Consider the following 57,671-nt stretch of genomic DNA (forward strand, 5'->3'; position numbering starts at 1 on the left):
AAAAAAATGAAACAGTATAGGGATTTATGCAGACATGTATTAGAGCATGGCGAAAAAAAGGGAGACCGGACAGGGACCGGAACAATCAGCACCTTCGGGTATCAAATGAGATTTCATTTACAGGAAGGCTTTCCGATGCTGACCACAAAAAAACTCCACTTTAAATCAATTGCGCATGAGCTGCTATGGTTTTTAAAAGGAGATACTAATGTACGATATCTGCAGGAAAACGGAGTACGAATCTGGAATGAGTGGGCTGATGAAAATGGTGAACTCGGACCTGTATACGGTTCACAATGGCGTTCTTGGCGGGGAGCTGACGGGGAAACCGTAGATCAAATTTCCCGCCTTATTGAAGATATTAAGACAAATCCGAACTCCAGACGCTTAATCGTGAGCGCATGGAATGTTGGTGAAATTGATAAAATGGCATTGCCGCCGTGTCATTGCCTGTTCCAATTCTACGTGTCTGATGGCAAGCTGTCCTGTCAGCTGTATCAACGCTCTGCTGATGTTTTCCTCGGTGTGCCGTTTAATATTGCTTCTTATGCCCTGTTAACCATGATGATTGCTCATGTGACTGGGCTTGAACCGGGCGAGTTTATTCATACATTTGGCGATGTCCATATTTATCAAAATCATATTGAACAGGTCAATTTGCAGCTGACAAGAGACGTGCGCCCGCTGCCGAAGCTTCGTTTCGCCAGAGAAATTGATTCTATTTTCAACTTTACATTTGAGGATTTTATCATAGAGGATTATGATCCGCACCCTCATATTAAAGGAGCGGTCAGCGTATGATTTCGTTCATTTTTGCGATGGATGCCAACAGGCTGATCGGCAAAGACAATGATTTGCCGTGGCATTTGCCCAATGATCTTGCGTACTTTAAAAAAGTAACATCGGGCCATTCAATCATTATGGGCCGGAAAACATATGAATCGATTGGACGTCCGCTTCCGAACCGGAAAAATATTGTCGTCACATCAGCTCCGGCTTCAGAATTTCCGGGATGCACGGTTGTCAGTTCGTTAAGGGATGTTTTGGACATTTGTTCAGGCTCTGGTGAATGCTTTGTGATCGGAGGGGCTCAGCTCTATACTGCGCTGTTCCCTTATGCGGACAGATTGTATATGACGAAAATTCATCACGAGTTTGAGGGTGACCGCCACTTCCCAGAATTTGACGAAATCAATTGGAAACTGGTTTCTTCTGAGCGGGGGATCAAGGACGAAAAAAACCCATACGATTATGAGTTTCTAGTGTATGAAAAAAAGAATTCTTCTGAAGCGGGAGGATTTTAATTGGTTCGTTACAGCTTGCTAGTGGTTTATATTGTGTATATGCTGTTAAAAAATATGAAACAATTATTTAATCAAAGGATGCTTGATCCACGTCTGTCATACAAAAAACAGATGACCCTTGTCTACGAGCAGCCGAAGGCGTTTTTGGAAGGCTGTATCGGCATCACCGGTTCAGTTGTGACGATTAATCAGCCTGAACCAATACCGCGCGGTCCTGTTTTGTATGTGCATCCTCGTTTGCGTTTGGCTGAACTGGCCTTAATTGCTGGATATATTGAAGAACCGGCCGGTTTTATTGCCAATCCAAAAGTGTTTCGCTTGCCTTTTATCGGGCAATGGCTTGATCGGATGGATGTGATTTCAGACGGCGATTCAGAAAAGGTATATGAAGATGTGACGAAACAGCTGGAAAAAGGACAGAGCCTGATTCTTTCATTAGACGGTTCTATAGATCCTGTAGAGCTTGCGTTCCGCTATCATCTTCCGTTGGTGATGGTGGAAACGAAAGGAACAGATGACCTGCAAAAGGGATCGTTTTTTAAACGTTTAAAACCAGCAGACATTGAAATGTCCTTTTCAAAAGCTTTTATACCTGCAAATGAAAAACAATTACGTGCATGAAAAAGCGCAGTCTTAAAGACTGCGCTTTTCTGTTACGAAATAAACGGCACCTTCACACAATAAAACAACACACAGAAAAACATCGCAGCGCTTCCGCCTAATACAAAGCTGTGCCAAATGGCGTGATGGAAGGGGATCTTTTTCCAAATATAAAAGATGGTTCCGACAGAGTATAAAATGCCGCCGAGAAAAAGAAGGCTGAATCCCGCTCCGCTCAGTGAAGCGTATAAAGGTTTAACCGCGATAATCATCAGCCATCCCATAATCAAATACACTAAGGTTGACAATAGAATAAACCGTTTCACGAAGAATATTTTAAAAACGATTCCTCCTAGGGCAAGAGACCAAACGATAACCAGCAGGGTGAAGCCAAGTGTGCCTTTCAGCGGCCCCAGCAAAAAAGGCGTATAGGTTCCGGCAATGAGTATGTAAATGGCGCTATGATCAATAATCTCCAAAATATCCTTTGTCTTTTTATGTGTGATACTGTGAAGCAATGTGGAGCTCAAATATAACAGCAGCATAGAGACACCGAATATTGTAAAGCTGACTATGTCCCATGCAGATCCGTAATGAGCTGCAAATATGATCAAAAACACTAATGCTGGTATGGATAAGATCACACCGATCCCGTGTGTTATCGCATTCGCGATCTCTTCTTTAATTGTAAACAAGTGCATTCTCCTTTCGATCGTTAGATCATTTGATTTTTCAGCGTTTCTAAAAAGCTTAAACCCTCTAAAGTAATTTTAGTGCCGGCGCGTCCTCGGCTTTTTGTGACATAATCTTTTTTCTCCAAATAATCGAGACGGCTTCTGACCTGCTGCGGAGATAACGAGGTTTGGGTGTTTTTGCTGTGTTCCGAAATGATTCGTCTGCTGGCGGGTTCTCCTTTTTCGTTTAACGCTTTTATTGTTTCCAAAATAAACAAAAACTCGGCTTTTTCCATTAAAGTCAGCAGCTTTGCTTTTTTCTTCTCTTTTCCGTCTATTGCACCCCTAATATATGGAGGCAGGTCATATGGATGAATCGTTCCTCCGTTTGCGACTGCCGCCATATAATCTGCGGCGTTTTTTAACTCCCTGACATTGCCTTCATATGTGTGTTGCTCTAGCATCGAAAAGACTGAGGGGTCAATCAACAATTGCTGACCGGAATTTGAGAGAAAATATTGTGTCAAAAGCGGTATATCGCTTTTTCGTTCAGACAGTTCGGGCAGTGTGAGCGTTAAGATATTTAGTCTGTAAAATAAGTCTTGCCTGAATGTATAGTCTGCGCATCCATCTGCGGAAGCACAGATAATTCTCGGTTTCTCCGTGTCTGAATCAAGCACTTTTAACAGCTGAGCTTGTACAGAGGCAGGCATGCGCCATACTTCATCAAGAAAAAGGGTTCCTCGAGCCGTTTCTTGAAAGACACCTGAGTTTCCGTTAGGACCAAAAAGCTCACGCATAAGGCTTTCTTCCGAATGGGTACTGCAATTGACGCTGATAAAAGGTTCGCTGTATCTCGAAGATCCCTGGTGTATTGCTTGTGCGAAAAGATCTTTTCCTGTTCCGATTTTTCCTGTTATCAGGACAGGAAGCTCTGATCGTGAGAACTGCTTGGCGATTCGCTTCGCTTCTAGAAATGTTTGATGTTCTCCGATGAGATGTTGAAATGTGTTAGGTATTGGTGCGGTATTCATCAATTGGCTCCTTTTGGTTCTAATTGGTTTTATTATATCATGCCTTTTGGCTGAAAACACGTTTTATTTACGATCATCTTTTTTCTTAGGCCTCCCAGGATATTGGTGAAGCAGGTGTAACCACAAGATATAGTGGAGGTAGTCAGTATTTTTTTAAATTATTAAAAAATTAATTGTCTTATTTTTTGAATATTCGTGTTATAATGGCATATTAAATAGGGATTTAAAACAAGAAAGGAATCTGTACATGAAACCGTTGCTTAAAGAAAACTCTCTCATCCAAGTGAAAGACATTTTGAAGGCTCATCAAAACGTGAAGGACGTTGTCATTCACACACCATTGCAAAGGAATGACAGACTCTCTGAGAGATATGAATGCAATATCTATTTGAAACGTGAAGACTTGCAAGTTGTCAGATCTTTTAAGCTCAGAGGGGCTTATCATAAAATCAAACAGCTTTCCAGCGAGCAGACTGAGAACGGAGTTGTGTGTGCAAGTGCCGGAAACCACGCTCAAGGTGTGGCGTTCTCGTGTAAACATCTCGGCATTCACGGGAAAATTTTTATGCCGTCCACTACACCGAAACAAAAAGTATCTCAAGTTGAACTATTCGGTAAAGGGTTTATCGATATTATTTTGACAGGTGATACGTTTGACGATGCGTATAAAAGCGCTGTTGAATGCTGTGAGGCGGAATCCCGGACGTTTATCCATCCGTTCGATGATCCGGATGTGATGGCCGGACAGGGAACGTTGGCAGTCGAAATCTTAAACGACATTGATACAGAACCCCATTTTCTTTTTGCAAGTGTCGGAGGAGGCGGGCTTCTCTCAGGAGTAGGTACATATTTGAAAAATGTGTCTCCTGATACAAAAGTAATTGCTGTTGAGCCGGCGGGAGCGGCATCCTATTTTGAATCAAACAAAGCTGGGCATGTCGTCACACTTGATAAAATTGATAAGTTTGTAGATGGAGCAGCAGTTAAAAAAATTGGTGAGGAAACGTTCCAAACGCTGGAATATGTCGTTGATGACATCCTCCTTGTGCCTGAAGGAAAAGTATGTACATCCATTCTTGAATTATATAACGAATGTGCGATAGTTGCTGAACCGGCTGGAGCTCTTTCTGTCGCAGCGCTTGATTTGTACAAAGATGAAATTAAAGGCAAAAATGTGGTATGTGTGGTCAGCGGGGGCAATAACGATATCGGAAGAATGCAGGAAATGAAGGAGCGGTCCTTGATTTTTGAAGGGCTTCAGCATTATTTTATCGTCAATTTTCCGCAAAGAGCGGGGGCGCTCCGCGAATTTCTTGACGAAGTTCTCGGACCTAATGATGATATTACAAGATTTGAATATACGAAGAAAAATAATAAAAGCAACGGACCTGCTCTTGTCGGCATTGAACTGCAGAACAAGGCCGACTATGGGCCGCTGATTGAACGGATGAACAGAAAACCGCTTCATTATGTAGAGGTGAATAAGGATGAGGACCTGTTCCATTTGCTGATCTAATTTTTTTACACAACCGCGCAAAATGACAGACAGTCCGGCTGGCATTGTATATAATAGAAGAAAAACAAAAAAGAGGATTGATAGCTTGTTACTCAAAAGCCTAGAGTTCAAACGCAGTGACGGGATTCAGGTGAAAGTGACAGAAATACCTGTATTAAAGGAAGATGAGCACTATTTCTTTATGTTACATCACCATTTGCAATTCTACTTAAAAGAAGTGTTTTCATCAAACAGCAGGGCAAAAGTGTATTCTTTCCGACATTATATGAAGCGCCGGATGAAATGGACAGATTATCAGGCTGTTTTTCATCAAGAGGTGTTAAAGCACAACGCGTAACATGCCGTTTATACCTGTATGTCCCCCTTTGAATCAGTGAATGGGAGGCATGCAGGATTTTTTTTGCCCAGTATCGAATACAAGCATGGGACACAGCAAGTAAGGACGATTTTAGAAAGCGCTTTTACGCTGGCTGGAAAGGGTGAATGTCATGAAGGTTATCAAAGGTGTAATGGCAGGGCTGTTTTTTCTGCTTTTGTGTGCCTGCGGGGGACAACAGATTAAAGATCCGCTCAATTACGAGGTGGAGCCTTTTACATTTCAAAATCAAGATGGCAAGAACGTTTCTTTAGAGAGTTTAAAAGGAGAAGTATGGCTGGCAGATTTTATTTTTACCAATTGTGAAACGGTATGTCCGCCGATGACGGCTCATATGACCGATCTGCAAAAAAAACTGAAAGCCGAGCATATAGATGTCCGCATCGTATCGTTTAGTGTTGATCCAGAAAACGATAAGCCGAAGCAGCTGAAGAAATTCGCCGCAAATTATCCATTATCCTTTGATAATTGGGATTTCCTCACGGGTTACAGCCAGAGTGATATTGAGGCGTTCGCGCTTAAGAGCTTTAAAGCGATTGTGAAGAAACCGGAGGGAGAGGACCAAGTCATTCATCAATCTTCTTTTTATTTGGTAGGCCCGGACGGCAAGGTGCTGAAAGATTACAATGGAGTGGAAAATACACCGTACGATGATATTATCGCCGATGTAAAGTCAGCCAGTACACACAAGTAAGCTAGAAGACTATGCATTTGCAAATCTTCTAAAACATGATACACTTTCCACTAGTAGAATGGGAAGGAGCAACAAGATTGAAGCTGCGCATTTTTTCAATCATGGCCGGTTTGATTTTGCTTCTTACTGCTTGTACGAATATACGTACAGCATCTGAGGGAAAACAAAAAGCTCATGAACCGAAAACGAAAGAGGACATTGTCATTGCGGCTGTCGGAGATTCGCTGACAGAAGGAATCGGAGATCCCGACGGAAAGGGATATGTCGGCAAGGTGGCAGATTCCATCCGTTCAGAAAAGCAAGTCAAAACGGTAGTCGTAAAAAATTATGCCGTAAAAGGGAACCGTTCGGATGACTTATTAGAGAAATTAAAAGATAAAAAGGTTCAAAAAGGCATAAAGGACGCAGATTATGTCTTTTTTACCATTGGCGGTAACGATCTGATGAAAGTCCTTCGCCAAAACTTTCTTCAATTAACCGTTGAACCGTTTCAGGAAGCGGAAAAGCCGTATGAAAAGCGTTTTGGAAAAATCATTTCTGAAATTCGGGAGCTGAATAATCACGCTGAGCTGATTTATGTCAGCATGTATAATCCGTTTACGTTTACGTTATCTGAATTAAGTGAAATAAACGGAGTCGTCACTAATTGGAACGATATTGCTGAAAAAGAGCTGAAAAAAGATAAACATGCAAAGATCATTCATATCGCAGACTTGTTCAATCAAAAAAGTGACAGCAGCCGAATTTCTGAGGAAGATGATTTTCATCCTAACGGTACGGGTTATACCCTCATTGCAAAACGCGTCTATCAAGCCATAAAAAAAGAAGGATTACCGAAAGAGTAGGGTGACACATGAATAAGTGGAAACGACTATTTTTTATATTGCTTGCAATTAATATTATCCTCGCCGTTGGATTTATGGCACTTGTTATGATGCCGGGAGAACAAGCCCAGGTGAAGAATTCAGCTGAGAGCGAATATGGATTTCAAGTGACAAGCACAAAAGAATCATTAGCTGCGTTTGTCAACTCATATTTAAACGACAAAGCATCAACCAAGCTTGATTATAAAGTAGATATTAGTGATGATGTTCATGTCGCAGGGAAAATCAAGGCCTTTTCCACGTCGATTGATGCGTTTGTCGCTTTTGAACCGACCGTGAAAAAAAATGGCGATGTGGAGCTGAATGTCACGAAATTTTCGTTAGGGAAATTGAGTATACCAATTAGCTTTGTGTTAAATTATATGGATAGCTTTTACGAATTGCCATCATTTGTCCACGTTCATCCTGGCGATAAAAGCATCGAAGTGCGTCTGTCAGAAATGCCTTTAACGAATGGAATGTATGTCAAAGCGGACAAAATAAATTTAGAAAAAGATGAAATTGAATTTTCCTATTACCATCCTAAACAATAGAGGTGACTGAAAATGAAACGGATTTACCAGTATTTCAGTTTATTATCCTTTACATTTTCCCTGTATTTCGGCTGGCTTGCTTATCATCATCTAGCCGCTGAAGATATGGATCAAACGTATTTGAACATTTCCTATTGTGCCTTGTTCCTAAGCGTGATGGTGTTTACATTCGGTATGAGAGACCGGAAAAAAACCGATAAATCATGAAAAAAGAGACATGAAACAACGTCTCTTTTTTCGTGCGGTTTGACGAAAATTTGATAACACAAGGAGAAAAAATGAAAGCATATGATTTTACACAGGGGAACGTGCTGAAACAGCTTGTGCTGTTTTCAACACCTATTATGCTCGGAAACGCCTTGCAGGTTTCCTTTCAATTGATAGACAGTTTGTGGATCGGCAATTTATTGGGGGCAAAGGCTCTAGGGGCAGCTGCGGTATCAAGCACGATTGTTTTAACCGTACTGTCTTTTATTTTGGGTCTTAACAATGCGACGTTAACCATTTTGTCACAGCAAAAGGGTAAAGACGATGAAAAAGGAATGAAGTCGTATATTAACGCTTTTGTCGTTTTATTAACAGGCCTAAGCATCGGATTCGGCGCGGCCGGTTTTTTTCTGTCAGAGCACTTGCTTCGTCTTCTGAAGACACCGGAGTCAATGATACCGCTTGCTGGGACCTATTTACAGATTCAATTTATCGGCATTTTATTTTTATTTGGTTATAACTTTATCAGTACTGTGCTTCGGGCGCTCGGCGACAGCAAGACACCTCTCCGGTTTATCGCGTTTGCCGTTGTGCTGAATACAGTGTTGGCACCGCTCTTTATTTCTGTGTTCCGCATGGGAATAGCGGGAGCTGCTTATTCGACGATTTTGTCACAGGGCATTGCATTTCTGTATGGATTGTACTATGTCATCAAACATAAGCTCGTGCCGTTCTCTATACCGCGAGTGCCCAAGTGGGAAGAGTCCGCGCTGATTTTGAAACTCGGAATTCCAGCCGGTTTGCAGATGATGGTGATTACAGGCGGAATGATGGCGATTATGAGTGTTGTGAACTCATACGGGGAGCATGTGGTATCGGGCTTCGGCGCGGTGCAGCGGCTCGACAGCATCATCACGCTTCCAGCAATGGCTGCCGGTACGGCGGTCAACAGTATGGCAGGGCAAAATATCGGAATCGGAAACGATAAAAGAGTGGGAACGATTGCAAGGCTAGGTGTGATGGCTGTTATTTCTTGCATGCTGGTGATTGCAGTTATGATTTGGGTATTTGGTAAATACCTCATGAGGTTATTTATCAGCGAGCCAGATGCGGTTGCGTTCGGTGAACAATATTTGCGGTGGATCGCGTTTTTCTATCCTTTTATCGGAATTAACTTCGTCCTGAACGGAATCGTCAGAGCTTCGGGAGCGATGCTGCAGGTTCTGGTTTTAAATTTGATTTCGTTTTGGGTTTTGAGATATCCTTTCACAGCTCTATTTTCAGCTTGGCTTGGACAGAAAGGGATCGGGCTCGGAATCGGAATGAGTTTTGTATTAAGCAGCTGTGCGGCGTTTTTGTATTACAAATACGGCCGCTGGAAAACAATGAAACTGTTCACTGAAAAATAAGTGAGGCGCTGCGAAAAGCACATACCCATATATAGCGGTATGTGCTTTTTTTCATCGTTTTTTATCAAGTTTGCTGAAGAGCTCGATTAATGTAGCGAGTTCAGCATCACTGTAGCAGTCAAAACGTTTAAAGAAATATTCCGTTTTTTTCTCGTTGAAATGCTGAAGGACTTTTTCGCCCGCTTCAGTGATATGAATGCGGATGATGCGTCTGTCTTCCTTCGATCTGATTCGCGTAATCCATTCTTTTTCTACCAGCGCATCGGTCACAGCCGTAATGTGGCTTGCGGATACCTCTAAAATAGGCGCGAATTCGGTGACTTTTTTAGGCCCTTGTTCACTGAGGATCCGCAGAATGGTGAATTCATTCCGTGACAGCTCTTTATCTAGAATCTCATTGATTTCATTGCGTATTTGTTTAAAGACTTTACGGAGTAAATTTTCCATATCGTACATCATCTGTGTTCTTACTTTCAAATTTGTGAACCTCCATTACATAAGCATATTGCTTAAAACCTATAGATTTTATTGGGAAGCAGAATCATTTTCATTCTATTTTTACATGCTATAATATAATAATACCACGTATGAACAAAGGAGGCACCAGTATGTCTGAAAAAAAAGAAATCGCCACATTTGCAGGAGGCTGTTTTTGGTGTATGGTTAAGCCTTTTGACGAACAGCCGGGGATTGAAAAAGTGGTGTCCGGGTATACAGGCGGCCATATTGAAAACCCTACGTATGAAGAGGTGTGCAGTGAAACGACAGGACATCGTGAAGCCGTTCAAATCACGTTTAATCCTGATGTGTTCCCTTATGAAAAACTGCTTGAATTATTTTGGCAGCAAATTGACCCGACAGATGCCGGCGGCCAGTTTGCCGATCGCGGCAGTTCCTACCGTGCAGCCATTTTTTATCATAATGATACACAAAAGGAGCTTGCGGAAGCTTCCAAGCAGCGCCTGGCGGAAAGCGGAATATTTAAAGATCCGATTGTAACGGATATCTTAAAAGCTGAACCTTTCTATGAAGCGGAAGGCTATCATCAGCATTTTTATAAAAAAAATCCAGGACATTATCAGCGCTACCGGACAGGTTCTGGACGTGCCGGATTTATCAGCGAGCATTGGGGGGCGAAATAAATGGCGAACAATAAAGAAGAAAAAATTCAGTCACTAAACCGCATGCAATATGAGGTGACGCAAAATAACGGCACGGAGCCGCCGTTTCAAAATGAATATTGGAATCATAAGGAAGAAGGGCTGTATGTTGACATTGTGTCAGGCAAGCCGTTGTTTACATCCAAGGATAAATTTGATTCCCACTGCGGCTGGCCAAGCTTTACAAAGCCGGTTGAAGAAGAAGAAGTGGAAGAAAAACTAGACACGAGCCACGGCATGATTCGCACAGAAGTGAGAAGCCGTACTGCGGATTCTCATCTTGGCCATGTATTTAATGATGGGCCGGGGCCAAGCGGGCTTCGTTACTGCATAAATTCAGCGGCGCTGCGGTTTGTGCCGAAAGATAAGCTGAAAGAAGAAGGATACGAAAGCTATCTGAAATTCTTTAATAAATAAAACACAAAAAACAGGCCTGCCTATTGGATAGACAGGCTTGTTTTTATGCCTTTTTTTCTTGATGCAATTCCTTAATAATCTTGGCAATTCTGTCTTTTGTAATGAGAGGAGCTTGATCTGATTGATACCCAGGCAAATTGACTTTGCGAAAAACTGGATGTTTTTCTGGCTCCGGAAGGATTGCATAAAGATTGCCCCATTCATACAGTGATTCAACTTCATGAGGGGATGTTAATTCTTCGTGAAGCTTTTCACCTGGACGTTTGCCGACTTCTACTGCAGCCGGCCGCGGGAGCCCGTGCTGCGATGCATATTCTTCAAACCCATGAATCAGTTCTTCAAGTTTCAATGATTCCATTTTAAAAATAAAGGTCTCTCCGCCTTTTGTAATAGCAGCTGATTGCAATGTCAGTGTAGCCGCATCGTCTATTGACATAAAAAATCTGGTCATGTTCTTGTCTGTGATGGTCAGCGGTTCACCCTCCATCATTTGTTCAAATAAAATAGGGATGACCGAACCCCTTGAACCGAGAACATTTCCGAAGCGGACCGAACAAAACACGGTTCCTCTGTTTTGAACATGGCGGTTTGCTTGATGAAACAGCTTTTCAGATAACAGCTTGGTGGCACCCATTGTGTTCACAGGAGATACAGCTTTATCTGTTCATCGAGATACTGACTACGAAAACGAACTTTCCTTAGTATCAGTCAGCGTATCACCGGTTAGAAGGCCGAACCTAAGAATAGGTGTTATCTCAAATTGTGCAGGTACTGGGCCTTTTCTTTTAGCTGTCATTTTAACAATTACTTTTTCTAATGCAATTCTGAGTAAGTTGTTTTTTTCTTCTTTATCATTTGATGTCTCGTAAATTTGAATCAAGTTTTTCATTTGGCCTCTTACTATACTGATATCAATACCTGATTTAATATCTGTCAGACCATTTAACTCATCTTTGGCTTTTTTTAGTTCTTTCATTTCCTTGTCCAATGTTGCTTTTCGCTGAAGAAAAATTTCGTCAGAGTAAATACCACTTTCGTACTTATCAAAGATGAAATTCAGTTTATTTTGCAACTCTTTCTCACGTTGCTCGAATTGTTCATTAATCTGTTTTTGAGATTTGATGTTGTTCTTATTCTCGTGTGAATGAATCATGTCTTCAATAAGGTTTGTAAGTTCCTTATCATTTAATGATTGAAACAGTCTGAAATAATCTAATATTGCTTCTTCAACATCATTATACCGAACATTCATACACTTGTTATTGAGGCATCTGAGCACTTTAACATGATATAAGCTTTCAGTACCGTTTTTGTTTTGTCTCTTTCTTTTGGCTTCATATTTTGACAATGGCCCACCACAGTCAGCACAAATACATACACCGGCCAATTCATTTAATTTATAATCGCTTCTATTTGGCAGCAAAGGTATTTTGTTTTCGATTTTTTTATTCGCCTCCTCGAATTGATCTTTATCAATAATGGGAGTGTGTGCGTCAGGTACAATTATTTGTTCATTCTCAGGTCTAATTGTTCTCTTACCGTCTTTTTCTTTCTCTCTGACTTTATACTTAACAGTTCCTATATAAGCTTCATTTTCAAGAATGGCTTTTACAGTGAACCGATTCCATTTTTTCTTTCCTGCAGGGGAGGGGATTTGCAGATTGGTTAAGTGAGTCGCAATTGCATTGTAACTGTAATCCTTTCCATTTAGACCGTTCAGAAATAAATCAAATATTAGTTCAACAACCTTTGCTTCCTCCTCAACTGGATCTAGTTTAGACGTCTTTTTGTTTAACTGGTATCCATAAGGTGCAAGTCCAGATATCCATTTTCCCTGTGCTGCATAAGTGTATTTAGCTCCTGTCATACGCTCCCTAGTCATTTCAAATTCTTCTCTAGCCATAAATAATTCAAACCGAATCTGACGCATGTCTACAGGGTTTCTAGGATCATAAACCTTATATGGGGTAATTATGATCAATCGTTTGCTTTGAAGAAGGTTAACAATCTGTCCGGCATCGCTATAACTCCCACGACTAAGTCTTGTTATTTCTTTAACTGCAATTGCCTGATATTTACCTTCCTCAAGATCTTTAAGGCACTCTTTAAAAACAGGGCGCCCCTCAATGCTTTCCCCTGATCCAATCTCCATTTTTAATTCATAAGGGATTTCAATGGCCGTAAGTATTTTATTCATGAGTTCTTTTTGTTCTGTGAGTGTGTCTTCACCTGTTCTTTTTTCTCGTTCCATGTCCTGACGAGAACGTCTCAGATAACCTAAAATATTTGTGATGTTGTAAGAATTGACAATGTTTTTTAACTCCAAAAATTTAGCACCTCTTTATTGTGTTTAATGTCAAAACAGAAGTATCTGTAAAAACATTCTATCTAACATTGAATACAAAAACAACAAAATAATTTGAAAGATTCGTATTCTTTTAATATTGATTTTGTATGTGTTATGAATTCTTAACCCTATATTTGACCTTACCTTTAATAGGCCAGGCTTTTGTCCATTTTCCGCAGTTCCTACGCATCTATTTATGACGGAAAAAAGTTTTACTTCTTCTGTCCCAAAAAGCGAAAAAGATGTGCCAATCCGGAAGCCAATACGCAATTAATAGTAACAGAAGAAATTTGCGCGACATTTATTCGACGTGCATATTATCGGTTGTGAAAAAATTTATTTCGATGTCGCAAAAATACCGGTAGCGTACCCGTTATATAAGTGTAGGTGGAAGTTCCAGTAAGTAGGCATCCATCTTGGAAAGTCTATACGCAACTTATAATGTCGGAAGAAATTTTCGCTGAATTGTGCGGTTAGCAAAAGTCAGGGGTATTATCTATTGAAGTATATGAGAGAGGTGGATGAATCATTGACTATGAGTAACTCTAGGATAAAACAAGGTTCTTTCACAGCTTTGTTAATTATCTCAACTAACTATCTATAATGCTTGTGCACACCCTTGCTTAACCTACAATAAAAGTCTAATGAGGAGGAAAGAATAATGGAACAAACACAAATCGCAATTTTATCACTAATCATCGCTGCTATTGGTGTGATCGAAGGTTTATTAATTGCTCTGTTCCCAAAACTATTTCCGGCAATAGGAGCACTCTTATTAAGCTTGAATTTTTATGTATGGATAATAATCTTTTTACTGTTTATTATTGCGGGTTTAATATACATAGTTATTAGGAGATGATCTAAATAAAATTTCACATTTTATTTAAACCTGAAAGCTGCTTGAATACATCACAAATATAAAGTATCCTATAGATGTATCATAGTTGGTATATCAGCCACTATAGGCCAGAGAGTTCCCTCACATACTCTCTGGCTTTTCTTCTAAGGTAAGCCTCAAGTCAAGAACATCACCGTCTGTTTTATTTTCATGGATGAAGCAATACATAGCCTATCCCTGGTTAGAGGAACCTTATTAACTAAATACACGGTATTGACTATCATTAGCCAATTAACTAAAAACCAACTACAAAGAAAATTCCACGGTAATAATAACGTTAAGCATACATATATAATTCAATATAGCTTGGTAATGAGAGAGGGGACATAACATGACTAAAGGTATTAAAATAACATTGTGGAGCATCTTAGCTATATTCATTGTATTAGCAATAATAGGAGTTGTATCTTATTATCAAACCTCATCATATTAAAAAACTGCCCATTAAATGTGGTTTAAAAGCAGGAGGAAAACATGCGTATTAAGTATTCGGTATTTCATTGCTTTTAAGTCTTTTTCCTTTTTTGCTTCAAGTGTTTGACCGCCTCAAAGATGTCATTTTGGTTGCTTCAACAGTGGATACAGAGGAAAGTACGATTGGTTAGTTATCACCCCTATCTTTTTTTGTTTTAAGCATAGTTTTCTATTACAGTCTCCCAAAAGAGGAATTGAAAAGAGATCATGTTGATTTAATGCTAAGTAAAAGAAACCGATCAAGGCAGTCAATTTCAGGCTGTTTTTTCTGTTATTGGAATAGATTATTGTGGTAAAATTTTCATAGAGTAGACTTGAAAGGAGAATGATATGAAGGTTTTTGAAGCTAATTCATTACTCTCTGAAGCAGATAAAAGAACCAAAGAGTATAAGGAACTAAGGTCGCAAATGGTGAAGCTCAAAAAAGCGTTTAAAGCTGTAGCTGACCTAGACGACAGCGAGTTTTCAGGTAAGGGTGCAGACAACATTAAAGCATTTTATTATGATCATGTCGGTGTGACAGATCAATGGATTGATCTTATTGATATGAAGATTGCTTTCTTAAGCAGCGTTTCTGCAAAACTGGAAGATGCCAAGATGTCTGATGCTTACATAGAAGAATCTTTTTTAGAACATGAACTTGTAAATGCATACACAAAATCAAAATCCATTATGTCTGAACAGAAAAAAGCAATGAAAGACATTCTGAATGACATCAATGACATCCTTCCACTTGAAATATTCTCAACAGAAGACTTCAAAGACAAACTTTCTTCTGCAGATGACAAACGTGAAAATACAATCGATAAGCTAAACAAGCTTGATGAGGATTTGAAAACAGAATATGCTGAAACAGAGCCTAACGAACAATTTATTCAGCAAGATTTTAAAAAGCTGCAGGAATCAACAGGCAAAGGCAAGAATGCTACACCGATTCACTATAACGCTAAAGCGTATAGAGAAAGTGACATACATAAGAAAAAAGGCGATATTGAGCAGCATTCTGAAGCTTATTTAACCGTGAAGAAAGAAGAAGCGAAAGAACGAGAAATTAAGGAATTGAAAAAGAAACTTAATGACGGTGTATCTGATCCTGATGAATATTTAGAGATTGCTAAGAAAGTAGGGTACGAGAATCTGGAGCCGTCTCAAGTACAGCTAGCAATGCAAATTGAACAAGCAAAGCAGCTAGAAGAAGCAGGAGAGATCACTTGGGATATTATTAAAGGAGTAAGTGTAGCTGCATATGATGTCGTTAAGGATACGGTAGTTGGTGCCAAAGACTTAGCAGTTGGTACTTGGGAATTTTCACAGCTTTCTGATGAGCAGAAGCTATTAAAAATAACTGGTACCATAATTGAAACACCTACTTATGCTAAAATTATTTGGAAAGACTTATCTGATTCCTGGAATGATAAAATGGTCAATGGTGATGCTTATTCGAGAGCACACTATATAACTTATGCTGTTGGAAGCCTTGTTGGATTAAAAGGTGGAGGCTCTATTCTTAAAGGGTCAAGTAAGTTAGCTACAACTGGAGCAGCCAAGGTCGATAAAGTCTTAGGGGCTGGAGAAAAAGCAATTACTAATAGCGTAAAGACTGGAATTGATAAAGGAAAAACCTTCATTAATTCTATTTCATTAAATAATAATCAATTGGCGTATGCAGGTATCCTTCAGGATATAAAGAATACTCACAATGTAAAAAACACATCAATATTGAAAGAAGCGATAGACGAGAAGAACAGTGTGCTTTATAAATCGGCTGGTAGCGATGATTTTGTAGGAACACTAAAAGGTGAACAGGTTCTTTTAAAAGGTGTTAAAGTTAAGGAAATTAGCTACACAAAGAGAAGTCCAGAAGAAACAGCAAAACTTAGAAGAAAGTTCAACAGTTCTATAAAAAAACAATTCTTAAAAGGTCTATCAAATGATCCCAATAAAGTTAAGAAACTTAAGAAGGCCGGCTTAACAGATAAGGATATTGCCCGAATGAAGGATGGGTTAAATCCAAAAGGATATCAAGTTCACCATAAGCTTCCTCTAGATGACGGTGGCACAAACGACATGGATAACTTGATTCTGATCAAAAATGATCCTTATCATAAAGCAATAACTAATGAGCAAAATTCGTTGACAAAAGGTTTGACACCGGGGGAAACAAAGAAGATTAATTGGCCTATTCCTAATGGTGAGATATATCCAAGTGAGAAATAAGGGGGCAGTATTATGTGGGTAAATTTATTAGAGGAAATTCGAAAAACTGAAGCAAAGTATGGAGATGAATTAAATTCTCCTGTTACAGACCAGGAAATTAGAAATTTTGAAGAAGCGGTATTAGGCAAGTTCCCTGTAAATGAAATTCCTTCAGGATATAAAAAATTCCTTCAAACTGTAAACGGATTAGATTTTAATGGCTTGGTAATCTATGGATTGGATCAAGAATTACTGAGAGAAGAAAGTGATGAAGAAGTTTATGGTTTTATTGAAACAAATGAACAGTGGCACGAAAATGATGAGCAGAAAAAATATCTGTTTTTTGGTGACTCAGATACAGCCTGGTATTGCTTAGATGTAATTGAAAATGAGTACCTAGAGCTTGATAAACCCTCTGGAACAACGATGAACAAATTTGATGATTTTAACGTCATGCTAGCTGATGCATTGAAAATTAGTTTAGACAACTAAACAAAAGTATTGCAATTGTATGAGATGAAGCAGAAGTAAGCATCCACAATTCAATAAAATAATGGTTTTACCCACAAAGCAATAGTATTGCAAATACCATTTTTATATGGTTATAATTAGGATGAAGATTATACTTTTTAAAGTATAAAAAATGCATTTGCTTAACAAGAAATGCATAAAATAAAAAGACCAGGGTGCTACCAACACCCCGGCTCTGTACAAAAAGCTGCCCATCAAAGGGCTTGCTCGATGTGGTTTCTTGGTAGACCTATCCCTTCAGGTTCTGACGCTCAAGGGAGGTCTATTTTTTATTTATATACGTCAACAGGGCAATTATAAACGACCCGAATGCAAGCATCAGCATTAATGCCTGAAATGTTGACATAGCATCACCCCCTTTCATTAGGGGATGAGCAAGACTCCCTTGAGTGAGCAAACTAAATGTACAGGAAATATTATACTATACATAAATGCCCTTGTCGTTGAAAATTCACAATAAATTGACAATATGAAAAGAACTTGCAAAATGCAGGTTCTTTTTTATATCAATTGTTAAACATTTTTACCCATTTACCGATATTCAACAGGTGGATATACTTCAATAAAGACTTATTAGATAATAATGATAAGCGCATACTCACTAGATAAACACAATTAAATATTTGTAGTCGATATTTAGAAAGAGGGTTCATATGGATGATAATGAAGAAATAGTAAAAGTATTAGGTGTATGTATTATGTTTCTAGGGGTTTTGAGTTTATGTGGGCTAGAATTAGGCAACAATTATCTTTTTGGAATATCAGTTTGCGCCTGTTTTCTTACATTCTCCGATTTAATGGATACAGAAAAACAAAAACAAAAAAATTAAAAATCCTTTTATATTTCATGGGTATTTTTGCGATAATAGTAATGCCCCACTTACCTATTGATACAATTAATGATTTGGGAGCTTATACAAATTTTTATAGTTTAGTTGGATTGGGAGCAGTGATTGCGTTTCTTCCACAAAAAATAAAAGAAGTTAAACTAAAAGATAAAAGGATTAGAGAACTGGAAACTGAAATTGCGGAAATGAAGAAGTCTAATCTAAAAAGCGAATAGAGTGAATAAAAATTATTTGTAGAAAGGGGATTGGGGAAAAGCCTTATAAATGGAAGACAATAATCTATTTAAAAAGAACAGTTTTAAAGCACCTTATATTAGGGTGCTTTTAATTTTTCTCATCTGCATGAACGAATATTAGGGTATTTATTGGAAGAATATCGTTACCAACATTTACATCGAACTTTTGTTCTTATTTATATTGAATAAAGAACATTTGTTCTGTTAATATTAGATCAATAAAGGAGTGAGTCGATATGCTTAGGGATCGAGGAACAATTAAATGGACATCAATGATGCTTCCAGAACATTTAACACAACTTAAACAAGATTTGATTGATGTTTCAAAAATTGAAAAACCATCCTTAGATGACCAACAAATTGAAGAGATGGATCTTCTCGTCTCTGAGGCACTTGAATTTAATAAAGAGTTGAAATTCAAACTCTTTAACAATGGGTTCGTTGAAAATGTCACCGGCAGAGTCCATTACATTAATTTTGAACAACAAAAGCTACACTTAAAAGACCAGAACGACAATACAGTTTATATCAACATGAATAACATCATAGGAGCTACATATAATGATTGATTACTCACAATTTCCACGGAAGAATATACTTTGTGTCGATATGAAATCCTTTTATGCTTCTGTATCAGCTATAACAATGGGGCTTAATCCTTTAACATGCTATCTTGCTGTTGTAGGGAATACGGAGAGACAGGGAAGTGTAGTATTAGCTGCATCTCCTGCACTTAAAAAAGATTTTGGAATTAAAACAGGATCGAGACTTTTTGAGATACCTGAAGATCCGAGAATACACATTGTAAATCCACAAATGAAGCTTTTCATCAGAGTTTCAACTGAGATTACAAAACTGTTTTACAGATTTGTTCCTGAAAAATGTGTCCACACGTATTCAATTGATGAATCTTTTTTAGATGCAGGAAAAGAAGATCCTGAAGAAATGGCCAAAGCAATTCAAAGCAGCATGTGGAGAGAATTTGGTTTGATGTGCACAGTAGGCATTGGAGATAATATGTTGCTCAGTAAGCTTGCGCTTGATCTGGAGAGTAAGAAAACAAAGAGTGGTATTGCACGTTGGAGATATGAAGATGTGCCAAATAAACTCTGGAAGGTTCACCCGTTGTCTAAAATGTGGGGGATAGGAGGGAGGATGGAAAGAAATCTAAATCGGATGGGAATATCGACTGTAGGTCAGTTAGCTAAATTTCCTTTAGAGCTGCTTGAAAAGAAGTTCGGAATAATGGGAAACCAGTTGTACTACCATGCACATGGAATCGATTTATCAGAAATTGGAGCTCCATTGATGCAAGGACAGATTAGTTTTGGTAAGAGTCAGATTTTACTGAGGGATTATACAAGGAGAGAAGAGATTAAGGCTGTTCTTTTGGAGATTTGTGAGGAAGTTGCAAGAAGGGCACGAACACATAATAAAGTTGGTCGGACAATCAGCCTGGGAATTGGTTACAGTAAAGATGAGCTTGGTGGTGGATTTCATCGATCCAAAACAATTGATCTTCCCACAAATATCACTATGGATATATATAGATGCTGCTTGATACTCTTTAATAAGTTTTACTCGGGTAAAACAGTGAGAAGTATCTCAGTTACGTTATCAAATATTGAGGATGATGTTAATCAGCAGTTGAGTTTATTTGAAGTGGATAATGAAAAGAGAAGGAAACTCGGGTTTGTAATGGATGGAATTAGAAGCAAATACGGCTCTAAAGCGATTCTGAGAGCCATTTCTTATACACCTGCAGGAACTGCGCTTCACAGAGCTGGGCTTACTGGTGGACATAAATCATGAGAATAGAGGGAAGCTCCCTCCATTCTCCTTACTTAATTATTAGTTTTTACGTTTCGGCTCTTTCAGCAACTTTGAGCGTATCGTTTTGTTGTTGGAGATAGGAAGCACCCACTGTTCCGGCAACACCGAATAATAGAACTGCGCAGATAATTAGTTTTGTTTTCATATTGCTTCTCCCCTTTTAATTTGTCTTCTTGCTTCATTTGCCAAACGATAAAATTCAATTGCACCCCAAGCTTCTTTTTTTGCTGTGAGAAAATCAGCTACAACAACTCCATAGCTTTCCATATCAGGGTACATACCTCTTTCTCTGAAGAACTTGAACGCTTCTCTTACTAAATTTAAATCCGGGTCCAAGAAAAGACCTTTAACCATTTTCAGCTTTTCAATAACTACTTCATTATTGTACTGTTCTGCTATCTGCTTTGATTGTTCATAAAACGCTTGAGCATTTTTAGTATCATTTTGCCTTCCTTTTAAGAAGGAGATAACAAACAATGTTTTAGCTGCATAATCATGGTTTTCTGGCTCAATGATTTGGAGCGACTTATTAAAGTGAAAAAATGCTTTATCAAGTTCTTCCATTTGATTATAACATAATCCAATATTAAACAGTGCTGAACGTATTAAATGTCCACGATTCTTCTCATTTTTATTCAGCTCTTCTGCTTCTTGGTAAGCTTTATATGCTCTTTTTAACGCCTCATCAAACTTCATGCTGTCCAGTAAATTGCCAAATATGACGAATTGACAACGTACTTTTTGTACCCCGTATGTAGAGTTTCCATCAACATCAGGTTGCTTTTTAAAAATATTATAGGCTCTCATGGCATAGTTCATTGAAAAATAAGTCTGTTTCATGTGGTAATACACTTCTGACAATTTAAAATAAAATTCAGCTTTTTCAACTTCAATATCTTCGCTATCGATGGAGTCCAAATGTTTCTCTGCTTGTCTATAGTGATTAAGGGAGAACGTCAACTCTTTTTGTCTAAAATAGAACATGCCCATGAAAAAATAATAGTAATATTCGAGCATACCTGTTAGGTTTTCATGACCTTCATATTCTTTTAACTCACCATAATTTTTCTCAATGTCCTTTATGGCGTTAGGGTACATATACGATAGCATTAATTTATGTCTAAATTCGAGTAGAGAGTAGTATAGCAAGACATCTTGATTCTCTTCCATAATCTTTATTTCTTGCATAACTTCTTTTCGCATTTCCTCTGCTCTACCGACCCAATTCTTTTTAATTGCCACATACCAATGATTCATTTTTGTCGCTACCAAGTCATAGGGAATGACTTTTTCAGTCTTCAAGTTTCAAACCCCTTTCTGTCCTTTTTATTATATAGTTGCACCGAAGGAAAGAAATGTAAAGTAATTTGTATGAAAATTACAAATAAATTGATTATAAACATGGAACTTGAAAAAACGAAAAAAATACCCTCCTCAATTAAGAGAAGGGTAGTGGATTTATCTAGGTGAATCATAATCCATTGCTTGTTCACTATCAGAAATACCTTGAGTTGTTGGGTCAACAATGATCCCCATTGCTGTTAAAAAAGTTAGAAGTGCATTAAATTTCTCTGTTAAATCGTCACCAAATACAGTCAAGTCGTATCCAAAAGCAGAGGCAATAGCTTGTACGAATAACAGCGTTGCAGAGAAAATCGCAACAAGGAATGTTTTCTTTTTCAGTCTTACTTTCCAGTTGATTTTAGTCATTTAATCGTCTCCTGTTAATTTTATTTGAGGCCAAAATGTATGAGTAACCATGCACCGATAATAGTGGCAATTACACTTGGCAGCACCTTGAATACAAGGTCTTTTGTAAATTGAGAGGGGTCAATTTTTCGAGTGGAATCAGAGCGTTCCAATATTTCAACTCGATTGTCCAGTTTTTCATATGATTTGCTTAGATTTTTTAAACTGTTACTCATTTCGTTAAGAGTGCTGAACTGTTCTCTTGATTGCGCTTGAGAGTCTTTGTTAATTTCGACTTGTTGCTCAACAAGTGTTGCGATACGACCGATAACATTTGTTCTTTCTTCAAGAGAGTCAATCTTGTTATTGGTGTGTTTTGCTTTTTCTTCTAGTGCACTTAATCTTGAAATGGTGCTTTGCTCAAAGTTATCCATTTGTCACCAACCTTTAATGAATATAGAAAGGTGACATTACATCACCTCCTAAAATTAAGAGGATAGTCACTGATACATTAGATCAACAAATATCCTCCGAGATAATTGAATATAATTAGATTTTTGAACCAAACTGTCCTGAGATATATCCACGTTTACCGTTATAAATAACTTCCCAGTAACCTTTGGAATTGTTTTTACCTTTAACTGAACCAGAAATTGAAATAGTGTTTCCAAGCTTGGCTGTGCCAATATTTTTAGAACTATTTCGATCAGGTTTGTCCATTACAATTGCTGCGCTTGATACACCAACAATTTTGATTTTTCCAACGGATTTAATAGATGAGGGGCTTGAAGAAGTCGTTGATGTAGTTTTTGGGGCAGGAGAAGAGGTTTTAACTGATCCTGTAACATCAACATATTTGTCAGAAGCAGTGATGTAATATGTAGCACCTTTAGAGTTCTTAACTTTGTATTGATACGCAGATCCAACTTTAACTTTCTCTACAACTGTAGGGAATCCAATATCTTTATTTACTGTGCCGACAACATCTTTATCTTCCCATGATGGTTTTGAGTAGAAACGAAGACCATTAACTTTTGATTTAAGGGAACCACTTGCTGCTGATGAAGAGGATGTAGTTGGTTTGGTTGATGTTTTAGTTGGAGTAGTTGATTTGCCACCGAGAGCTTTTAATTCAGTAGCAATTGCAGCTTTAACTTCATCCCAACGACCTTCATCTAAAACACGGTGAGGACAATACTTACCTGACCACTCTTGGTGTTTTTTCACTCGCTCAACTCCCCAGCCACGTTCTTTGAGTAATTGTGCAATGAACTTAATTGCCAGTGCTTCTGCTTTTCTGTACCGTTCTCCACCAGATTTAGAGTAGCAAACTTCCACACCAATTGATTTACGGTTTCCTGTCCCGTGTTCTCCATCACCACAGTGCCATGCATTACGGTTTGTAGGAAGTCCTTGAACAACTTCTTCATCATCTACTGCGAAATGATATGATACTGTTGCGTTATTGTTTCTCATATAGCTAATTTCATTATTTGCCGATGCATCATTGGCTGTATTATGGAATGTGATATACTCAGCTGTCATTGCATAAGGACATTTAATTGTATATTTGCTTGATGGTACCAGCATTTGTCTCGCTTGAATTGTCATAAAAACATCTCTCCTAATAATTAAATTTGAGCACAAAAAAGAGAGAAGGGGACTAAACCCAATCTCTCTTTATCTCACGTATGCTCCTGTTATCTCTGTCTTTCAAGTGTGTATTTTGAATAAAATCTATATTTTATCTAGAACATAACCACCCCCTTAATTTAACGAATTTAGATTGTAGGGGTGATAAGGCATAGCGCTACACCATATCCTCGTTCTTGTGAATACGGGGTTGTGATACGCATTACATAGTAACCTGAACCATCCTCAGATTTTGACCCTTTACCGGTTTTAGGAATTATACGATCACCAGCTGTAACAGTCCCATCAATACGTACAAATATCTGGCCAAACATTCCTACGATATTCCATTCAGGACGATCAGACCGAGCAATATAATCTTCAGAAGGTTCATAATAAGGATTTTCTTTCGGAACTGTTTTAGTTTCGATTCTTTGTGTACCGTCTTCATTTGTAACTGTCACATCAATATTTTCGTAAATTAAACCGCCAAATTCGTTCTTCAAATAACGGCCTTGCCAGTTAAATGCTGCTTCGCCCAAAACTACACCAGCTGTTTCAGAAATCACTCCTAAAACTTTATCTCCTGTGTTAGCTTTTCTGATTTTGTCACCTTCTAGAGTTACAAAATAACCAGAAGGGATGGCTTTACCATCAATCGATTCAAAGTACTCGGCGTAATCTGAGAATGTTGAGGCACCTTTAACTTGACCGGTAAGATTAATATTCCCATTCTTTGCATCTAATTGAATCTTTGTATTTGCTGTAGAGGGTGCACCTGTAGCAGCATACCCTAAAGCAACTGTGTAACCTGTTTTATTGGCAACACCTTGGGAAGCTATGACCATCCTAGATGATCCAGTGCCTTCAATAGAAGAGTTATTTGAAGCGGCAACCATTGAACGACTGCCTTCAGATGTGGTTTTAGAACCGCCAGATGAAGCGATTACTACGTTACGAGGGCCATCGGCTTTAGATCCGCCCGTTGTTGCTATAACTGCAGAAGCAGTACCTGTTGCTTGTCCACCACCAGAAGAAGCAGCTACAAGGCTAGTATTTTTAGCAGCATAGCCAGAAGTTGTCGCAATCCTTGTGCCACCTTTAATATTCTTTGGCACAAAGGATGTATAGGTTTTTCCGGCAATCCTTGAGGCGATAGCGTATCTATCACAATTAACTGCGTTAATATCAACTTGTGAGTTTGTACAATATACACCAATAGAACCCTCTTTGTTATAACCTATTAAATTTGCTTGATTAATACTAACATTACTAATAGCGCTCCCGATTCTGATGCCAATTAAAGCAGATTCAAAAACATTGATTTCAGATAAAGAAACAAAGTCAGATTTTTGACTTCCTCCATAGATATAAATATCTGCACCGGCTGTTTTAAAGCCAGATATAGAAACACTATCAAAAGTAATGTTTCTGCTTTTATACTGGGTAGCAATAGCTGGATTTCCTTTATAATCGTAAGCTGGATCACCAATTGCTGTGAAATTTGAAATGTTAACATTCTTATATGCGGATACCACTAAAGCTCTCGGTGTCATACCAGTATATAATCTATCATTAAATACTGGTTTAATTGAAGTACAGTTGGATAAAGTTACATCTCTAGCTGTTTTAGACTCAGGATCACTGGCTTTATGAAAACCCACATGTCTAAAATCAAAACCTCGAATATCATGCTCAGATACACAGTTTGAAAAGTGAACATTTTGTGCTGCTGGAGCTCGTTTGTGTGCTTTAACTTCAAATCCTCTACAGTTATTTTTACTTACACAGTTAATTAACCATACTTTCATAGAACCATCATCAATTTCAAATCCATTTGTGTTGCTAGATCCTGATGTATGAGCTGATCCATTTCCATCATATGAATAACAATTTGTTATAAAAATATACTCTGAAAAGTGGGTTGTAAAACCATCATCACCAAAGTTCGTTGCCGTACAGTTATTAATCCAAACGTATTTACTTCCGCCTGGTTGATAAACATCTTCTGTATCAGTAAGGGAGTTATAAGAAGGGGAAGTGACATCGAATCCGTGTAATCCGGCATCTTTAGCATGGACATTATTTACCCATACAAATTGTGAATTGGTAATGTTTAAGCAACTTGAGTTGGGGCCAGAGGAAATGCTATTGTTGGTTTTCTGAAGGTTCCAGTCAAGTAATAGGTTCTCAAAAATGATGTACTTAGAATTTTGAACAGTTGTAATAACATGGCTGTATGCGGGAGCATCTTTATGAAGTTTAATAACTGAGAGTTTACCTGTTCCATATAATCTAGTATAGGATGGAACTTTCAATCCTTTAACCATATATATTCCAGCTGGCACAAATACTTCTGCATATCCCATTTCAAAAGCTTTGTTAAAGGCTGCAGTGTCATCAGTCACACCATCGCCTTTAGCTCCAAAATCTGCAACGCTAACTCTACGCTGAATTAATGCATTTAATATCTTCTCGACCAGGTTTGTACCCGTAATATGAAAGTCATCTATGTTCCCAATTTGATTAGATAGTCCATCAACTTTCTCAGTGATACTACTTGAAACACTGCTTACTTGTTTTAGGATATCCTCGAAAGTTTGCTTAATTGATGGCGCAGTGTAAGAAACGCCATCTGATTTAAGCAATTCAATCGACATGGGAACATAGGAACCGGTATTTTTATCATAATATTTAAATCCCATCTAATTCCTCCAAATTAAAAAAGAGACTAGTAGATTCTCTTTCTAATCAATTTCATACCAAACCATACCTGATTCAGGTGCAACATTTGATATGATTACTCTTTGTTTTTCCGGTACCAAGCCTTCATCTTGATACCATATATAATTCGCACTAAACGGTTCGACTGCACTTAATAGAATATTAAAACCTTCATATACTTCTGAAGTACCAATGTCTACCCAGTCAAATCCATCCCACCTATAGACTGTTTTTGTTTCTTTAACTGCAACAGTCCAGCCAATGAGCGGGTTTGGATATGTTGTAATAATATCGGCGTATGTATAAACTGAAGGCTTATAAATTTTTCTTGTGTTTTCAACAACATATTCATAATCGGATGTAGCTTCTCTGCACCATTTAGTTATTTCAATACATCGCTTTGTAACACATTCACATTCAGCAATCCGTTCATTCATTCGAATTATTGCATCTTCAGCTTCATCAATAAGCCCTTGTAGAGTTTCAATTACCATATTCCCTTGACGCTTTATCCAAATTCGAGAGGCGGGAAAGAAGGAAGCTCCTTCGCCACTGTAATTGAAGGTAAGTGATTTTCCTTCGTTTGAGGCATTAAAAAAGACCACTCCCATAAGGTAATCAACCTTAAAATAGTTGTCGTCAAGTTCTCCATCTTCAATTTCTCGCCATTCCTTATTGTCCCCAGTAACTTCAACACGAAATTCTCTGTTCGGAATCTCAGTTAGGAGTGCTCTTCCATTAAATATTGTCAATGTTTCATTGTAAGTTAGGTACGGGTCTTCGACTGAACCTATTCTCTTTTTACTTAGTATCGGGTCATTGTATAATTCAGTAAAATCCGCCAGTTTAATCACCTCCGTTAATTTTGTTGATAAGCTTCCCAGATATATTTAACGTTTAATTTATTGCCCCTAAAATTGCTATCTGCTCCTGTAATAAACATGAAGTTGCCTAAAGCGCCGTAACCTGTATCTCCGCCTTTTAAGGATAATCCGGTTGAAGTTACCTGATAGGTATAACCACCCAAAGTGCTTTCAATAACAAGTTGACTGTCCTCGGTTGAAATTGGAGTTATTTTTACCAAATCGGGAGTAAAGGTGAGTGGGATTGCTTTACTTGGAGTACCGTCACCTATATAAGAACCCTTTGCAAACTTTGGGGGAGTGAGGATATCTTCAACTAATACATAATCAGATGATGCCCGTCCACCTAACATCTCTGCATTACCATCTATTGAACCACTAATTATCCCTGATTCATTTCGAACGGGGATTGAGTTTGGGGAAGTTGATGTAGAAGCAGGAAAACCATTCAAGGAGTCTGCTGATCCTGCAGATGAGACAATCCATTCCTCTCCGTTAAACAGTTCCTGTTTATTAGTCTTTGGGTCAATCCAAATTGTCCCTGTTTCTGGATCTTCTGGCTTAGCTTCCGTGGAGATTGTATAGAGACCGTTAACTTTTCCACTAAGGCTTCCTTTTACTTCAATTGAAGGAGAAGGGAGGTAGGGGTTTTCAGAAGGATGGCTTGATTTAACTATATCCGAAAGAAGAATCTGATTTATATCTATATCTGCATCTACTCTTCGGTATGCTTGGACACCAATAGTGTAGTACATATTTGAAGGTAATCCGGTAAAAGTGGCTGTACGTCTGTCATATTTAACATTTTGTAAGTTCTCACTAGCTTGCACAGAGCCAAATGTGTACTCCTCATTGTCATCACTACCGTGTAAGTAAACCTCAAATCCATCAATGTTGTATTTGTCCTCATCGGAATCAACATAGTCCCACTGAATGGTAATATCAACTGAACCGTTATCATTTACCTTGTGGGTAATTGCAGTGCCATCAGAAGCAATGGCAGGAGGGGCCGGCTGTACTGAGATTCTGTCATTTCGGATATTGAAGTTTTCAGTGACTTTGTCCCATTCAATCTTTCTTTTGTTTAATTCAGTACTTATTTTGTTTGTTCTGTAAACGGTCTTAATGATTTTCTCAAAATCAGATTGAACTCTTTTTCCATTTGTAACTGTGACACTAATATTTGATTGTTCAAAATCAATTGTTATTGCTGAAAGTATGGCTTTAATATCGGTATTTAAATCACTCTGTTGAACTCGTACTATGTCTCCTAAACTGAACCTATCCCAGTTATGTTTTTCACTAATACAGTTAAAAAAATTTACAATATCGAGTGTTACATTCACTGGTGGGGTATTACGACTTTCGAGTTCTTCGTTGGCATCATCATAAAGTTCATTCTCATCATAGATGCTGTCATTTGACCACTCAGTTGTCGAAATGAAACGTGAGAGCAGTTTTTGCTGATTTTCACTAAAATTGTTCTCAAAAGAAAGCTTTTCTTTAAGCTTAGAAATTGAAGCAGATATTTGAGAAATTGTTGATTCAATCGTAGCAATTTGGTTTTTCTTTTCTGCAACTGCTTTCTGCTTTACGGCAAGTTGAGCTTTTAGTTGACTTGTGTCATCTCCAGCTTTCTTCGCAACTTCAATTCGATCTAATAACTTTTGGGCTTCTAGATCAAGTGTGTAAAGCTCATTATTCAATTCGGTTAAACCAGTTTCAGCTTCGTTTTTTTGGGTGAGAAGTTTATTAAACGCATTTCCTTCGCTATTAACAAGATCATTATAATCAAGAATTGCATGACAAAGTTCATCTGGCATATAGGCACTGTGGGAAATTACATTTCGTTGTTCGTCACGTTGAAAGGGGAAGAGGAAATAAGAGAAATCATCAATGTACGATTGGCCAGTCGGGTTCACTGAATTAATACTTATGCCATCTTTTCCAGTAGCATACAGTCTTGTTACCAATTCGTCTGCATCATCAGAATCGTCCATGCTAATCATATATTGCCGAGGGTTCAGTTTAAGGCCTTTGTATTTCGAAATGTCTGATTCTTTATAAAAGCTTACAGTTTCATTTACTGTATCAAAGACTGGGACTGCATCGAACTTCTCGCAGATTGAATATAAAAAATCAAGCTTGTTAGTTGATGATACGTCAAACTGTCTCCGTTTTATGTTAAAGAGAGTATCTATGTATCCAACCGTCCAACTGGTATTCTTTAAACAGTCTGTAACTACTTCCTGGAGATTTTTAGATGTCTCCTCATATTTAAGAACTTTTATTCTACTCAATTCATGTTGAAGAGATCTGCACTCAATTTGTATAGTATCCATTTCACTGCTGAAAGACTTGGTTCTTTTTGTGATAATAAACCAAATCGTAAGCCCATAGAACTCAGTTTTAATTAGGTACCAGGGGTTTAGTAAATCTACAACATGATTCCTTTTAATGACCCCATCATAGGTGGCCTTAAGCGGAATAGAGAAGGAGAGTTCGTGAACGCTGCTTCCATGATTTAAAGTTACAGTTGGATTCAGAACTTCATCAATGTTGGCTATTTTAGTCTTGTCTGGCTTAGCAAGGGATAAGCGTATGTTTTTTATTTCTGTATCCTTGCGAATAGTTATCAATTTTTCACCTTCTTATCGATACTTAAATCTGAAAGTGAGTCTCAGTTTGCATTTTCCGGTCACTTTTAATCGATTTTTTCCGTAATCCAATCTAATATAATTGTCATTGAAATCATCGTATCTTTCATTCCCATATAAAGACGACTCGATTATTTCTTTATCGCCATTCACTTTAACAATTTCTCTGTCTTTTAGATTGCTGAATATAAAGGGATCAGTATAATCACTCAAGTTCTCGATTTTTACATCGCCGTCGCCAATTTTAAGAATTTCAACAGTAGGGTAAATCGCAACATCACCTTTGTTATGGAGTTCAATGATTTTCATTTCTGATGATATATCAAAGGAATGAGTACTTGTGTTTCGACTATATGCATAAGGGGAGTTGCATTTCATTGTCAAACGAACATATCCATGTCTAGCCGCATTATGGACTAGATCACTGGTATCTACGGGCATTGCATAATACACAATGTCTAAATTTTCACTGAAAGCTAAGGGCTTGTAATCATCGACATCTAACCAGCGCTTAATTGCTCTTATTTTTTTCTCATCATAATTTTCACCAACATAAAAGTTTAAAGGGAATTGTTTAGACTCTCTTTTGACTCCTTCAGTGTACGGCTCTGATCTTCCTTTTACATAAGTTTCATTAACTGATCGTGAGCCCAAAAAAGATTCCTCAACTAACCCTGATTCTGTGTTAACGTTTTCTACACCGTAGTCGATCGACTTTACGTTATCAAACATGAAATATTGGCTCTGTCTAATCACTTTTTCACCCCCAATATAAATAGAGCCGGCAATCTTAGCCGACTCATGTGATGTTGAAATTTAGTCCATTATTTTTAAGCCCATTTGCTAATTGTTTGTACACTAAGCTTGCAGTTTCTTTAGCATTGCTAGCTTCTGTTACATTAATTGTGATTGAGTTCTGATTGTTTGATGTATTTCCTTGAGGTGTAGCAGGAGATACAGTAGGTGTTGATAAGTTCTTAAGAGCTGGAATTAAGCCTTTAGTTAGATTTGTTTGGCTAGTAACTGCAGCGTTCATTGCTGGGGTGACAAGAGCTATACTCTTACTTAAAACATCTGAAATTTTACCAGGTTGACCCCATTTAGAGGCAGTCTTTGTTGAACTATCAGTAGACGTTTGACGAACTTGCTTTACAGCTTCCAGCATGTTTTCAGTATCAGTCTTATTTAAGATAAGTTCCTTGTCATGTAAGAATGCAAGCTTCCCTGTTCCAAGTCCTGTGCCTGTATAGCCACCAGAAGCAAATGATGACACCTTTTTACCTGTTGTATTTCCAGTTGTGACGGTATTTAATGCACTGGCAGCGTCCTTAAGCTTATCAATCAAGTTATTGGAGATACTTTTCCCAATCGAATTCATATTCTCGTTTATGAACTTGGTGAATTCATTAAGCTGCTTAGCGATGTCAGTGATTTTACCATCCATAAGCTTATCTTCAAGCTTTTTAAATGCTCGTTCATCATTTACCAGGTCATCGTACTTGTTGTTGATTGACTCTTCATCTTTTTCAAGCTGATCCTGTAGGGCTTCTTTTCGTTTTGTGTTGCTACGATCTTTAATATACTCATCCAAAGCTTCCTGTTGTTCTTGAAGCTGTTTTTCTAGGTCTTTGACTTGAGATTTTGCCTCAGAGGAGTCGTCCATGGAAAGCTTATTGATCTTATCTTTTGTTTCTTGTATTGCTTGGTTTTTCTCCTTCAATTCCTTCTGATACTTAGCTTCTTCGTCTTCTTTGTCGATCTCATCAATCTTATCTTGGGTTGCTTTCTGATGGGCTTCTAACTCAATATCCCGCATCTTTTCGTACATCTCTTTGTAGATGGATACAACTTCATCAGCCAATGATTTATAGATATCCTTGATCGACTTCTTGGTGTTATAAAGCTCAAGATTGAAATCTTTCTGTTTATCTTTCCAGTTTTCAATTTCTTCAGTGATCTGTTCCTGGATGTCAGGGAAACCTTTCGCAGCTTTCTTTTGTTCTTCAAGCTGCTTAATGTATTTCCTCGCTTCCTTTTGTTGCTGTTGGATGAGCTTTATTTGGTTGCTATAGTATTTAACCTTGTCTTCATCTTCTTCAGTCATTGAAATTTTGTTATCGACATCTTTAATTTTCCCTTGGGTTTTAGAAGATGACTTTTCAATTGACTTGAGTGTCTCATCAACTTTAGATTGAACAAGTTGTTTCTGTAGCTCACGAACCTGGTCTTGAACAGAAATTAAATCTAACTTGGCTTGTTTTAGCTCTTCTTGAAGCTGTGCACGTTGAGCCGAGTTCAATGCTTTATTTGTTTTTATTTCTTTTTGAATCCAATTAACTTTTTGTTGTTGTATTTTAGCTTGTTCTGCAACAGCTTTTTTCTGATCAGAGGTGTATTTGCGGAATTCCTTGCTGTCAGAAGTGTATCGGTTAGCCATTGATTCATCTTTAGCAATCCGAACATCAAAATCCCCAATTCTTTTATCAAACTCATCGAGTTTAGATTGAACTAGTTCATACTGAAGTTCTTGAATCTGATCATTGACTGAACTGATATCACCTTGGAGGGAGAGAAGATCAGATTTAGCCTGAGCTATCCCTTGTTGCCGTTCTGCCTCAGCTTGTGACGCATCTGAAATAGAAGTTCCAATACCTTGCATGTACTTTTCAGGATCGATTGTTTTTCCATTTTGTTCGATCTGTAAATGAAGGTGGTTCCCAGTCGAGTTCCCTGTACTACCAACTTTACCAATAGTTTGACCGGCTTTAACTGATTGACCTGCTTTTACAGAAGGAGTGTTAAGCATGTGCATGTACTTGGCAACTGTTCCATCATCTTGTTTAATAACAACCCAGTTACCTGCAGTTTTACTGTAGCCAGCAATTTGGACTTTACCACTTTGAAGAGATTTAATTGCTGTACCTGCTTTTGCAGCAAAATCAGTTCCTTTGTGTGGAGAGGAGCGGAGACCGGATTCCTGTTGTCCATATTTGGAGCTTACCCTAAAAGCGCTATTATTTGTATAATAGCTGGCGATTGAAGAAGTGGCAGAGGAGAGGGATTTGCTGTAGTTGGCCATGATCTTCTTGACGTAATTTTGTGTTTCTTTAAAAGGAGGGATACCACCATATTTAATTACGTTACCAGGCCCAGCATTATATGCAGCCAATGCTTTTTCAACATTACCGCCAAACTTTTCAAGTTGTTGGGCGAGGTACTTTGTTCCACCCATAACATTTTGATAAGGATCGTAAGCGTTATTTACTCCCAAGCTTTTTGCTGTTGCTGGCATCAGTTGCATTAATCCCATGGCACCTACACCAGATCGTGCTTTAGCATTAAACCCTGATTCTTGCTGAATTACAGCTGCAATGAGGGCAGGGTCAACATTGTATTTACTAGCTGCTGAATTTATGTAGCTTGAATACTTGCCTGAATATGATCCACCAGTTGAGGAGGGGGTTCCGCCAGAAGAAGTTGTAGAGGTTACAATACCATATTGAGTAACGTTACCGGATTTAATTTGATCTTTAAGCAGTTTGGCTTGTTCCTGCATAAGCTTTTTCTTTTGTTGTAGAGCTTTTATCTCTTTTTTAATAGCGTCTCTATACTTTTGAGAATACTTCGGATAATCATTGACCTGTTTGTTGTACTTATCAATTTCAGTATTAACTTTTTCTAATGCTTCCTTGTATTTATCAGCAACATACATTGAAGTTTTTATTTCTTCAGAAGCTTTTTCTGCAGATGAAGACATGTCTTCCATTGATGTACCAGTCTCTGATAGGGAAGAAGAGGCTAAATTAGCTAATTTATCAAGTTCTTTAAGTTGATCTGTAATATCAGTAACTTGATTTAAATCTTCTTGAGTTTTAGGAAGGTATTGAATTGCTCCACCATTACCTTTTTTCATCTCATCAAGTATTTTTTGCTTTTGTGTTTCAAGATCTGACTTCATATTATAAGCATCTTGAACTGTCTTGATCGCTTTAACTTCAGATTTATACATATTAATCTTCTTGTTTAAAGCATTAGCTTGATTTATTAGATCTTGCTTAACAGACTGTTGCATGTCATTGTACGCTTTTAGCTTTGTGTCACGGAGCTTAACAACTGCATCTCTGTTTATTTTCACAACGCCATTTTCAATTGAAATAGCGTCTGCAAGATCGTTTTCCTTCTGTATGAGTTTCATAGCTTCTGTCGCTGATAAGCTCTTACCTTTTGCCATTTTCTCTAGTAGCTCATTTAAAGGGGAGATGTTATCTGCCATAGCATCATATGCATCGTTTTGCATTGCGGAAATTGCTAAATCATTTTGCTTAGAATCAACAAGTTCACTAATAATGGAGCTAATTGCTTCAAAGTCACCTTTGGCATCTTTAAGTTTGTCAGATAGAGTGCCAACAGCTTCCCCTAAAGCATCTACGCCTTCTCCATTTTCATCCCATGTTACTTTAGCTGATTCCGCTGAATTGTTTGTTGAGTCAATAGCATCCTTTAAATCTCCATAAGAAAGCACAAGCCCATTATTTTTGTCTTTGCCGCTCATAGCTTGATTTATAAGCTGTTCAAGCCCTTGTGAAGCTCTTGAGAAGTTATCTTTGTTTCCTGATTGTAGAGCTTTTTGTATATCATCCATGTATTTTGCTACATTAATGGAAAATGACTCAAGTTCTGTAGGATCCATCTTGCTAAAATCAATTTTATTAAATACATCATTAATTTGTTTAGAGAGGTTTGGGTTAATCTTTACTGAATTGAAAGCATCAACAGTTTGAAGCACTTGCTCACGGATTTTTGACTGTGAGCTAGCTAGTTTCTGTAAAGTGCTCACAGCTTTTTCTTCAGCTTTAATTCCTTTATTTTTAATTGAACTGTCATCTGCAAAAGGATTTTCAAAGTATGACCAAAAATCTTTACCTTTTGAGTATGCATCAGCCATCTTTTTATATTGATCAATTTCACCCTGAAGACTTTTGATTTCTTTCAAACTATCCGAAAAAGTGTCTTTAGCGCCTGTTTGAATATCTTTCTTATTAAGGTCGGCTAGTTCTTGTGTATATTTGATGGCATCTTGTAGAGCGTCATTATTTTTAATTATTGCTTGCCCTTGTGAGTCGTAACCAGCAACTAAATTAGGAAACGTTTGAGCTAATTGTTGCGTGACCTGAAGATATTCCTGTTCTTTTTCAGAACTTAAAGTACCTAATTCTTTTGCTTTTTGAAGCTCTTTATATTGAGCAATTAATTGATCAGTTGTGTCTTTATTAGTTGTAATTGCCTCAATACTTGTTATTTTGGCTTGTTCAAAATCTTCTCGTGCTTGTTTTAATTTGGAATATGAGGATATTAGCTTCTCAATAACAACACCAAAAGCCATCATTGCTGCCATAGGAAGGAAGCTACCAGCTAAGAAAGCCCCTGTAGTCATTGCTGCCTTTTTTAAGTTCGTAAGTGAAGTTGAAAAAGCAGTCGTGATTTTACTCCAAATTGCTGTTTTGGCTGAAGCTGCTGTCACTCCAACCGTAAAAGTATTAAAATTCAGGATAAGATTTTTTAGAGCCGCACCCATTGCAGTGCCTGAAGTTAAAGCACTTGCACGAAGTGAAGAGTTAAATAATATAACTGCAGCTGTCGCTGCTCCAAATACTTGCGGCAGTAATCCAACGGACTTGGTTACTTGGGCACTTAATTGCATCAGACTTTTCAATGCTTCAGCAAATACTACGATACTATCAGATATCAGTGCTTCACCAGATGCAACTGACATCTCTGTAAAAGCATTAGATAAACGATTAATTCTTGCTTGCAAACTATCGGCATATTTTTGTTGTTCTTTCCATGAGCTACCGATGGAATTAGCGGCTGTATTTGCTGCACTTTGGGCAATGGAGAAATTATTCATCATCGCGTTAAAACGTGACAATTGGTAAATGCCTGCAACGCCTATGGATGTGTTTTGTTTCTGGGCATCGCTCAATGTATCCCATTTCCCAGCAAGTTCCTCAATTAATTCACTTGAAGACTTAGCTTCACCACCAGCTGTTTTAACTGAGATACCGATCTGTTCTAATGCTTTGATTGAACTCTGGTTATTACCAATACGAGCAAAAATCGTCTTTAATGAGTTACCAACAATATTCCCAGATTCACGAGTAGTACTAGCAATTGCTGTTGTATACCCAATTAAGTCGTTTAATTCAACACCAAAAGTTGAAGCAGTGGAGCCAGCTTTTCTAATACTGTTTGCAAGGTCTAATGTGCTAACAGCATAGTTGTTATCAACTTCATTAAGTTTATCAGCAATTGAGATTGAATCGCCGGCAGCTACATTAAAGTTAAGCATTGCAGCTGTTAAGGTATTAACAGTATCGGTAGGATTTAAATCCGAGATGTTCTGTAATATCTGAGCGGTTTTAGTTACATCGCCAAGTTCAGATTCACTATAACCCATTCTCCCAAATGCGCCAGTGATTTCAAGAATATCTGAAATTTTATTTGACAGTTGATCACCGAGATCAATTGAGGATTGAAGAAGTTCATTAAACTTGTAATCAGGTAAATCCATTACACGTCTAATGTCTGTCATTAATGTATCGATTTGAATAACTTGTTCCACCATTGACTTTAATGCTTGAACGCCAGAATAGAACATTGTCCCACTTAAAAAATATGCGGGCATTCGACTGAATGATTGCGCTAATTGTTCTCCAAACCCTGACACATTAGAAGAAGCAGACGATGCATTTGCAGATACCTCTCTGAATTGCATATTCAGATTCTGCATTTGTGTTCTTAAATTAGGTGTTCTTGCAGTAAGTTGGTTAACTGAGTTGAGGTAATTCTGTAGAGCAGTGGAGTTAGCTGTACTAAGTGAACTGCCGTAACGAGCATTGAGGTTTTGAACATTTATTTGCGCTTGACGTTGATATAATTGAACTTGATGCTCAAGTTCTTTTGTTTTTGCTTTAGCAGTAGATGAATCATCAAGCCGCTTAATACGATTAGCAATTTGATCAATTTGAGCTGCTGTTTGTGCACCATTAATTGAAGTCGAGAGACGAGTGAGCACTTGGGAGGACATTAGTCCTTTTGCTCTCAACTTTTCAAGGCTTTGATTTAGTTGTTCAATTGCTTTCCGTTGTTGATCGTAGTTAGTTGTAGTTCTTGAAGAAGTTGCATTAGTTTTAGGATCAGTCGTATAAACAATGTCTTCAAAACCATCACGGTTTTTCTGTACAACCTTCGTGGTTTGGCCTTGTAGGTTCTTTTGTTCGGTCTTTTTTTGTACTTGACCTAATTTTTCAGTAGCTTGAACGAGTTTGTTAACTTCTTGAGTTTCTTGCCTTAGAGCAGCATTGCGATTATTAATTATTTTCGTTTCACGTTGAAGAATCTCACCGTTTTTCTTGTATTGCTGGGTGAGTTTTTCAACTGATCCATCAGCATTCTTAATTACAGTGGACGTTTCTTTTACTGTTTGATTATAGGATTTTAGATTTTTTTGATACGCATCTACAGCAGAAGAGAATTCTTGCAGAGCTTTTAAGGTTGTAGAATCAATATTTGTGTTGAGTTTGAGGGAGTTAAGCTTCTTTTCTAAAGATTTGATTTGCTGATTTAACTGTTCGACAGTTTTTGATGAGGTATCAGCTTGTGGGGTTAATATGATTTTGAGGTTTTGACTCAAGTAAGAATCACTTCCTTTCAGTAGAGGAGGGGGAAAATAAAAAAAGCCACTCAGCTATTGAGCGACTTTACTTCCTTTGCGTATTGCTATTTCCATAATCCCTTGCCAAATTTCAACATTAGATAAAGCTTCCTTAACTTTTTGATCATCTTGTTTAAATCCTTTAGTGTTTTCTAAGCCAGTATCAGTTTTACTTGGTAAGAACTCTATTTTAGTGATGGGGTTAGAAAAATCATCAAGTTTTAACTTAAGATCAATCTTTCTAAAATATTTGGACTCAGTTCTGTCTGAAGATAATCCTCCAACAAGAGCCCCAATACCTCCTGCAGCAAGTCCTCCGATAACGGCTCCTGCCATTTGACTACCTCTAGAAACTCTTGTTATGGATTGATCGTCAACGGCTATCTCAGCTTCGATTATCTTGCTAAATGGGATAGATTTTTCTTCAATCGCCAAAATTTCATTGAAATGATGAATAACAAACTTATTTTCGGATTCAACCAAAGTCAGTTTTTTATTTTTATCTGGGGTTAGATATGACTTACAGTCCTTTGGGTAATTTCCTGCGGAAATTATTTTCTCTAAATTTTGTTTCTCTTTTTCCTTTTGTTTATCTGCCCCAAAATCCCCTATTATAAAGAAAGCAGCTATTATTAACAAAACAACAATTGCCCAAATCATTAAACCACCACCGGAACCATTTTCCTGCATTATACCATGGTTTCCAAATGTTTAGAACAGAAGTGAGATGGATAGAGTATCATTTTACCTACTATTGGTAGTTGAGTGATCTATTGGCTCTCTAATATGTCCATATCAATATTTTCTCTTCACGCATATCAGGGTAATTGTCCTATTGCGCTTTTGTCTGTTATTCGTTTATGAGTAAATGCTAATACCTTAAAATTACTTTAATATATGGATTTGGTCTCAGATTATATGTTATGGTTCTAATTGAAAGGAGGGACATATTATAAAAATGCCTGCAACAGGTTCAATCAACATAGAAGGCTCTATTAGCAATCAATAAAAGGAGCTGTTACTATGAGAAAGTTTAAAAAGACACTTTTTTCTATTTTGGGTTTCGTGTTAATTTTGTCATCCTTCACATTTGCAACTGGAAGTAAAGCAGCAAGTGCAAGCGAAAAGAATGAAATCAATTCAATTAAAGAATATCAAGACTTGCTTTTAGCAACACTAAAATTCTCTAACCCTAAAGATGAAGATCAATTAGAAAATGCTGTTAATCAGTTCAATTCTAAAAATGTATTCAACAATAAGGCTTTAACCAAATATTATGTTGAGTCGAATAGCAAAACAATATTACCGAACGTTGATAATACAAAAAAGGAACTTGATATTGAAAATTACATCCAATCAAACATTGATATAGGTCAATTCGCCACACACAAACTTAACGAAAACATCTCCGTTACTTTCACAAATACTCCAGTTTACTTTATTGAGTCAACCACCGAAGAAGACACACCACAAACCTCATCTAATGTAGAAATCGCAGCGGCAAAATATAAAAACACCAAAACATACACACATAGCTATACGGCTAAAAACTTTTTAAATATGAAGCTTTTCACTGTCAAGGCAAAAGGTTATTTTCAATACAATGGTTCTGATGTTAAACCGAAGTTGAATGATGCCTGGTATACAAAAGGCTTCTTATCCATCTGGCAAGTTTCCAACTGGCAAAAGAGCACGTATAAAAAAGGATCTAATTACGCTGAGGTTTACGGAAGAGGAAATTTCCACTTTGGTCTCGAAATTAATGGTTATGGCTTGGTAGTCCAAGATCAATATATCAAAGTTTATTTAACAGGTAATAAAAAAGGAACAGTTTATAAGAAAACAAGCGTAAAATAAACAAAGGAGGTGATATTTTTTGAAGCAGTTTTTTCTTTCTAAATCCTTCACATTTTCTTTTCTGTTTTTCGCTTTGTTTTTCGGGTTCCAATTAAACACTGATGGATTACAAGCTATTTCGATTTTTAATTTGTTGTTGGTCAGCTTGATTTGTTCTTCGGTGTTCACCTTTGTCATACGATTATTCAAGAGTAAAAGGCCCATAGCGAATTAGACAGTATAATTTTTTAACTAAGTAAAGAGGAATGCTTAATGTATTCCTCTTTCTCATTTATGTTTTTTTCGTGCCCATATAATATGAAAAGATCGCCTTCAATAAATTGATTTGCTGTTTTCTTTACATTGTATAATAGCTAAAAATCAGTTTTATAATGGCAATTAGGTATTATACATAGTCTTATTTATGTTCACTTCAATAAATTTTAAGACTGTTCAGGAGATCTTAGATAACACTCAATAGAATCTTTTGCAGTACTACAATCCCATTTATTCCATCTATAACCTGTTTAAATAATCTTCCTAATCCTCAAAGCAAAATAACTGCCCAAACCATAAAACCACCACCGAAGTCATATTTGTGAATCATAACACTTATCCCACATAGGGGGGAAGGGGAGGTGAATAATTTATTTGTTTCTAACAAGCAGTTTAAATATTTGCTTGATCGGTTCAAGTTCATCAGGGGAGAGAGGATGCCCGTTCCAATGAAGATTATCCTTTTCTAAGAATTCAGAAATGTTTTTGCGCTCTTTTTTCGGGTCAGGATCGTCAGTTACACCTATAATATAGTCAACGGAAACATCGTAAATCTCCGCAAGCTGCGTCAGTTTATCTAATGGCGGTTTTTTACTTTCTGCCTCATATCCTCCATAACTAGACTTTGCGATTCCTAATTTTCGGCCTATATCCTCCATAGTATACTTATGAGCTTTTCGTAATTGGCGCAATCGCTGACCATACATTTTATACACTTCCTTTTATGGTTGTTGTATTTACATTTAAATAATAACAAGTAATCTTAAAAGGAGCAATATTTATTTGTTTATACAAAATTTGTTCTCTATTAGAGAACATAAGATTATTTTCATACATAAGCAAAATCCCTCATATGAGGAACCTTGATTCTGCATAAAAGAGGGATTTTAACTATACAAATATTTGATTCTTTTCTTCTTCAAAATCCCGTAAATCATAGTGCTTGATTGTTGTTGAGACATCTTCATGATGAGCTACATATTTGCTTATCAATTCAATTTTGATTTTCTTAACTTCCAGGAGATAAGTGATGCACGAAGCTTTAAAGAGGTGGGGGTTTATACGCCGGCCAAGAATGTCTGATAAAACGTCCGAGCAAAAATAATCAGCCCAAGACTCTGACATCTGTTTAGGCTCTCCACCATACTGAGTAGTGAAGAGATATTCATGATCATACCCGCGTTTTTTATGCCACAATCGAAGGTACTCCAATGCTTCTGTGTTAATCATGTACTCAAGAGGCTTTCCTTCACCTTTACCTTTTCCGAATACCTTATGACTCATCACATATGACTGACCTTCGGGGATAGGGTAATCTAATATTTCTGTTTTTAGCTGTATGAGTTCTGCTCTTCGCCCACCAACATTAAAAGCTGTGGCAAGCCAGGCCATTCCTAAATAATTTTCGTCCTCTTTTAAGGTGTCCATCATTAGCTTGTAATCATCATATGTAACCTTTACTTTTTCATATGTTGTGGTTTTTGGAATAGCTGGGAGTCCACGGGTGAAGTTTCTGAATTTCTCATAATTCTCATCATCTTCTGCAACAACATTTTCAATATAGTTATTTAATGATGAAACACCAGCTTTTTTTAATGCAATCCCACTGGAAGACATTCCACGATTTTTTAAGAAACTTTGATACCTAATAAAATCACGCTTTGAGATTTTATAAAGTTTTTTCCCGTTTAGAGAAGTATGTACCCACCAAAAAAATTGGCGAAGGGAGGAATAATACTGTTTTCGTGTTTTTTCTCTAAATGAATGAGCATCTAAAAACTCTTGAACTAAGTTTCTGTGCTCCTCATCTACTTGCTCCCACATTGATTCCGTGACCTCAGGAAGTTTTGTTGCTCGAGATCTGAGCATATTCTTTTCAATTGATTTGGTCATTAATTCACCACCATTAGTCTGTTTTAATTCCATCTGCTTTTAAATCTCTTTTTAATGCCTCTGTTAATCGTCCATCTTTTAGAGTCTCGGCAGTATACTTCATAAAAGGACGAGGTTTACCGTAGCCATATCTATATGAATCAGGGTAGGTATAACCCCGTCCGGTCTCAATGACTGTAGCAACATCTTTCTCGTCATCTTCTCTAATATTATCCAATGATACCCCGTTACTTTCGTTGGTGGTTATAAAAGCACCTTTCAGGTTTCCTGTGCGTTCATAGAGTAGGGGGTTATAGGCGCTATAAACATCTTCTTCAACATGATCTTGACCTGTTTTCGTCATGACTTGCTTAATGTTAGAGGAAGATTTATGTATAGACTGAATAGCAGCTTTCTCAATCATGAGTTTAATTTCTTTTATGTTTTTTGCCATTATTTTAAGTCAGCGCTGCTTTCGATTTCTTCGACCTTCTGCAGGATAAGATTATTTGCTTCTTCCTGAGATTTTTTTGATAGCTCATCTATATTTTGTTGCAGCATTATAGTGGCTTTACCCAGCTTTTCTAAGCTCTCTTTAGGAAAGCTATTGATAATTAAAGGGAAGTACTCTGAGTCTACAAGTTTAAGATACCACTTAACTTTATTTTTAATGTCATTTGGAATGCCCAAGTCCGTAAATTCTTTTATAAGTGAAAAGAATGCCCATTGAACTGGATTTATATCCTTAAAAGATTTGATTCCTGCTTCTTTTGCTTCATCTTGATCAGAAATCAATCCGGCTAACATTTTTGTTAACCGAGAAGGGGAGAAGTGTGGATAAATAAACACATGCGCCTCATCAGTTAATTGGACTTTTTCTTTCTTGTCATATTTACTGACGCTTTCCTCGATTAATCCCAAGTTCAACTTTTTTGATGCCATTTTATTTCCTCCTTTGGTATCCTCTTCATAACAAAAGACACCCGCAAGAAGGGGTGTCTTGAAAACTTCAATATCACTTTATTTTAGCTCATTTAAAGTATAAGCAGGATCATTGGTAAATAATCCATCAACCTTTAAACCAAGCATTTTCTTGGTTAGCTTTCTTTCATTTTCTGCATCAAAGAACACATGTATTTTTAGATTTGAAGCATGTACTCTTTTTACAACTGTTTCGTCAACTAATTTAGCGTTAGGGCCAACCGCATAAGCATATTTTTTGATGCTTTTTAGAGTATCGCTTGTTAAGCTTTTCACCTCTTCATCACCAAGTAGACGAACAAGAGGAATATCTTTATTTATTGAGTGCAACTTCTTTAAACTCTTTTCGCTAAAAGACTGTAAGACAACTTTATGTTTAGCGATTAAGTTATACTTGTTTAGTATATCGACAAGTTCCTGTTCCATTACCAAATTGCCATTATTATCTTCTCTGGTTTCAATGTAATAATTGGTCGAGAGACCAAATTCTTTGATAATCTCTTCAATTGTTAATATTTTTTGACCTTTACCTGCATTGAATTTTTTCAATTGTGACAAAGTCAGTTCTTGTACTTTTCCTTTTCCATTAGTTGTTCTTTCAACATCCTTATCATGTATTGCGACTAACTTGCCATCTTTAGTTTGTCTCAGGTCAATTTCTATAAAATCTGCCTTATCTTGAATTGCTCGTTTGTAGGATAATACAGTATGTTCTGGTTCTAAACCAGACGCTCCTCTGTGAGCGATAATTAGTGGATTGTAGTTATCAATAGGGGGATTTTCAGTTTTTCCTGATCCATTAATAGAAGAGTAGGAAGTGGTTGAACATCCTCCTATGAAGATTAGAAATACAATTATTAAGTTTTTTAATATATTCATAAATACAAATTATCACATTTACATCTCGTCTTCAATGTAATCTTTTCCGGTTATTTCTTTGTATTCTTCTGGTGTGATTTTTCCTTTGATAACAGCTTGCTTAACTCGGTATTCGTCCCAAACCCCGTTTCCATCATTGTAATAATCCTTAATTATTTGGTACCAATTCATTAAATAAAGCCTCCCATCATGAGTTGAAATGTCAAGTCACCCAAATGTTGCTTTACTTTATCCAAATCTGTCGGAACAGGGGGAGGTGGCTTCAGACTATCAATATACTCCTGAGTTGCTGATTCAAACCATTCTTTTGTTTTGGGATTAAACTTAGCCTTATAGAATGATTGCGGTTGAATCGTTGTACAGTTTTCAGGAATTTGATAATTGTCATTTTCATCAAAATCATCAATAATTACCGGTTTAACAAAATTATAATTTTCATCATACATATAGACTTGAATCATACCACTCCTCCTTTAAATTGATATTGAAACATCTAACCAATAGCCAGTAACTGCATTAGAGTCAGAAGCTACCACATCGTTTATTTTCAAATCGCCATTTTCATAAATAACAAGTTTTGCATAACCTATTGTCCCACTGACTGAGATGTTAATGACGGCTCCTCCCGCCGGGACAAGGGTAGTCGGAATTGTTCCAAATATAACGCCAACAGGTACAACAACATGCCCACGGAATAACGTCAATGAACCCCACTTAGCATATATAGGTGTTCGTGTTCCTGCTTTTGCACCATTCTTCAAAGTAATGTTTTGCCATGCAGCTCCATCTGAAGTTAAACGTGTCCAAGCACTCCAAGAATTAGATGTTTTTATTCTTGTGTACACAGTCCCATCTCCATTTGCAATTGCAATCTGTGTTGCAGTAGACTCAGAGGAAGAAAGGTGTACAATCTTATAATATTTTGTATCAGGCATATCAGTTGAGTTATTAACTCCGTAAAAACCACTTGTTTGAAGGGCGTTAGGGCTACTAGTATCGAATGTCAGGCCAGTGTCGGTTGTTAATTTAACTAATTGGGAAGCATTCCACTTGTCTTTATCAGTTTTGGTTACGTGGATGTCTGTATTATTGGCATGGACATCAACCTTTGCTTGAGAGCCTTCTACTGATTCAATTTCACGCCAAGTAGTCCAGGTGTCTGTATTTGCTACTTTGTTTCTCATGAATTTTCTTCTACCAGAGTTCGTTGTGTCGCTGCTGCTATAAGACACATATTCTTGAAGTGGATAGGTGCTATAGTTGTTTACCACTAAATATCCATTATTGTTTAAGGGGGCGTTCAACGATGTTGTTGCTCCACTCATATAGTAGAGACCACTTTCCGTTATAGTGTTAAAATCTGCGCCTATAAGGTATTTGGCTTGTCCGTTGTCTTGAGTTAACTTTGCTAATTGGGCTCCATTCCACTTCATGCGTTCTTCGGTTGTTACATGCTTGTTTGTATCATTTACATGTGTAGTAAACTCAGTCTTTGATGCTTGTTCAACATTAGTGACATTCCCTAACCCTATCTGCTCTTTTGTTACTGAATGGGGATTAGATAAATTTTTAACGTGATCATCAAATTCAATTTTTGTAGCTTGCTTTTCATTTAGAACATTACTAAGTCCAATTTGAGTAGCTGTGACATTATGCGGATTTTCAATGTTTGAGGCATGTAAGTCAAACTCTATTTTTGAAGCTTGCTCCACATTTAAAACTTTATCGAGGCCGACTTGTGTTTTAGTGACCTTGTGAGGATTGTTTATATCTTCAGTGTGTGATTTAAGCTCGAAATTTTGTCTTTCCATAAACGAATTAATCTCATTAGACAATTCTTTTTCATAATCAGTCATGTGTTTTTCAGCACGGGATAGGGAATCTTTAAGATTGTTGATTTGTATATTGTTTTGTTTAAGTTGTCCTACAAATTTGCTGCTACTCATTAGCTAACTGCAATTCCTTTCACTGTAACATCTCCGCCATTAACCGAGACCAGTTCAATCATAATTTTATACAGACCAGCGATATCGATATCCCAATTCTCATTGGTATTTAGAGTACCCGTTCCTAATTGGAAGTCTGTTTTGTTCGTTGCTCCCAACTCCGTTTTTTCACCATTTTCATCAATCGAAAAGAATTTTAATTCCCTAGAAGTAGAGGAACCAGAGATCTTAACAGTAAGTTCCCGAAAATGACCCACTACAAATTCTTCACCTTCTGATGCGGTTGTTGCAGAGTCATGAAAAGTAAATGAAATTTTGTCTGGAATCGTGATTACTACATTTTCAGCCGTTTCTGTCAACAACTCCACCTCCTTAATCTGTATAAAAACTGTCTTTTATCTAGAAAAACAAGAGGGGAGGACTTATTCAAAAAGCCCATCCTCTTGTAGCTTATTCCATATACCTTCCCAAGCTGGGGTAGAAGAAGGGGATGACTGAAGCGAACTTAAAGGTTCGTATTCATTGAAGTCGCCTTCAAACCGTTGCTTGAAATCATCAACACTGATATAGGATCCATCTGATAGCAATAGGAATTTTTGTTCCAAGCCATCAAATTGTTTGAACAGACCACATACTTCATCAAATGTCATTATTCCATCCCCCAAACAACGATTTTTAACCCAGTTAGATCAACTGTACCGGCTGCTTTAACTGTCAGATGTATTTTTGGAGCAGTGAAAGTTAATTGTTTTTGTAAAGGGTAATTCTGAACAAAAGCAATGCTGTTGAATAAAACAGAATTATCATTACCTGATGTAGTTGCAGAATAAAATGGGATGTTTTTCGGTACGGAATAAATACTTGCTAAAACTTTGCTGTTTGAGCTGTCAGTTTGAGTTGTGTACATAGCAACACCGTAAGTTCTGAAAACACCAAGTGAATCGATTAAATCAACTGTATAAGACTTAGTTGCACCTGTAGCTACAGTATCAGCATCAGTAACAACAAATTCAGAATAGGATTTTTGAACTTGGGTTTTAATTGCTGCAGTGTTTTTAACCAAAACAGGGACAGAAGCCGTATTAGCTATATTTACATCAAGTGATGTATTGGCCACATTAACATTAAGAGGCTGGTCATTATTAAGACCAACCTCCAAAGGGACAGTGGAACGTTCAAGTGATACAGCTGTTATGGGATTACCTGTCCCATCATCTTTTGCAGAGGTGTATTTATCACCGTCCTGGTTTAAAAAAGCAATAATAAACGCCTCCTTAATTATTCAGTTGTTCCGCCAAGATCTGAGCTTTGAGTTGAACTAGTTCCACCAGTTCCTTCATCAGTAGTGACAACACCCTTTGTTCCATCAGCTTTACGTTTTACACGAGCAAAGTTACCGATTTTGCCGTTATTATCAGCGAGGGCTCGATAGCCAATTTCCGGAGTATATGCATTTCCTGCTTCAAACGACATGTCTGCTTCACCAGAGAAGTTTACTTTAGGGAGCTGAATATACAGATCACTGTAGATTTTTGAAGTCTTAGGATCGTATTCAATTGTGTGAATTTCAAAGTAGTAATTCTCAGAGAATTTTTCACCGTTAATTTCAACAGTCTCGGCTTCAACTTCAATTTGATAATGAATTGCTAAAACTTCACCCTTGGTTGCAAAGGTATCAGGCACAGTAACTGTTTTAGATGCAGCGTCAACTTCAATTTGATCTCCATCTTCGTTAGTTAATGAAACTTTAGACAATGGGAGATATGAAAGGGTAACCGTACTAGTATCACTAACTGTTAAGCTTTCATCTTCCCACACAGAAATTGTTTCGTTTTCAATTTTTACACCTTGTTGCATTGCCATGAAATCAAGATCAAAGAAAGCATTTCGGACATTACCCGATACTTCTTTACTTGAATTAATAACATACAGGTCTCGGTTACCCCATCCACCTTTTAAAAAGTCTTGTTGAACTTGTTGGGAAAACTGGGTCATTTGTGTAACACCTGAAGCAATAACCTTATTATCGCTCAGACGTTTAGCTGTAATTTTTCCAACTTCATGGATTACTGTTTGTTTTGCCAAATTGTTTCCTCCTAAATGAAAATAAAAAGAGACTAAAGTTAATTAGCCTCCAAATAATTGCTCGATATTTTTAGCATCTTTAGTGCTCAGGTGATAAGACTCTTCCTTGTAAAGATTAATGTGACTGCTCCAATCACTTACTTTGACATCAGGAGAGACAGTAGCAAAAAGTGTGGTTGTGTTATAATTCATTACTTCAGCCATCCTGTAGAACGACAAATATAGTTGATACATCGTCATTTCAGATATTTCTTCATATGTGTATCCGTTAAATGCAGCAACACAGCTTACTATATCCTTTAAATCACTTTGAGAATCTTGTTGCTTGAGTGATTTACTTATATCATGGAACTCCTGAAGTTCATCATTGTCAACGACCTTGTCTTCAGTGATACAATGCATGTCTAGTATTAGTTTTCGGAGACGGGGAAAATTATGTTTTCCAATCAACGATAGGGAATCATTGTTAATCAATACTTTTGAAAAAACTTTGAAATAAGCCTCGTGAAAATCAGGGAGTACCGAATGTACAATTTCATAAAGATCTCTCTTTTTCATTTCAATGATAAATGGGTCAAGCGAGCCATCCTCATTAAACCTTGAATATTCTTTAATAAGACTTTTCTTATTCATCCTCAACATGCTTAGTTCTTTGGTGTAGAGAGGATAATCTTTTAAGCGGATGAAATCAATCTCACCTATTTCAGTCTGGATCGGTTTTCCCAAGAAAAAGAAATCCTTTAACTCATTCATTTGCTTGCTCCAAAAGTAAAGATCATCTTGTAGCCCAGGTATCCGTCAGGAGGATTACTAATAAGCAACCGTCTATAATCTACTGTTACACCAAAACCAGCAATATTTTTATTGAAAAATAATTTTGAAACCCTGTCGATGATTTTCAAACTTCGATACTCAGATATCTCAAATGTATTAATGTGTGTGTATACATCGATCATCAATTCTTGATTAAACAACATAAAGCTTTGGTTTGTCGGCTTAGGCAGTGCGTTCCCTAAATAAACACACATTCTACATAAAGGTGAATTCGATAGATCATCTGTTTTAGGTGCTCGCTTGAATATGGTATTGATTATAGCGGGAGAGTCATTTGTGGAGTCATAATAATTTTCGAGTGATTGAACATCTGGATGAGAAGGGGAGAGAGGATCAGTTTTGTAATACAAGAGCCGATTCAGTTCAACATCATCCATAACTAATCGGAAGACTTTTGTCATCTGTTCAACAGTCATGCTCATGTCTTTTCACCAACTTTCTTTTTGGCAACCAATCTTATTGTTCCGTGGTCTCCATAAACTTTAGAATAGTCTATATCATCGACTTGATAATCTTCGCCAAAGAAGGTGAGAATAAGTCCAATTTTCAATTTTTTATGAACAAGATAAGGAATTGTAATGTTTGCTTGCCCATCTGGAAGATTTACCGCCAATTCAGTGCCTTTTATTGAAGTTGTCCTTTCGAATATGCAGGGGACTTCAGTTTTTTCACCAGGCACTTTTTCATAAATTGGCTTACCAGTGATTTCGTTAATTTTGCCAGTATCGATTAGCTTGTCTTCTGAAGTAAGAAAAAATGATGTTCCACATATTTTTATCTCAGCCTTTTTGTAAATCTTATTACTGAGAGGGTGGGAGGTGACGAGCCATGTTTCATCATTAAACTTAACAACTCCGCCACGATAAATGTCAGCAATTTCACCTAATATATATCTTGCAGAACCATCGCCACTAGAGTACTTAGAGGTTATCATTACTGTTTTTTCGATTCCATCAATTGTGACTTTTTCAGATTCAAACCCCTTAAGGCCTTGTTGGAAAATAAGCTTACCATCATGAAGAAGTTTATTATTAATGTTAACCTTATGGTAATTACTGTAGTCCTTCATTCGAATCACCGTCTGTTACTAAGTTATCCCTAAGTCTGCTTAATTCACCACTTACTGTTAAAATAGTGTCCCTGATTTCTGTGAGTTCAGGATCACTTAGCAGCTTTTTATTAAGGTATTTCTCCAATTTGAAGAGGACTGAATTGTTTTTCTTACACAGTTTATTGCAAACAACATCTAAGTCCTCAAGCTTTATTTGTCCATCTTTATGTGCTGATTTAACTTTAATTGTACTCATAGATAATCCACCGCAGCGTTCAATATCAAGCGCTCAATTTCGTTTTTCTGATCCATTACACTTTGTTTAAGGGAATTGATTTGTGTGCCAAAGTTTTTAATCCCCACGTCATTAGTGAATGGCTGCCACGTATTCTCAAACAATGTCTTTTTATTTAGCAAAAAGATGTATCTCAAGAAATGTGCAAGAATAAGAAGATCATCCTCCGATAATTCCCTATTTACAGTTTCTGTTGAATCATCAGCTCTTAAATTGTCTCTGAGCCTGTTATTGAAATGAAGGATTGCATTTCGAATTGATTTATAAATGTCCTCTTCTTCTTGAGGAACATCAAAATCGGACGTCTCGCAGTTGTTTAAAAAGGTTTCCCATATTTGATCATAAGATGTCATAAAAATCCCTCCTCTTAGTCAAAGAGAAGGGAAGGATCAGCGACTCCCATCCAATCAGCCAAAACTTTTAATTTGCCTGCAGCAATGTCATCGCTAAATTCTGAAGCAACGTCAATAATAAATTGCTTCTCAGAATCCACTGTGATTTTATCGAGCTTATTTTTTAGTTGAGCAATATTTCCCGATTTAATCATCTTTTCAATTTCTTCTTTGGTATGGATGTTATTTTCATAAGCCTCCGACTCAACAATAGAATCTTTAATTTCTTTGGTTGTCTCATTATCTTCAACAATAACTAATTCACCTTTATCGAAACAAACGCTGTTCATTGTGAGCCATTCAACAACTTCTTTTGGAACTTCTTTAATATCAGCCTTACCATTTTTACTACCAGCCCAAGTGTATTGTTTATGTCCACCATCGCCGGTATACCCAACAAAATAAGATGTACTTCTGTATCGTGCTAACTTAATTTTTTCAGTCAATTTTATATCCTCCTAAAAAATCCTTATATTTTGATTTAGATAGATACTGCAGCTTGTTCTTCAATAATTCCGATTGCTTCTCCAAAAAGAAGGTTAACAGAAGCATCTTGAACAATTTTCATTTTGATTCTTTCATCTTCGATGTCTTGTTCTGTCAATTGACGTAGTCCACCATACTCAACAACAGAAAATGGTTTCTGTGAAACTCCACCTGCAAACATATAACCTTTGTTGACAGGAAGTTCGACTTTACTATTTGTATCATCTGTAAATGGGTTAGTAAGGTTAACAGCAGTTGTTCTGCCGATTGTAGTTGGATTTAGGGCAGTGAGGAGTTCTCCTTTAACTTCTTCTGTTAAGAAGTTCTTAAACGTAGAGTCTGTTCCTTGTTGGAATGCAAAGTAGTCAATGAGAAGAGTGTCAGCGACGAAGATTGGTTTTCCACCATAACGTTGAAGCACCGAAGCTACTTTGTTGTATTGTTGAAGAGTAAGGTTTGAGCCTGTTTGAACATTTTTTGCAGGGATTTTACCAGCTGTAATTGCGCTTGCAGTTAATTGATGAATTTTATCGAGGTACAAGCGGACTTTAGCATCTGCAATATCATTCACCAATTTATTGAAGTAAACAATTGAATCTGTTACCAGATCTAGGGGTTCATAATAGAAACCTGTTGACATAGTTTTCGGAACAGCAGGAACTGTTTCTTGCCCTTCAACACGAACTAAATCAACACCAGAGCCTGTAGCAGACCAAATGACTTTTGCTTTATTCTTTTTTGGAATTTTAATTTCTTTAATATTACCTCGTTTTTCTTGTTGGACATTGGCCAGAAGGGAGAGGAGCTGTGTTACTTTTGGTTTCGCAATTTCATCAGCTTGTTCAACGACAAGGTTATTAAATTGATGGAGCATGGAAGGGTCAGGTGTAGTACCGCCATCACCAAACACTTTCTTAATGTAAGTTTGGATATCAGCTTGGTCTGTACCGTCCATTTTGTTATTTAATACACGGCTAAACAAGCCTTTGATTTTCACAGTATCTAATTTCATTTAAAATACTCCTTTTATTGAAATTTATTTGTTATGTATTAGGCCTCGATTACTTCAAGGCGAACAAGTTTTTGTCCCATTGTGTAAACAAGGTCATCTTCATTATTTACAACGAGGAACTTAGCAGAAGAATCAGTATAATCCTCATGAGGAGAAGCAGGATCACTAAGAATATACTTTTGAGTAGCAATATCAAAGTGAGCTACTTGACCTTGTTTAACCTCAGTCACTCCTGTATTAAATGAAAATGCAGAAACATCAAAACGGGTATAAGCTGGCTCAAGGATAACAATTCGAGCATGCTCTCCTACACCGTTATAAAAATCTCTCATTGATTCACCAAGATAGCGTGCTTCAGGAGATGCAATTAAATATGATTTTTTTGTTTTATCTGATAACTTCGAAGCTGTACGGTTTCCCTCAGCATCAAATCCAAGTTCAACAAGCATAAAGTTGTCAATATCTGATCCAGTTACTTTTGCACCGTGAGCAACTGTTTTAATTTTTAAAGAATTCAAGTTTCCAGTAGTATGATTCCCTACTTCAGTAAGGGCTTTTTGTAATCTTGTAGCCATATTTTATTCCTCCGATTTTAAAATTTATTGTGAAAAGCGTGATTCAAAAGAGTCATCATTAGGGATTAAATTTTCCCGTTTGCTAGAAAATTCTCTAATGGTTGTATTAGTTTCAGCAGGAACACTAACTAAATCAACTAACATTGTGTTAAGTTGTAATACAGCTTTTTCTCCTTCTTCACCTTGTTTAATGGAAGCATGGATAAGGTTTTGTACTTCTTCTGTACTGAATTTTTCCTCAGCATTTAAAGCTTCAAATTTCGCTTTATAGAATTCATTTTTCTCACTTAGTTTTTGCTCTAATAAAGTTTTCTCGTGTTTTTCTTTATAAGGCTTCAATTGTTCCACTTCAGAATTTAATTGCACAAGCTTTTCACTGGCAGTGTTGAATTGCTGTTCAATATCTGCCTTATTCTTATAGATTTGATTTACTTGTTTCGTTAAATCTTTAATCTGTTCATCTTTCTGGTTAAGTTGAATTTGAATAGGTTCTGGAACAACTTCCTCCCAGTTACGCGTCATGAATACCTCGGTTTTACTGTCAAAATCAATTGAAACAATATCTCCTGTTCTTGTGTAATTGAACTTAAAGTATTTGTCATAGCTATTTTCATCTGACCAGCTATACACGTTTACGATGAAATACGTATCATATACATCTGCAATAAATGAATCTGATTCTTTATCAAGGGTTGGATCTAATTGGCTATATAGAAGTGTCCGAACGTCAGAGTGAGACAATTCAAACACTTTTCTAAACTTATTCATTTTTTCACCTTCCTCATTATTTTGTCTTGTAGCTGCTTGAGCCACTAATCTTTCAAATCGTTGGAGTTCATTAAAGCTTAGAAGTTTGGAAGAATCATAGGCGGGGAGGACAATGTCATGCTCTCCACGTTTCTCTGAATTTAAAATTGCATGACCTTCGAAATAGATGGGGGACTGTAGGTGTTCAATGCCATCTTGCACAGTGTAATTTGAATAAAGGATTTCACAACTTGTATTAATGTTGATGCCTCTACCATACCATTCAAGTAAAAGTTCACATGCATCTTTAAATCGAGAGCTCCAAAGTATTGCATCTGCTGCCAATACTTCTTTTTTACCATCTGGGGTTTCAATTTCAGTTATGTATCCCTCGGATGTAAAGACACCGATTGGGGCAGTATCTCTTTTTACTTCAAGTTCTCCGTGCTTGTCTGTGTCTAGATAAGCTTCATGAGTTCCCAATGCATCTGTAGAAGTATTTAATTCATCAACCTCGTAATATTTTGCAACAATCGGTTTATTAATAATTGTTGAAGCAGCTTCAAGAGCAACATCCTTAGAAATTACTGCGTTATTGTGAGAGACATCGAAATCAAAAATGACAAAGCTACATGACAACTTTGTTGGGTCATCTGATGTTTTAATCTCATTCAATTGAAGTTGGCATAGTTTTTTCTTTTGCTTCTTTGTCAAATAATTTCACCTCCCTTCAAAAGTGAAGTTTTAAATAGGATTGTCATTACCGTTGGATGTAGCTGACTTCACTGTGTTGTCGTTGTTTTTATTTCCTTCATTTGGGCGACCTGCTTCATTCCCAGTGAAGGTATATGAAGTTTGATAAGGTCTAATTTTTTCTTGGAGTTTCAGCTCTTCAGTTTCATATAGAGTTTGTTCAAGGTAACTTTCCCAAGACACTCCTGCTAAATTATCAACTACGTGCTTAATAGACCAACCTTTATCGTTTAATTTAATTAAGATGTCCATTTTTTCTTTAAGAGTGAGCGGCTTGTCTTTATCGTAATTCATATAGTAATTGTCTTTTTGGGCAGCAGGCAAAACAAGGTTGAATAACTTTTGATAAACCTCTTGTTCAATATCCTCCATTAAAACGCCAATACGCTTATAAAATGTATCCAAGTTTAATGACGAAGTTGCATAGTTACCTCCATCACCATTTAAAAGGGAGCCGGATAATCCGTAAGCAGATTGAATGTCGCTGTTGATATGATCAAATTTTGCTCCATCCAATCCATCTGCTTTAACATCTGGAAAATTGATATCAGCAAAGTCAGGGATTGATACTACAGTTACTCCATCTTTTTGGTTTTTTTCCAAAGCTGTTTTAACGCCACCATGAATTTTTTGTTTAACTGCTTTAGGCAGCTTCATGTTTGTGTATTCGCCATTACCTTTATCTGTTCCAATCGTTAGAACTGCAACAGCGTTAATGATTTTATTTGCGATGGATCTTTCAACATCCTTAAGCTTCTTTTTATGAAGAACATCATATAGGCCTGGGGTAACCCAAGATGTTCCCAATCCTTGATTTCTTTTTAGAGTTCCTGTGCGTAGTGGAAAAGTTCTTTCTTGTGGCAGTTCCTTATATCGATATTTCTCTCGATCTTTAATGAAGTTTTCATAATCGCTCTGTTTAATATAAGGGGAGAGGCTTTTTAACAATTCATTTCTGTGATCATCTTTATACTTAGTGAACATCTCCATGTCAACTACACATACCCAGTCTCCATTTCTTCTAAAGGAGGGGAATACATATTTAATCTCATCAAAAATAAACGGATAGGGGCTCTTAGCATCCCCAAGCCATATACCAACAAGAGTGCCAGCTGTAGCTACCTGTTTTAACAGATCCCTAGTAAGTCTTTTATGTTTGACCTTATGTAAGGATTTATTCAAAAGAGAAATGTGCTTATCTGAAGACTTAACTTTATTAAAGGAGTCAATTTTATAGTTGAGGGTAGGGAGGGCTTCAATCAATTCAAACAATTGGTGAATCTCTGCAGTCGAAATGTAAAAATACTCAGCAAGATCTTCAATTTCTTTTTGAAATTTATCGGGGTTAGAAAAATAATTCTTTAATTGTTCGGTTTCAATTTCTGTAACAATGCCATTGGAAAACATATTTGAGATAAAGCCGGAAGCAAATGTAGAAGTATAAGTTGAATAGTCATTCAGCATTTGCTTATACTCTTCAGACTCAATGTCAACTTTATTTAAGGTTACCATGTTTCACCTCATTTCTTTTAAAAATAGACTAGTTCATCTTCAACGTCATATTCAGTTTGTTTGTTTAACTGTCTTTCTAATACAGTAGCAATATAGTTGCCATAAGCCACTGAGCTATATCTGTCTTTTCGTTTACTCTTTGGCTCTTTAAGCTTAACTTGTCCGTTATCGCTATATTCAGCTTCCAAGTTGATCATTTCATTTATCAGAAGGGTAATCTGAGCATAGCTTGAAAGGAATTTTCCTTTAATTTCAGGAGATAGCCCTTCATAGCCTTTAAATCTTTTCAGATATTCTTTTCCTTCATTTTCGTTGATAGGAATTTTGATTTTCCCTCGTTTGAATCCATCTTTGAGTAATACAGCAATTTCGCTGTTCAATTGTGCATTGCCTTTAATGCTATAAATTACTTTTTCAGCATTTTGATAAGTACAACGCTCAGCCATTCTTTCATCGTTAATACATGAAAATGGCTCATATTCTTTTGCACGTTCTTTATCATATAGAGGCTGGCATAATGCATCATACACACCTAGTCCGATACTCTGAGTATCCAATACAATATAATCACAATCATAATCTTCGTATATTTGTCGAATTCTTGTTGCTTGAGTTCCTGTGTGACCGCCTACGATGCTCTCCATGTATACAATATGACGATCATATCCATTGGAGTTTGGGATCAGTCTGAATACAGTGTAAACACTGGCGTCATTATCCTTACCCGCCATTCCAGCGATATCGTTGCTTACCAGCCTAATTTCTCCTGGTTTCTTGCCTTCATATTTGAATTTAGAATCCTTGATCAGACTGTAATATTCAGGAGGGAAGAGGGGAGAAGCGAGCTTGCGGTTCTTTTCAATGTCTTCAAATTTAAAATAAGCTTTTTCAGATTCACCAAACCAGAGAGCTTCCATTTCCATGGACCAACCAATAGGATCGAAGTCTTCTTCGGCCATTTCATCTCTAACTTGATCTTTATCCAAAAGGCCTTCTTTAATTGCGATCTGATAAGGGAGACCACACACAAAGTATTTTGATCCTTTCATCATGGCATTGTAGTAAGTTATGAATCTGTTAAATGACCAATGAACCTTATACCAGCAGGATGACAAGTAAATTTCTTTGTTTCGTTCTTTTAGATGAGCGTATTCTTCTTTTTCGAGATATTTAGGAGAACGGGGAGCTGTCAGGAATTTTCGAAGTACTTTACTGATGATTTCAAAATCAACCATTCTGAATTCATCTACAATAAGGAGGTTTGCACGTTTGGAGCGGGCGCCATCATTCGAGGCTACGATTTTAATCCAACTACCATTATGAAACTCCACTTTAGCATCATTTGTTGAGGTTTTTAAATCTTCAATTTCTCGCCTTAAATTAGGTGATTCTTTGCGTAAGTCATCAATTTTCTCTATGACTTCACGAGCTTGTCCCTTTGTGCCCGATGCGATAACTATTTTAGTACCTGGGAAAAGTATGGCTTGCACACAGCAGTATACAGATGTTAACCAAGTTTTACCCTGACCACGACTGGCCAGGTACATTAAATAATGGTTATGTACCATCATGTAAATTAAAATACATTGAAACAATTTAAGTGTAATACCCAAGTATTCTTTTACAAAACGATGTGGGTTTGCTCTATAGAACGAAGTCCATGCACCGATACCATCCATTAATCGTTCAGATTTTGATTTCTTTTTAAAGTTGTTTCCCTTTTTAAAGATATTGATTCCTCGGCTGTGCTTGTTGCGATCTGTTGTAAAATTTTTATGTGAGGTCATTTTCTCGATCCTCTTCTTCTGCAACAGGTTCTTCAACAGTGTGCTTATTCATTTCTTCCCAGTATTCCTCTGAATATTGATTCTTCAAACCAAGCATTCGGGATAGATGTCCAAGGAAAAATACCTTAATGTATTTCCCGATTTTATCAGGATCTTTCCACCTAGGCTCTGGTTCAGGAATAGGTCTCTCATTCTCATATTTTTTGATCAGAGTGCCAAAAGACTCTTGTTCAACTCCACTTGCTCCAGTTTCTTGAACTGGTTTTAAATTACTTGATCCAAGTAAATCTTGAAGAGTTTTTTGCTGCTGATCGACTTTTTCACCATTTTCACGCCGTTTACGGATATCTAGCCGAGTCAAACATATTTCATTTATAAGAAGTTCCATTCCTTTAGAATCACATTCATACCTATTTGTGAAGTCAATGTACTCATTCTGAAGCCAAATGTAATCCTCAACATCAAGACCACGACCCCAAAATTGCATTAATTCATCTATGTCTTCCTTAGATATATCTTCTGTAGTTTTAGCTAGTAACAGTTGTGTTGTGTATTCTTGTTCTTCTTCAAAGTCAAATTCACTGTCTGCCCAAGTTTTTGACTTGTAATCTTTCATTCCGATATTTTTCATATACGTACCTAACACATTTCCAGCTGATTTTTTCTTGGACTCTGATTCATTAACAGCGGAAACCCATAAGTCGTAAACAAATGGACGATCAATCATTCTCAAGATGTTTTGCACATTCTTTAAGTTATCTTTGTCTTTTTGGAATTCATTTTGGAGACAGCTTTTACATACTGACAGCTTGCCGGTTGCAGAATTGAAAGGAGATTCCGAGATATAATATTGATTGGCATTTTGTTCTTTGCCGCAGCATGAGCATTTTATTTTTTCTGCA

Annotated in this window: 58 protein-coding genes and 1 pseudogene (1 of these 59 only partly in view); 19 read left to right on the forward strand and 40 right to left on the reverse strand. The window is 37.1% G+C overall.

Translation table 11 applies throughout. From position 1 onward, the window contains the following. The first annotated feature begins 6 nt into the window (after positions 1 to 6). From MOF34_RS15380 to MOF34_RS15390, 3 genes are read left to right on the forward strand one after another with little or no spacing between them, the layout of a single operon-like run. Positions 7 to 801 carry a thymidylate synthase gene (locus tag MOF34_RS15380; protein ID WP_268400812.1) on the forward strand — a complete coding sequence of 265 codons (795 nt, stop codon included), beginning with the start codon at positions 7 to 9 and terminating at the stop codon, positions 799 to 801. Further along, positions 798 to 1,304 carry a dihydrofolate reductase DfrA gene (dfrA, locus tag MOF34_RS15385; protein WP_268400718.1) on the forward strand — a complete coding sequence of 169 codons (507 nt, stop codon included), beginning with the start codon at positions 798 to 800 and terminating at the stop codon, positions 1,302 to 1,304. The genes MOF34_RS15380 and dfrA overlap by 4 nt, the downstream gene beginning before the upstream one ends. Further along, the gene (locus MOF34_RS15390) at positions 1,305 to 1,925 is read left to right on the forward strand and encodes a 1-acyl-sn-glycerol-3-phosphate acyltransferase (RefSeq protein ID WP_268400720.1); all 621 of its coding nucleotides are present in this window, start codon (positions 1,305 to 1,307) and stop codon (positions 1,923 to 1,925) included. Positions 1,926 to 1,957: 32 nt separating this feature from the next. Here MOF34_RS15390 and trhA read toward each other — a convergent pair whose 3' ends face one another. Together trhA and MOF34_RS15400 are read right to left on the reverse strand one after the other, a co-directional pair. Beyond that, on the reverse strand, positions 1,958 to 2,599 hold the full coding sequence (trhA, locus tag MOF34_RS15395; RefSeq protein ID WP_268400721.1) for a PAQR family membrane homeostasis protein TrhA: 642 nt from the start codon (positions 2,597 to 2,599) through the stop codon (positions 1,958 to 1,960). A gap of 20 nt (positions 2,600 to 2,619) precedes the next feature. Continuing rightward, complete coding sequence (locus MOF34_RS15400) at positions 2,620 to 3,612, reverse strand: sigma 54-interacting transcriptional regulator (RefSeq protein ID WP_268400722.1); 993 nt, start codon at positions 3,610 to 3,612, stop codon at positions 2,620 to 2,622. Between the two features lie 247 nt (positions 3,613 to 3,859). Between MOF34_RS15400 and ilvA the strand changes: the two genes are divergently transcribed. The 7 genes from ilvA to MOF34_RS15435 all read left to right on the forward strand — a co-directional run bounded on the left by ilvA (position 3,860) and on the right by MOF34_RS15435 (position 9,231). Next, the gene (gene ilvA, locus MOF34_RS15405; protein WP_019714699.1) at positions 3,860 to 5,128 is read left to right on the forward strand and encodes a threonine ammonia-lyase IlvA; all 1,269 of its coding nucleotides are present in this window, start codon (positions 3,860 to 3,862) and stop codon (positions 5,126 to 5,128) included. Positions 5,129 to 5,213: 85 nt separating this feature from the next. Further along, positions 5,214 to 5,465 carry a DUF2535 family protein gene (locus tag MOF34_RS15410; RefSeq protein ID WP_019714698.1) on the forward strand — a complete coding sequence of 84 codons (252 nt, stop codon included), beginning with the start codon at positions 5,214 to 5,216 and terminating at the stop codon, positions 5,463 to 5,465. A 151-nt stretch (positions 5,466 to 5,616) separates the two neighbouring features. Further along, on the forward strand, positions 5,617 to 6,198 hold the full coding sequence (gene scuA, locus MOF34_RS15415; RefSeq protein ID WP_268400723.1) for a cytochrome c oxidase assembly accessory protein ScuA: 582 nt from the start codon (positions 5,617 to 5,619) through the stop codon (positions 6,196 to 6,198). A 77-nt stretch (positions 6,199 to 6,275) separates the two neighbouring features. Further along, complete coding sequence (locus MOF34_RS15420) at positions 6,276 to 7,043, forward strand: SGNH/GDSL hydrolase family protein (RefSeq protein WP_268400725.1); 768 nt, start codon at positions 6,276 to 6,278, stop codon at positions 7,041 to 7,043. 8 nt (positions 7,044 to 7,051) lie between these two features. Then, complete coding sequence (locus MOF34_RS15425) at positions 7,052 to 7,615, forward strand: YpmS family protein (protein ID WP_268400726.1); 564 nt, start codon at positions 7,052 to 7,054, stop codon at positions 7,613 to 7,615. A gap of 12 nt (positions 7,616 to 7,627) precedes the next feature. After that, positions 7,628 to 7,822, forward strand: a complete 195-nt coding sequence (gene ypmT, locus MOF34_RS15430) for a protein YpmT (protein ID WP_019714694.1) — start codon at positions 7,628 to 7,630, stop codon at positions 7,820 to 7,822. Between the two features lie 71 nt (positions 7,823 to 7,893). Then, a complete protein-coding gene (locus MOF34_RS15435; protein WP_268400727.1) occupies positions 7,894 to 9,231 on the forward strand; it encodes an MATE family efflux transporter in 1,338 nt (445 codons plus the stop codon). A gap of 51 nt (positions 9,232 to 9,282) precedes the next feature. Here MOF34_RS15435 and MOF34_RS15440 read toward each other — a convergent pair whose 3' ends face one another. Beyond that, positions 9,283 to 9,708 carry a MarR family transcriptional regulator gene (locus MOF34_RS15440; protein ID WP_019714692.1) on the reverse strand — a complete coding sequence of 142 codons (426 nt, stop codon included), beginning with the start codon at positions 9,706 to 9,708 and terminating at the stop codon, positions 9,283 to 9,285. 131 nt (positions 9,709 to 9,839) lie between these two features. Here MOF34_RS15440 and msrA point away from each other — a divergent pair, with 131 nt between their 5' ends. After that, on the forward strand, positions 9,840 to 10,373 hold the full coding sequence (gene msrA, locus MOF34_RS15445) for a peptide-methionine (S)-S-oxide reductase MsrA (protein WP_268400728.1): 534 nt from the start codon (positions 9,840 to 9,842) through the stop codon (positions 10,371 to 10,373). Next, entirely contained in the window at positions 10,374 to 10,808 is a 435-nt protein-coding gene (msrB, locus tag MOF34_RS15450; protein WP_019714690.1) for a peptide-methionine (R)-S-oxide reductase MsrB, read from the forward strand. A 43-nt stretch (positions 10,809 to 10,851) separates the two neighbouring features. Here the strand turns inward: msrB and MOF34_RS15455 are convergent. Both MOF34_RS15455 and MOF34_RS15460 read right to left on the reverse strand, forming a co-directional pair. Then, a pseudogene (locus tag MOF34_RS15455) lies at positions 10,852 to 11,472 on the reverse strand (polysaccharide biosynthesis protein); the annotation flags it as partial. Positions 11,473 to 11,487: 15 nt separating this feature from the next. Beyond that, complete coding sequence (locus tag MOF34_RS15460; RefSeq protein ID WP_268400730.1) at positions 11,488 to 13,134, reverse strand: recombinase family protein; 1,647 nt, start codon at positions 13,132 to 13,134, stop codon at positions 11,488 to 11,490. Between the two features lie 682 nt (positions 13,135 to 13,816). Between MOF34_RS15460 and MOF34_RS15465 the strand changes: the two genes are divergently transcribed. The 3 genes from MOF34_RS15465 to MOF34_RS15475 all read left to right on the forward strand — a co-directional run bounded on the left by MOF34_RS15465 (position 13,817) and on the right by MOF34_RS15475 (position 17,215). Next, positions 13,817 to 14,014 carry a hypothetical protein gene (locus MOF34_RS15465; RefSeq protein ID WP_268400731.1) on the forward strand — a complete coding sequence of 66 codons (198 nt, stop codon included), beginning with the start codon at positions 13,817 to 13,819 and terminating at the stop codon, positions 14,012 to 14,014. An 843-nt stretch (positions 14,015 to 14,857) separates the two neighbouring features. Beyond that, positions 14,858 to 16,744, forward strand: a complete 1,887-nt coding sequence (locus MOF34_RS15470; protein ID WP_268400732.1) for a T7SS effector LXG polymorphic toxin — start codon at positions 14,858 to 14,860, stop codon at positions 16,742 to 16,744. A gap of 12 nt (positions 16,745 to 16,756) precedes the next feature. Further along, a complete protein-coding gene (locus MOF34_RS15475; RefSeq protein ID WP_268400742.1) occupies positions 16,757 to 17,215 on the forward strand; it encodes a YrhA family protein in 459 nt (152 codons plus the stop codon). A gap of 301 nt (positions 17,216 to 17,516) precedes the next feature. On the opposite strand, the gene MOF34_RS15480 is transcribed toward MOF34_RS15475, so the two are convergent. Further along, the gene (locus MOF34_RS15480; RefSeq protein ID WP_082786706.1) at positions 17,517 to 17,600 is read right to left on the reverse strand and encodes a putative holin-like toxin; all 84 of its coding nucleotides are present in this window, start codon (positions 17,598 to 17,600) and stop codon (positions 17,517 to 17,519) included. Between the two features lie 375 nt (positions 17,601 to 17,975). Here MOF34_RS15480 and MOF34_RS15485 point away from each other — a divergent pair, with 375 nt between their 5' ends. The 3 genes from MOF34_RS15485 (at position 17,976) to MOF34_RS15495 (ending at position 20,150) form a co-directional block, all read left to right on the forward strand. Beyond that, entirely contained in the window at positions 17,976 to 18,317 is a 342-nt protein-coding gene (locus MOF34_RS15485; RefSeq protein ID WP_268400743.1) for a hypothetical protein, read from the forward strand. A 257-nt stretch (positions 18,318 to 18,574) separates the two neighbouring features. Further along, positions 18,575 to 18,907 (forward strand): YolD-like family protein, encoded by a 333-nt coding sequence (locus MOF34_RS15490; protein ID WP_268385036.1) that lies wholly within the window; start codon positions 18,575 to 18,577, stop codon positions 18,905 to 18,907. Next, positions 18,900 to 20,150 (forward strand): DNA polymerase thumb domain-containing protein, encoded by a 1,251-nt coding sequence (locus MOF34_RS15495; protein WP_268400744.1) that lies wholly within the window; start codon positions 18,900 to 18,902, stop codon positions 20,148 to 20,150. The genes MOF34_RS15490 and MOF34_RS15495 overlap by 8 nt, the downstream gene beginning before the upstream one ends. Before the next feature lie 162 nt (positions 20,151 to 20,312). Here the strand turns inward: MOF34_RS15495 and MOF34_RS15500 are convergent, their stop codons facing one another. The 10 genes from MOF34_RS15500 to MOF34_RS15545 all read right to left on the reverse strand — a co-directional run bounded on the left by MOF34_RS15500 (position 20,313) and on the right by MOF34_RS15545 (position 38,110). Then, positions 20,313 to 21,473 (reverse strand): tetratricopeptide repeat protein, encoded by a 1,161-nt coding sequence (locus tag MOF34_RS15500; protein ID WP_268400745.1) that lies wholly within the window; start codon positions 21,471 to 21,473, stop codon positions 20,313 to 20,315. A 156-nt stretch (positions 21,474 to 21,629) separates the two neighbouring features. Continuing rightward, positions 21,630 to 21,881 carry a phage holin gene (locus MOF34_RS15505; protein ID WP_017696899.1) on the reverse strand — a complete coding sequence of 84 codons (252 nt, stop codon included), beginning with the start codon at positions 21,879 to 21,881 and terminating at the stop codon, positions 21,630 to 21,632. 20 nt (positions 21,882 to 21,901) lie between these two features. After that, complete coding sequence (locus MOF34_RS15510) at positions 21,902 to 22,294, reverse strand: hypothetical protein (RefSeq protein WP_017696898.1); 393 nt, start codon at positions 22,292 to 22,294, stop codon at positions 21,902 to 21,904. A 115-nt stretch (positions 22,295 to 22,409) separates the two neighbouring features. Continuing rightward, positions 22,410 to 23,471 carry an N-acetylmuramoyl-L-alanine amidase family protein gene (locus tag MOF34_RS15515; RefSeq protein ID WP_268400747.1) on the reverse strand — a complete coding sequence of 354 codons (1,062 nt, stop codon included), beginning with the start codon at positions 23,469 to 23,471 and terminating at the stop codon, positions 22,410 to 22,412. A 170-nt stretch (positions 23,472 to 23,641) separates the two neighbouring features. Further along, entirely contained in the window at positions 23,642 to 26,197 is a 2,556-nt protein-coding gene (locus MOF34_RS15520; protein WP_268400748.1) for a peptidase G2 autoproteolytic cleavage domain-containing protein, read from the reverse strand. 42 nt (positions 26,198 to 26,239) lie between these two features. Beyond that, positions 26,240 to 27,061 carry a hypothetical protein gene (locus MOF34_RS15525; RefSeq protein ID WP_268400813.1) on the reverse strand — a complete coding sequence of 274 codons (822 nt, stop codon included), beginning with the start codon at positions 27,059 to 27,061 and terminating at the stop codon, positions 26,240 to 26,242. A 14-nt stretch (positions 27,062 to 27,075) separates the two neighbouring features. Then, positions 27,076 to 29,718 (reverse strand): DUF7359 domain-containing protein, encoded by a 2,643-nt coding sequence (locus MOF34_RS15530; RefSeq protein WP_268400750.1) that lies wholly within the window; start codon positions 29,716 to 29,718, stop codon positions 27,076 to 27,078. Between the two features lie 12 nt (positions 29,719 to 29,730). After that, positions 29,731 to 30,492 carry a distal tail protein Dit gene (locus MOF34_RS15535; RefSeq protein WP_268400753.1) on the reverse strand — a complete coding sequence of 254 codons (762 nt, stop codon included), beginning with the start codon at positions 30,490 to 30,492 and terminating at the stop codon, positions 29,731 to 29,733. Between the two features lie 43 nt (positions 30,493 to 30,535). Continuing rightward, a complete protein-coding gene (locus MOF34_RS15540; protein WP_268400754.1) occupies positions 30,536 to 37,429 on the reverse strand; it encodes a phage tail tape measure protein in 6,894 nt (2,297 codons plus the stop codon). A gap of 54 nt (positions 37,430 to 37,483) precedes the next feature. Next, on the reverse strand, positions 37,484 to 38,110 hold the full coding sequence (locus MOF34_RS15545) for a hypothetical protein (RefSeq protein ID WP_268400755.1): 627 nt from the start codon (positions 38,108 to 38,110) through the stop codon (positions 37,484 to 37,486). A 363-nt stretch (positions 38,111 to 38,473) separates the two neighbouring features. Between MOF34_RS15545 and MOF34_RS15550 the strand changes: the two genes are divergently transcribed. Next, positions 38,474 to 39,307 carry a hypothetical protein gene (locus MOF34_RS15550; protein ID WP_268400756.1) on the forward strand — a complete coding sequence of 278 codons (834 nt, stop codon included), beginning with the start codon at positions 38,474 to 38,476 and terminating at the stop codon, positions 39,305 to 39,307. Positions 39,308 to 39,933: 626 nt separating this feature from the next. Here the strand turns inward: MOF34_RS15550 and MOF34_RS15555 are convergent. From MOF34_RS15555 to MOF34_RS15670, 24 genes are all read right to left on the reverse strand, one after another. Next, the gene (locus MOF34_RS15555; RefSeq protein WP_268400757.1) at positions 39,934 to 40,269 is read right to left on the reverse strand and encodes a helix-turn-helix domain-containing protein; all 336 of its coding nucleotides are present in this window, start codon (positions 40,267 to 40,269) and stop codon (positions 39,934 to 39,936) included. 184 nt (positions 40,270 to 40,453) lie between these two features. Then, positions 40,454 to 41,455 carry a site-specific integrase gene (locus MOF34_RS15560; protein WP_268400815.1) on the reverse strand — a complete coding sequence of 334 codons (1,002 nt, stop codon included), beginning with the start codon at positions 41,453 to 41,455 and terminating at the stop codon, positions 40,454 to 40,456. Positions 41,456 to 41,468: 13 nt separating this feature from the next. Further along, entirely contained in the window at positions 41,469 to 41,888 is a 420-nt protein-coding gene (locus MOF34_RS15565; protein WP_268385057.1) for a hypothetical protein, read from the reverse strand. Further along, on the reverse strand, positions 41,888 to 42,376 hold the full coding sequence (locus MOF34_RS15570; RefSeq protein ID WP_268385059.1) for a hypothetical protein: 489 nt from the start codon (positions 42,374 to 42,376) through the stop codon (positions 41,888 to 41,890). Before MOF34_RS15570 ends, MOF34_RS15565 begins: the two co-directional genes overlap by 1 nt. Before the next feature lie 78 nt (positions 42,377 to 42,454). Continuing rightward, complete coding sequence (locus tag MOF34_RS15575; RefSeq protein WP_268385060.1) at positions 42,455 to 43,294, reverse strand: glycerophosphodiester phosphodiesterase family protein; 840 nt, start codon at positions 43,292 to 43,294, stop codon at positions 42,455 to 42,457. Between the two features lie 18 nt (positions 43,295 to 43,312). Beyond that, complete coding sequence (locus MOF34_RS15580) at positions 43,313 to 43,465, reverse strand: XkdX family protein (RefSeq protein ID WP_268289475.1); 153 nt, start codon at positions 43,463 to 43,465, stop codon at positions 43,313 to 43,315. Further along, complete coding sequence (locus MOF34_RS15585; RefSeq protein ID WP_268385065.1) at positions 43,465 to 43,755, reverse strand: hypothetical protein; 291 nt, start codon at positions 43,753 to 43,755, stop codon at positions 43,465 to 43,467. The genes MOF34_RS15580 and MOF34_RS15585 overlap by 1 nt, the downstream gene beginning before the upstream one ends. A gap of 12 nt (positions 43,756 to 43,767) precedes the next feature. Next, positions 43,768 to 45,240, reverse strand: a complete 1,473-nt coding sequence (locus tag MOF34_RS15590) for a pyocin knob domain-containing protein (protein ID WP_268400758.1) — start codon at positions 45,238 to 45,240, stop codon at positions 43,768 to 43,770. Beyond that, on the reverse strand, positions 45,240 to 45,599 hold the full coding sequence (locus MOF34_RS15595) for a hypothetical protein (protein ID WP_268400759.1): 360 nt from the start codon (positions 45,597 to 45,599) through the stop codon (positions 45,240 to 45,242). The genes MOF34_RS15590 and MOF34_RS15595 overlap by 1 nt, the downstream gene beginning before the upstream one ends. A 63-nt stretch (positions 45,600 to 45,662) precedes the next feature. Next, the gene (locus MOF34_RS15600; protein ID WP_009967521.1) at positions 45,663 to 45,890 is read right to left on the reverse strand and encodes a hypothetical protein; all 228 of its coding nucleotides are present in this window, start codon (positions 45,888 to 45,890) and stop codon (positions 45,663 to 45,665) included. Beyond that, positions 45,890 to 46,501, reverse strand: coding sequence for a hypothetical protein (locus MOF34_RS15605; RefSeq protein WP_268400816.1), 612 nt, complete (start codon positions 46,499 to 46,501; stop codon positions 45,890 to 45,892). Before MOF34_RS15605 ends, MOF34_RS15600 begins: the two co-directional genes overlap by 1 nt. Before the next feature lie 17 nt (positions 46,502 to 46,518). After that, complete coding sequence (locus MOF34_RS15610) at positions 46,519 to 47,325, reverse strand: hypothetical protein (RefSeq protein WP_213417658.1); 807 nt, start codon at positions 47,323 to 47,325, stop codon at positions 46,519 to 46,521. Positions 47,326 to 47,367: 42 nt separating this feature from the next. Then, positions 47,368 to 48,078, reverse strand: coding sequence for a hypothetical protein (locus MOF34_RS15615; protein WP_160243857.1), 711 nt, complete (start codon positions 48,076 to 48,078; stop codon positions 47,368 to 47,370). Continuing rightward, positions 48,075 to 48,581 (reverse strand): hypothetical protein, encoded by a 507-nt coding sequence (locus MOF34_RS15620; protein ID WP_268400760.1) that lies wholly within the window; start codon positions 48,579 to 48,581, stop codon positions 48,075 to 48,077. Before MOF34_RS15620 ends, MOF34_RS15615 begins: the two co-directional genes overlap by 4 nt. Then, on the reverse strand, positions 48,578 to 49,228 hold the full coding sequence (locus MOF34_RS15625; protein WP_268400761.1) for a hypothetical protein: 651 nt from the start codon (positions 49,226 to 49,228) through the stop codon (positions 48,578 to 48,580). Before MOF34_RS15625 ends, MOF34_RS15620 begins: the two co-directional genes overlap by 4 nt. Continuing rightward, positions 49,212 to 49,466 (reverse strand): hypothetical protein, encoded by a 255-nt coding sequence (locus MOF34_RS15630; RefSeq protein WP_144460154.1) that lies wholly within the window; start codon positions 49,464 to 49,466, stop codon positions 49,212 to 49,214. Before MOF34_RS15630 ends, MOF34_RS15625 begins: the two co-directional genes overlap by 17 nt. Next, the gene (locus MOF34_RS15635; protein WP_268400762.1) at positions 49,463 to 49,858 is read right to left on the reverse strand and encodes a hypothetical protein; all 396 of its coding nucleotides are present in this window, start codon (positions 49,856 to 49,858) and stop codon (positions 49,463 to 49,465) included. The genes MOF34_RS15630 and MOF34_RS15635 overlap by 4 nt, the downstream gene beginning before the upstream one ends. Before the next feature lie 14 nt (positions 49,859 to 49,872). Then, positions 49,873 to 50,343 (reverse strand): hypothetical protein, encoded by a 471-nt coding sequence (locus MOF34_RS15640; RefSeq protein ID WP_019712890.1) that lies wholly within the window; start codon positions 50,341 to 50,343, stop codon positions 49,873 to 49,875. 35 nt (positions 50,344 to 50,378) lie between these two features. Continuing rightward, positions 50,379 to 51,395 carry a hypothetical protein gene (locus tag MOF34_RS15645; protein ID WP_041337005.1) on the reverse strand — a complete coding sequence of 339 codons (1,017 nt, stop codon included), beginning with the start codon at positions 51,393 to 51,395 and terminating at the stop codon, positions 50,379 to 50,381. 38 nt (positions 51,396 to 51,433) lie between these two features. Further along, the gene (locus tag MOF34_RS15650; protein ID WP_268400765.1) at positions 51,434 to 51,970 is read right to left on the reverse strand and encodes a hypothetical protein; all 537 of its coding nucleotides are present in this window, start codon (positions 51,968 to 51,970) and stop codon (positions 51,434 to 51,436) included. Positions 51,971 to 51,994: 24 nt separating this feature from the next. After that, positions 51,995 to 53,431 carry a hypothetical protein gene (locus MOF34_RS15655; protein ID WP_268400766.1) on the reverse strand — a complete coding sequence of 479 codons (1,437 nt, stop codon included), beginning with the start codon at positions 53,429 to 53,431 and terminating at the stop codon, positions 51,995 to 51,997. Positions 53,432 to 53,461: 30 nt separating this feature from the next. Next, entirely contained in the window at positions 53,462 to 54,982 is a 1,521-nt protein-coding gene (locus MOF34_RS15660) for a hypothetical protein (RefSeq protein ID WP_268400767.1), read from the reverse strand. Positions 54,983 to 54,999: 17 nt separating this feature from the next. After that, entirely contained in the window at positions 55,000 to 56,769 is a 1,770-nt protein-coding gene (locus MOF34_RS15665; RefSeq protein WP_268400768.1) for a terminase large subunit domain-containing protein, read from the reverse strand. Continuing rightward, positions 56,756 to 57,671: the 3' portion of a hypothetical protein gene (locus tag MOF34_RS15670; protein WP_268400769.1), read on the reverse strand. The gene runs 5 nt beyond the window's last position; the window shows 916 of its 921 coding nt (coding positions 6-921); the start codon falls outside the window, past its right edge; the stop codon is at positions 56,756 to 56,758. Before MOF34_RS15670 ends, MOF34_RS15665 begins: the two co-directional genes overlap by 14 nt.

Source organism: Bacillus sp. T17B1 (assembly GCF_026796395.1).
Lineage (GTDB): Bacteria > Bacillota > Bacilli > Bacillales > Bacillaceae > Bacillus > Bacillus spizizenii_A.

What these genes read in the sequence shown, in the direction of transcription:
- MOF34_RS15380 (WP_268400812.1), top strand. Translation starts at nt 7, where the DNA reads ATGAAACAGTATAGGGATTTATGCAGACATGTATTAGAGCATGGCGAA.
- dfrA (WP_268400718.1), top strand. Translation starts at nt 798, where the DNA reads ATGATTTCGTTCATTTTTGCGATGGATGCCAACAGGCTGATCGGCAAA.
- MOF34_RS15400 (WP_268400722.1), bottom strand. Translation starts at nt 3,612, where the DNA reads ATGAATACCGCACCAATACCTAACACATTTCAACATCTCATCGGAGAA.
- ilvA (WP_019714699.1), top strand. Translation starts at nt 3,860, where the DNA reads ATGAAACCGTTGCTTAAAGAAAACTCTCTCATCCAAGTGAAAGACATT.
- scuA (WP_268400723.1), top strand. Translation starts at nt 5,617, where the DNA reads ATGAAGGTTATCAAAGGTGTAATGGCAGGGCTGTTTTTTCTGCTTTTG.
- MOF34_RS15425 (WP_268400726.1), top strand. Translation starts at nt 7,052, where the DNA reads ATGAATAAGTGGAAACGACTATTTTTTATATTGCTTGCAATTAATATT.
- ypmT (WP_019714694.1), top strand. Translation starts at nt 7,628, where the DNA reads ATGAAACGGATTTACCAGTATTTCAGTTTATTATCCTTTACATTTTCC.
- MOF34_RS15435 (WP_268400727.1), top strand. Translation starts at nt 7,894, where the DNA reads ATGAAAGCATATGATTTTACACAGGGGAACGTGCTGAAACAGCTTGTG.
- msrA (WP_268400728.1), top strand. Translation starts at nt 9,840, where the DNA reads ATGTCTGAAAAAAAAGAAATCGCCACATTTGCAGGAGGCTGTTTTTGG.
- msrB (WP_019714690.1), top strand. Translation starts at nt 10,374, where the DNA reads ATGGCGAACAATAAAGAAGAAAAAATTCAGTCACTAAACCGCATGCAA.
- MOF34_RS15465 (WP_268400731.1), top strand. Translation starts at nt 13,817, where the DNA reads ATGGAACAAACACAAATCGCAATTTTATCACTAATCATCGCTGCTATT.
- MOF34_RS15470 (WP_268400732.1), top strand. Translation starts at nt 14,858, where the DNA reads ATGAAGGTTTTTGAAGCTAATTCATTACTCTCTGAAGCAGATAAAAGA.
- MOF34_RS15475 (WP_268400742.1), top strand. Translation starts at nt 16,757, where the DNA reads ATGTGGGTAAATTTATTAGAGGAAATTCGAAAAACTGAAGCAAAGTAT.
- MOF34_RS15480 (WP_082786706.1), bottom strand. Translation starts at nt 17,600, where the DNA reads ATGTCAACATTTCAGGCATTAATGCTGATGCTTGCATTCGGGTCGTTT.
- MOF34_RS15485 (WP_268400743.1), top strand. Translation starts at nt 17,976, where the DNA reads ATGTGGGCTAGAATTAGGCAACAATTATCTTTTTGGAATATCAGTTTG.
- MOF34_RS15490 (WP_268385036.1), top strand. Translation starts at nt 18,575, where the DNA reads ATGCTTAGGGATCGAGGAACAATTAAATGGACATCAATGATGCTTCCA.
- MOF34_RS15495 (WP_268400744.1), top strand. Translation starts at nt 18,900, where the DNA reads ATGATTGATTACTCACAATTTCCACGGAAGAATATACTTTGTGTCGAT.
- MOF34_RS15505 (WP_017696899.1), bottom strand. Translation starts at nt 21,881, where the DNA reads ATGACTAAAATCAACTGGAAAGTAAGACTGAAAAAGAAAACATTCCTT.
- MOF34_RS15510 (WP_017696898.1), bottom strand. Translation starts at nt 22,294, where the DNA reads ATGGATAACTTTGAGCAAAGCACCATTTCAAGATTAAGTGCACTAGAA.
- MOF34_RS15515 (WP_268400747.1), bottom strand. Translation starts at nt 23,471, where the DNA reads ATGACAATTCAAGCGAGACAAATGCTGGTACCATCAAGCAAATATACA.
- MOF34_RS15520 (WP_268400748.1), bottom strand. Translation starts at nt 26,197, where the DNA reads ATGGGATTTAAATATTATGATAAAAATACCGGTTCCTATGTTCCCATG.
- MOF34_RS15545 (WP_268400755.1), bottom strand. Translation starts at nt 38,110, where the DNA reads ATGATTTGGGCAATTGTTGTTTTGTTAATAATAGCTGCTTTCTTTATA.
- MOF34_RS15550 (WP_268400756.1), top strand. Translation starts at nt 38,474, where the DNA reads ATGAGAAAGTTTAAAAAGACACTTTTTTCTATTTTGGGTTTCGTGTTA.
- MOF34_RS15555 (WP_268400757.1), bottom strand. Translation starts at nt 40,269, where the DNA reads ATGTATGGTCAGCGATTGCGCCAATTACGAAAAGCTCATAAGTATACT.
- MOF34_RS15560 (WP_268400815.1), bottom strand. Translation starts at nt 41,455, where the DNA reads ATGACCAAATCAATTGAAAAGAATATGCTCAGATCTCGAGCAACAAAA.
- MOF34_RS15565 (WP_268385057.1), bottom strand. Translation starts at nt 41,888, where the DNA reads ATGGCAAAAAACATAAAAGAAATTAAACTCATGATTGAGAAAGCTGCT.
- MOF34_RS15570 (WP_268385059.1), bottom strand. Translation starts at nt 42,376, where the DNA reads ATGGCATCAAAAAAGTTGAACTTGGGATTAATCGAGGAAAGCGTCAGT.
- MOF34_RS15575 (WP_268385060.1), bottom strand. Translation starts at nt 43,294, where the DNA reads ATGAATATATTAAAAAACTTAATAATTGTATTTCTAATCTTCATAGGA.
- MOF34_RS15580 (WP_268289475.1), bottom strand. Translation starts at nt 43,465, where the DNA reads ATGAATTGGTACCAAATAATTAAGGATTATTACAATGATGGAAACGGG.
- MOF34_RS15585 (WP_268385065.1), bottom strand. Translation starts at nt 43,755, where the DNA reads ATGATTCAAGTCTATATGTATGATGAAAATTATAATTTTGTTAAACCG.
- MOF34_RS15590 (WP_268400758.1), bottom strand. Translation starts at nt 45,240, where the DNA reads ATGAGTAGCAGCAAATTTGTAGGACAACTTAAACAAAACAATATACAA.
- MOF34_RS15600 (WP_009967521.1), bottom strand. Translation starts at nt 45,890, where the DNA reads ATGACATTTGATGAAGTATGTGGTCTGTTCAAACAATTTGATGGCTTG.
- MOF34_RS15615 (WP_160243857.1), bottom strand. Translation starts at nt 48,078, where the DNA reads ATGAATGAGTTAAAGGATTTCTTTTTCTTGGGAAAACCGATCCAGACT.
- MOF34_RS15620 (WP_268400760.1), bottom strand. Translation starts at nt 48,581, where the DNA reads ATGAGCATGACTGTTGAACAGATGACAAAAGTCTTCCGATTAGTTATG.
- MOF34_RS15625 (WP_268400761.1), bottom strand. Translation starts at nt 49,228, where the DNA reads ATGAAGGACTACAGTAATTACCATAAGGTTAACATTAATAATAAACTT.
- MOF34_RS15630 (WP_144460154.1), bottom strand. Translation starts at nt 49,466, where the DNA reads ATGAGTACAATTAAAGTTAAATCAGCACATAAAGATGGACAAATAAAG.
- MOF34_RS15635 (WP_268400762.1), bottom strand. Translation starts at nt 49,858, where the DNA reads ATGACATCTTATGATCAAATATGGGAAACCTTTTTAAACAACTGCGAG.
- MOF34_RS15645 (WP_041337005.1), bottom strand. Translation starts at nt 51,395, where the DNA reads ATGAAATTAGATACTGTGAAAATCAAAGGCTTGTTTAGCCGTGTATTA.
- MOF34_RS15650 (WP_268400765.1), bottom strand. Translation starts at nt 51,970, where the DNA reads ATGGCTACAAGATTACAAAAAGCCCTTACTGAAGTAGGGAATCATACT.
- MOF34_RS15660 (WP_268400767.1), bottom strand. Translation starts at nt 54,982, where the DNA reads ATGGTAACCTTAAATAAAGTTGACATTGAGTCTGAAGAGTATAAGCAA.
- MOF34_RS15665 (WP_268400768.1), bottom strand. Translation starts at nt 56,769, where the DNA reads ATGACCTCACATAAAAATTTTACAACAGATCGCAACAAGCACAGCCGA.